The organism is Streptomyces sp. NPDC092952 (assembly GCF_044754785.1).
GTDB lineage: Bacteria > Actinomycetota > Actinomycetes > Streptomycetales > Streptomycetaceae > Streptomyces.
Genome location: NZ_JBIVPT010000012.1, coordinates 55,713 through 110,895, shown reverse-complemented (window position 1 = coordinate 110,895; position 55,183 = coordinate 55,713). Strand labels below are relative to the sequence as shown.

Genomic DNA, 55,183 nt, shown 5'->3' with positions numbered 1-55,183 from the left:
CGCGGCACTGCCCACCCCGCCGCCGGCACCGGTGATCAGCAGGGTCGCCCCCGCCGCGAGGTCCAGCTGGTGGATCGCGTCGTACGCGGTGGCCGCCGCGACCGGCAGCGTCGCGGCGTCGGTGAAGGACAGCCCGGCGGGCTTGTGCGCGGCCACGGTGACGGGAATCAGGGTGTACTCGGCGTAGCCGCCGGTCACCGGGTTGCCGAAGACCTCGTCGCCGACCGCGAAGCCCCCGGTGTCCGGACCGACGGCCTCGATCACCCCGGCGGCCTCGCTGCCGAACACGGTGGGGAAGGGCTGCGGCTCGCTGCCGGGCCTGACGTACCCCGTGCGCAGTTTCCAGTCGACCGGGTTGACGCCGGCGGCCCGGACCGCGACAAGCAGTTCGCCCGGTCCGGGCACCGGCTTGTCCCGTTCGGCGAGGGCCTCCGTCTCGGGGCCGCCGTAGCGGGTGAACACATACGCCTTGGGCATGGGCTTCCTCTCTGCTGCCGCACGGCACCGGGCTGGGCGGCCGCACCGGCCACCACAGCAGCGGCAAGTCTCCCGCCCGCCCCGGTATTCCCAGGTGCCGGGTCCGGCGGGTGCCCGACGGGGCCGGAGGCCACGGGCCGGAGGCCACGGGCCGGGACCGTCGATTTCGACTCAACTAGTGCCGCATATGCGCCGGTCGGCCCCGTACCGCCCCCCGGCTGTGGCAGTCTGGAGGACGACCGCCCCACCGGGCTCCCCCGTACCGGTGGGGCGGTTGCTCTGTCCGCACTGCCCCGCCCGGCGTCGGGGCGACGCGCACGGCGATTCCCGGCCATCCCGGGGTGCGTGGCCCGGCCAGGCACCGGTCCGTCCGCATGGCTGCCGCGTCCCTGGGCATGTGCATACACCTCACGGGCTACGACCAGGGGAGCGTGACGGAATGAGGGCGCACACTGCGCGGACCGCCGGTGCGGAGCGAGCGGAGCGCGCACGTCCCGGACCGGCCCCGGCCGCCGCCGGGGACATCGGCGGCCTGCCGTGGATCGAGGACGCGGGCCGGGTCGCCCCCGCCGACGCCCGCGAGCTGTCCCGGCTGTTCTTCCACCGCCTCCAGACCCTGGAGGAGGGGACCTCCGCCCATCAGTACGCACGCAACACCCTGATCGAGATGAACCTCTCGCTCGTCCGGTTCGCCGCGGGGCGGTTCCGCAACCGGGGCGACGACATGGAGGACATCGTCCAGGTCGGCACCATCGGGCTGATCAAGGCCATCGACCGGTTCGAACTGTCCCGCGAGGTCGAGTTCACCTCCTTCGCGGTCCCTTACATCACCGGGGAGATCAAACGGTTCTTCCGCGACACCACCTGGGCGGTGCACGTACCGCGCCGCCTCCAGGAGCTGCGGGTCGACCTGGCCCGGGCCAAGGAGGCGCTCCTCACCGAGCTGGACCGGGAGCCCACGGTCCGGGAGCTGGCCGAGCGGATGGGGCTGGGCGAGGACGAGATCACCGAGGGCATCGTCGCGGCCAACGGGTACGCGGCGGGCTCCCTGGACGTACCGGCCGACGCCTCGGACGCGGGGCGGCTCCGCGCACCGGCACGCACCTTCGCGGAGGTGCTGGGCGGCCCCGACCCGGCGCTGGAGGCGGTCGAGAACCTGCACACGCTGGCTCCGCTGCTGGACGGTCTGGACGAGCGCGAGCGCCGCATCATCGACCTGCGTTTCGGCCATGAGATGACGCAGTCCCTGATCGGCGCGGAGCTCGGCATCTCGCAGATGCACGTCTCGCGGCTGATCAGCCGGATCCTGTGCAAGCTCCGCAGCGGGCTGCTCGTGGAGGAGTGACCCGGGGCCGCCAGGCGCCCGGGGTCCTTTCCCGGCGCGGTGCCGGGCCCGCTCAGGGCTGTCGGAGCGCGCCTTCGCGCACGGCGGCGTGCACCGCCCTGGCGAGTCGCGCGCCCCAGCGCGAGCGGGGCCCCGCGAAGGGCTCGGCGGGCCCCGCCCCCGGTTCCGGGGCGGCGACGCAGACGGCGTCCGTGGGGGTGCCCGAGCAGTCCAGGCCCGCGTCCAGGAGCGCCTGCACCTTCGCCTCGGTGGCCGTGGCGACGGCGTTGACGAGCGCGGCGTCGGAGAGCGGCGCGGGGACGATGACGACGATGTTGACCGTGCCCGGGGGCGGCGGGCCGTCGGTGCCCTCGGCCGGGGCCGCGGCCCAGCCACGCACCCCGAGTCCGCAGGTGGCGGTCGCGGTCACCCCGCCGTCGGTCGCGGCGGTGTACGCGGTCACGTCGGCGGCCGTCATCAGCCCGGCGCCGGGGCCGGTGAGCCGTTCGGCGGCGGCGATCTCCGCGAGGTGCCGGTCGGGGTCCATGCGCGGATAGCCGCCGGGCACCTGGGCGTTGAGGATCCACTCACGCGGCCCGATGCCGCCACCGAGCACCGCGCTGCCGCAGACCCGCCACCCCGGCCCCAGCCGCCACACCAGGTGGTGCAGCTCCGCCCCGTCCTCGTGCCGGGCGAGCAGTTCGCCGCGCTGTCCGGGCAGCAGGCTGCGTACGGTACGGATGGGACACTCCCGGTGGCTCGGCGGGGCTGCGGGCCGACGTTCCCCGCCGTCGGACCGGTGCGGGAGGCCAAGGTACCCCGCGCCCGTTCGAGGCCTGCCACCACCGTGTATCAGCCGGATCCGGCCATCACCTCACCCGAATGGCGTAACGCATCGGCCGGGTGTCCAGGACCGTCGCGGGCCGCCGTCGCGGACCAGGAGGACGGCGGGCGGCGGGGGCCGCGACTGGGCCGGTTGCAGCGTCCATCCGGGTGAGGCGCGATGGAATACGGACGCGCCTCCCCTGGCGGCCCCCGCCGCAGGACGCGCCCGGAGGAGGAGGAATCGGCCATGGCAGCCGCTGACGGTTTCACGGATTCCGGAGAGCTCGACGGCCTGACGGTGTACGACACCCACGGCGAGAAGGTCGGCACCGTGGGCCGGGTGTACGTCGACGACAACACGGGCCGGCCGGACTGGATCACGGTCAAGACCGGCCTGTTCGGCATGAAGGAGAGTTTCGTCCCGCTGGCCGGGGCCCGCCGCGTGGGTTCCGATCTGCACATCTCGCACCCGAAGGTCCGCGTCAAGGACGCGCCCCGGGTGGACGCGGACGCGCATCTGTCCGTGGCCGAGGAGGAGGAGCTGTACGACCATTACGGCCTGCCCAGGAACACCACCGCCGCCATGAAGCCCCGCGGCCGCACGGACACCACGACCGCCGCCGGTACGGGCACCACGGCCATGGGCGCGGCCGGAACCAGGGGCACCACCGCCCCCACCGGAATGCCCGGGGCGACCGGCACCTCCGGCCGGCCCATGCACCGCGAGACCACCGGCACGGCGCAGACCTCCCGTCCCCTGGCCGGTGCCGGGGCGGGCCCCATGCGCTCCACCGGTGAGCCGGGCGGCAAGGGCGAGATGATCCGCTCCGAGGAACAGCTGCACGTCGGCACCGAGGAGTACGAGAGCGGTACGGCACGCCTCCACAAGTACGTCGTCACGGAGAACGTGACCCGGACCGTGCCCGTGACGCACGAGGAGGTACGGCTGATCCGGGAGCCGCTCCGCCCCGACGAGAAGACGGCGGCGCAGCACCCCGCCATCCGCGAGCAGGACATGGAGGTCACCCTGCACGCGGAGCGCGCGACCACGAGCAAGGAGACCGTGCCCGTCGAACGGGTGCGCATGGAGACCAGGAAGGTGACCGAGCAGAAGGAGGTCTCCGCAGAGCTCCGCAAGGAGCAGATCGACTACGCGGACGGCAAGGACATACCGGGCAAGGGCATGGGCGGCGACTTCGGTCAGGGCCGCCACCGCTGACCGGCCCTCCGGTCCGCACGTTTCCGCGGGTGGTGCACGGGGTGTGGCCGGTGGTACGCCGGGCGGTGTTCCCCCGTCGCACCACCTGCCGGATGCCTACGGACGCTGGAGAGCGATCACGGCGTTGTGTCCGCCGAATCCGAAGGAGTGGCTGACGGCCCGCCGGATGGGCTGCCGCAGCGGTTGCCCGATGACGCAGTCGATGTCGAACTCGGGCGCCGGGGCGCCCAGGTTGGCGATCGGGGGCACGACGCCCCGCTGGAGCGCGAGGATGGTGAGTCCGGTCTCGATCGCCCCGGCCGCCCCCATGCAGTGCCCGAGAACGCCCTTGGGGGCGGTGACGGGCGGCTGGTGCGGGAAGACCCGGGAGATCAGGGCGGCCTCCATGGCGTCATTGGCCGTGGTCGCCGTGCCGTGCGCGTTGACGTGGTCGACGTCCTCGGCGGCCCAGCCCGCGTCGCGCAGTGCGGCTTCCACCGCCGCCTGGGCGATCCGCCCGGAGGGGTGGGGGCTGATGGGGTGGTGGGCGTCGGTGGTGGCACCGGTGCCCGCGAGCAGGGCCCGCGGGGCCGCGCCCCGGGTCCGGGCCTCGTCCGCCCGTTCCAGCACCATGACGGCCGCGCCCTCGCCCAGCACCAGCCCGGCCCGGTCGGCCGCGAAGGGGCGGCACAGCCCGGCCGGATCCCCGTCCCGCTGCGCTCCGGCACCGGACCTGGCGAAGCCCGCCATCGCGACCGGATAGACGATCGACTCGGTGGCCCCGGCGATCGCGATGTCGCACTGTCCGCTGACCAGCAGGTCGCGGGCGACGGACAGCGCGGTGACGCCGGACGAGCAGGCGGTGCACGGGGCCATGCTCGGCCCGGTGGCCTTCATCTGGATCGCGATCTCGGCGGCGGGCATGTTCGGAATGGTGAGCAGGATCGCCGAGGGCGAGGTGGCCCCGGCCCCGAGCCGGTCGAGCACCACCGCCTGCTCGGTCAGCGAGGTGGAGCCCCCGCTGCTGGTGCCGACGATCACCGCGACCCGGGTGCCGTCCCACCGCGCCGGGTCGAGCCCGGCGTCGGTGACCGCCTCCCGGGCGGCGAGGATGGCGAGCTTCACGTACTTCCCCATGCGGAAGGCCGCCCGGCCGCCGATCGCGGCGTCCAGGTCGATGCCGTCGACCACGCAGGCGAAGTCGATCGCGCACCCTTCGAGCCCGGCGACGGTACGCGCCGGCGACACGCCCGCGCACACCCCCCGCCACGTCGATTCGGTGTCGTTGCCGACCGGGGTGATCATGCCCAGACCGGTGATGGCGATGTCCGGCCTGCTCATCGGGCCTTGCTCATCGCTGCCTCGCCGCCCAGCCGGACCCCGCCGGCCGCCGCGTCCATGAACCGGGTGATGTCGGCCAGTGTGGCGCCCTTGGGGAACTGCTCGAACTCCCGGTCGCAGCCGGTCGCCTCCCTGATGAGCACGGCGAACTCGGCGACGGCGAGGGAGTCCATCTCCAGGCTGTCCATGGTGGAACTCGGGTGGATCTCCGCGGCGGGCACTTTGAAGGTCTGCGTCAGCACCTCGGCGATCCTCGGATGAATCGTACTCATGTTTCTTTCTCTCCATCGTTCGGTAAGGACTGCCGGGACGGCGGCGAAACCATCCCGACGCCGGATCAACTGGATGGAGTGCGTCCAGTTACGCCTTGCGCCGAACCGATTCGGCACCGTTCTCCTCGCACCCCTCGCACCAGCGGGCCAGCAAGGCCGTCGCACCCCAGTACGCCAATAGGACAAAGCGGACGCCAAAGGCTCCGATCGCCTCTCCGACCCGATTGCCACGCACGGTTGTTCCCCTTCTGTTCATGGTTCTCACCGCTCCTCGGAGGACGGCTCCCGGTCCGCGTCCGGCCGCCAGGGGGCCTCGGGATCGTCGTAGGCGTCCACGTAGTCGGGGCGGGCGATGGGCCAGTCGGCGAGCACCTCCGGCGGCAGCGCGAAGGACTCGGCCAGCTCGGGCAGGTGCGGGGCGATCTCCGCGGTCAGCTCCTCCAGCCGGTCCGGCAGCCCGTCGACCTGATCGGCGGCCAGCAGCCCCGCCGCCAGCAGATCGCCACTGGCACGGGCGATCCGTTCGAGCGCGAAGAGCCGTTGCAGCGCGCCGAGCCGTTCCCTGGCGGGCCCCTCGGGGAGCGCGGCCACCGCCCGGGCGTACGCTTCGGCGGCTTGGCGCTGGGCGTGTGCCTCGACGCCGCGCAGCGCGGGCCCGGAGGCCGCGTTCCAGCGCGCCAGCGGGTCGCCGTGCGGGACCAGGCGCATCCGCGCGCGGGCCCGGTCGAACCAGATCGCCTCCAGCCGGACGAGCAGCCGCCCGAGGAAGCCGGGATCGTCGAACGCGTCCGGCCCGGGGAAGGGGGCGGGGAGGGGGTCGGGGCCGGCCGGGGCGGTGGCGAAGAGCATCTCGGCGGCGGCCTTGGCGTGGATGGCGAGGTTGTCCCCCTCGGCGGTGATGGCGCCCTCGATCCCGGTGAGGAGTTCGCTCATCCCGTTGTGCTCCAGGAGCGCCTGGGCGCCGCAGCGTTCCCGGGACTCCACGATCACCGCCCTGGCCTCCCAGGTGACCCAGCCCTTGGCGACGGCGACCAACCGCTCCGTCTCCTCCCCCGGCCCCTCCTCCTCCCAGCGGTCCAGCGCCCGGCGGTGCAGCAGGCTCATCGCGAAGACGGTGGCCATCGCCGAGGCGAGCGGTCCGTGGTGGCTGCGGTGCGCGATCACCGGCACCCGGTCCGAGCCCCGGGGGCCGGAGATGAGGCGGTGGCCCCCGTAGCGGACGGCGACGGCGAGCGCCGCGCGCGCGCAGCCGACCGCGCAGGCCGTCATCGAGATCTTGCCGGAGGTGACCCGTCCGATCGACGTGAGGAAGCGGCGCCTGCGGTTGGCGACGGCACTGCTGAACTCCCCGTCCTCGCCGATCCGGCCGTGCTCCCCGTCCAGGAGCGCGGTGCGGTCCACGAACACCCGGTCGAAGGAGGTCAGGCAGTGGTCGACCGGGCTGCCGGTACGGGTGGGCAGCAGCCGCACGCGTACGCCGGGCAGGGTCCGCACCTCGTCGGTGAGCGGCACCAGGAAGAGGAAGACACCGTGCTCGTGGCCGTCGACGAGGAGGCGGGCCGCCACCAGCCCGGACTTGGGGCCCCCGCAAGGGCTGGTGTTGGGCATGAACTTCTGCGCCCCGGCATGCGGGGTGCTCAGGACGAAGCCGTCGCGCTCGCGGTCGTACTCGGCCGTGGTCTCGACGGCGACCGCGTCGTTGCCGTGCGCCACCTCCGTACAGAGGAACGTGCCGACGCGCCGCAGCCGCAGGAAGTCCGAGAGGTCGCGGCGGTGTTCGCCGTCGTGGTCGACGAGGCTGCCGAGGAAGAGGTTGTAGTGGATGCCCGCCACCGTGGTCAGTGCCGGGTCCACCGGGCCCAGCCACTCGTGCAGGGCGGCCAGCGCGCGGGGGCCGGTCGGCGGGGCATCGCCGTCCAGGCTGTCGTTGAGGTGGCGCAGCCGCTCGTACGCGAGGGCCCGGCGCTCCTCCTCGGTGGAGCCGCGCCCCGGGCGGCGGAAGGGTTCGGTACGGATCAGCCGCTGCCAGAAACCGTGCTCCCGGCGGAAGTCGTCGCCGAGAAGCACACCGGTGAGGAGGTCCCTGGTCCGTTCTGCGGAGGTGTGGTCGGTCGCTGCGGTCATGAAAATATAACGATCAAGCATTGTCGAGGACACCCCGGTCCGCGGGCGGCGGACCGTCCGCGCGAAAGCGCTGGAGCGCGAGGACCACGTTGTGTCCGCCGAAGGCGAAGGAGTGGCTGAGAGCCCGCTCGACCTCCTGTGCCCGGGGCTCGCCGACCACGAGGTCGAGGCCGAACTCCCCCGGCGCCGCGCCCAGGTTGGCGATCGGCGGAACGGCACCGCGCTCCAGGGTCAGCACGCAGGCGACCGCCTCGATCGCCCCGGACGCCGCGAGGGTGTGCCCGAGGACGCCCTTCGGGGCGGTCACCGAGGGGCGGTGCGGGAAGAGCCCGGCGATGAGCGCGGCCTCCATCGCGTCGTTCAGCGGGGTGGCGGTGCCGTGCGCGTTGACGTGGTCGACCTGGTCGGGCCGCCAGCCGGCCTCGCGCAGCGCGGCCGTGACGGCCTTGCGGGCGCCGCCCCCGGACGGGTCGGGGGCGGTGGGGTGGTGGGCGTCGGTGGCGGAACCGGCGCCGGCCAGCAGGGCGCGCGGGCGGCCGCCCCGGGCGAGCGCGTCGGCCGCCCGCTCCAGCACCAGCACGCCGGCCCCCTCCCCGATCACGAACCCGTCCCGGTCCGCGGCGAACGGCCGCGAGGCCCCCGCCGGATCGCCGGTACGCCGGGAGAGCGCCCCCATCCCGGCGAAGGCGCTCACCACCAGCGGGGTGAGCACGGCGTCCGTACCGCCCGCCACCACCACGTCGCACCTGCCGTCCAGCAGCAGGTCGCGGGCGAGGGCGAGGGCGGTCGCCCCGGAGGCGCAGGCGGTCGCCGGGGCGAGGCTCGGGCCGTGCGCCCGCAGCGCGATGGCCACCTCCCCGGCCGCCGCGTTGGGCATCATCATCGGGACCAGGAGCGGCGACACCGCCTCCGCCCCGCCGCCGTCGAGCCTGCGTACGTTGTCGACGAGCGCGGACACCCCGCCGACCCCGACTCCGAGCACCACCCCGACCCGGTCGCCGTCCCACCGGTCCGGCGACAGACCGGCGTCCGCCACCGCCCGGCGGGCGGCGAGCAGCGCCAGCTTCACGAACCTCGCCATCCGCCAGACCGAACGCCCGCCGATCGCCGCGTCCAGGTCGATCCCGTCCACCGCACAGCCGAAGTCGACCGGCAGACCGGCCAGTTCCTCGCGGCGGCGGGCCGTGGACACCCCGGCGCACAGCCCGTCCCAGAAGGCGTCCTCGTCCGCCCCCGCCGGAGTCACCAGCCCCATTCCCGTCACCGCCACGTCCGTACCGACCCGTGTCATCTCCGCCCCCTCCGCTGTAATCGATCACCCCTACTGGTTGTCGAACGGTCGTAGCCCCGGTGAGGATGCGGCCAATGAGCCGATCGGGTCATTTCTCCGCCCGGCGCGTGTCCCGGGGCGCACGCCGTGGTGACCGCGTTCCGCCATCCGCAGCAGCCCGCCACGCGGCCCGTTCCGGCAGGTTGTCAGGTGGAGGGATGGAAGCAGAGCACGACCGGCCCGGCCCGTCCCCGGACGACGGCGAACTGGCGGCGCTGCGGGCCAGGGTGGCCGCGCTGGAGGCCGGGGGCCCGCGGCACCGTCCGCCCCGTGCGCGGTCGGCCCTCGCGGTGCTGCTCGTGCTCGTCGCCGCCGTGCTGACCCCGCTGGGCATCGTGTCCACCTGGGCGAAGAACCAGATCGGCGACACCGGCAACTACGTCGCGATGATGGCGCCGCTGGCCTCCGACCCGGAGGTGCAGGCGGCGGTGACCGACCGCGTCACCGGAGCGGTCATGCAGCACCTGGACGTGAAGACGCTGCTGGCCGATGTCGCGCCCGCGGACCGGCCGGCGCTCGACCGGGCGCTGGCGACGCTGAGCGGCCCCCTCACCACGGGCGTCACCGGATTCGTGCACGGGACGGTGGAGAGGTTCGTCTCCGGCGACGCCTTCGCCAGGATCTGGACCGATCTCAACCGGGCCTCCCAGTCCGCCGCGGTGAAGGCCCTGTCCGGGAGCCAGGAGGGAGCGGTACGGATCACGGACGACACCGTCACCGTCGATCTCGCGCCCGTCGTCGACCAGGTGAAACAACGGCTCGTCGACCGGGGGCTGAAGGCGGCGGCGAAACTCCCCGCCATCCACACCGACTTCACCGTGCTCACCGCCCCGTCGGTGGGCAGGGCCACGATGTGGTTCCGGGCCCTCCAGCTCATCGGCCTCTGGCTGCCGCCGGTCACCCTGGCACTGGCGGCGGGCGGGGTGCTCCTCTCGGTGCGCCGGCGGCGCGCGCTGATCGCGACGGCGCTCGCGCTGGGGGCGGGGGCGGCGGTGCTGGGGCTGGCCCTGTGGCTGGGCCGGGCCTTCTACCTCGACAGCCTGCCCTCCGGGGTGTCGCGGCCCGCCGCCGGTGCGGTCTTCGACGCGCTGGCCGGGCCCATGCGGGTGCTGGTGCGGCTGGTCGTCACGCTGGGCGTCGTGGTGGCCCTCGCCGCGTGGCTCACCGGTACGGGCCGTACCGCGACCCGGGTGACGGCGATGTGGAGCGGCGGCATCGGCGCGGTGCGGGAGGCGGCCGGGTTCACCGGCGGCCCGGTCGGCCGGTGGGTGCACCGCGCCCGGCGCCCGCTGAACTGGACGGTGGTCGTGGTGGCCGGCGCGGTCCTGCTGGTGTGGGACCGGCCGACCGGACTGGTCACGGTGTGGATCGCGCTGTGCGCCCTGTTCGCACTCGCCGTCGTCGAGTTCCTCGACGACGACAGCAGCCCGCGCCTGACCGTGACCGGCTGACCCCGGCTACCGGGCAGGACCCAGCGCCGCCCGCAGCTCCCCCGCGTCCGGCGGGTTGGCGCCCGCGCGGGCCACGGTCACCGCCGCCGAGGCCGCCGCGTACCGCAGTACGTCGGCGACCAGGGCCCGGTCGGCCCGGCGCAGCCGCTCCCGGGCGGCCGCGCCGAGCAGCCCGTGCGCGGCGAGGGCGTGCAGGGTGCCGGACATGAAGGCGTCGCCCGCCCCCACGGTGTCGACGACCTCGGCGGGCAGTGCGGCGGTCTCCTCCCGTCCGCCGGACCACACCGCCAGCGCCCCGTCACCGCCCCGGGTGACCAGGACGAGGGCCGGGCCGCTCGCCCGCCACCGCTCGGCGGCCCGTTCCGGCTCCTCGCCGGGGTACAGCCAGTCCAGGTCCTCGTCGCTGGCCTTGACCACGTCGCTGAGCGCGACGCACCGCTCGACCCGGCGGAGGGCGGTGTCGCGGTCCCCCATCAGTGCGGGGCGCACATTGGGGTCGTAGCTGACGGTGGCGGTGGCCCGCAGCGACTCGACGGCGCCGACGACGGTGCCCCCGCCCGGTTCCAGCACGGCGGCGACGGAGCCGGTGTGGACGTGGTGCGGCGGCCGGTCCGGGGCGACCGGGCCGAGCGTCCAGCCGATGTCGAAGGTGTACGTGGCCCGGCCCGTCCCGTCCAGGGTCACGGCGGCGGACGGGGTGGCGGCCGTGGCGCCGTCGGTGCGGACCTCGACGCCCGCCCCGGCGAGATGGTCCCGGATCAGCCGGCCGTGGGCGTCGGGGCCGAGCTGGGTGAGCAGGGTGGTGGGGTGGCCGAGCCGGGCCAGGCCGTGGGCGACGTTGGCCGGGCTGCCGCCCGGGTGGACCCGGTCGGCCAGGCCGGGCCGCCGGACGATGTCGGCGACGCACTCGCCGATGACCAGCAGGTCGAATCCGTCGAGCATGGGGTGGGGTCTCCTACCGTGTGCTGGTGTACGTGTCCCGGCCGGACGGGTGCCCGGGGCGGTTGCCCCGATCCTGCCGTGTGCGTGGGGCGGCCCGGTCGCGGCCTCACCGGTCCCCGGCCCCGGTCCCGTCGCCGACGCCGAGTCCGGTCAGGAACGCGGCGGCGGCCGGGGTGGGCCGGAAGCGGCTCCAGACCAGGCGCTCCGTGCGGGCCGGCGCCCCGTTGACGGACAGCACGCGTACGCCGGTCAGTTCCGCCGCGAAGGCGGACGGGAGCAGGGCGATGCCGAGCCCGCTGCGGACCAGCCGGACGATGAAGTCGGTGCCGTTGACCTCGCAGGCCACCTCGCGGGTGAGCCCGTGGGCGGCGAACGCCTCCTCCGACTGCGCGCGGGCCGCGGTACCGTCCGGGTAGTCGACGAAGAGCTCCTGCGCCAGCCGGGCGAGGTCCACCTCCCGCTCCGCGGCGAGCGGATGGGTCGGGGCCACGACGGCGACCAGTTCGCCGGTGCTCAGCTCGTGGTCGTTCACCCCCGTCGGCCGGTAGCTCGGCAGCACGCCCAGGAACGCCACGTCGACCGTCCCGTCCCGCACTTCCTGGACGAGGTCCTTGCTGGCCCCCTCGCGCAGCACGATCCGTACCTGCGGGTGGCGCAGGTGGAACTCCCGCAGCGCCGCCGGGACGTCGACCGAGGAGACGGTCGGGATGACCCCCACCGCGAGACGGCCGCGCACCTCCCCCGCCGTCGCCGCGACCTCGGCGCGGGCCCGCTCCGCCGCGTCGAGCGCCTGCCGGGCCTCCGGGAGGAATGCCTCGCCCGCCGCGGTGAGCCGCACCCGGCGGCTGGTGCGGTCGAAGAGCCGGGCCCCCAGCTCCTTCTCCAGCCGGGCGATCTGGTGGCTCAGCGCGGACTGGACGACCAGGCACCGCCCGGCGGCCCGGGTGAAGCTGCCGAGTTCCGCGACCGCGACGACGTAGCGCATCTGCTGAAGTTCCATGCGTCCATCGTGAATCACGATCGATGAAATGAAAAACATGTGTTGGACTCATGGATGGTGGCTCCCGGAAGCTGGGCGCATGGCTCACACCACTCAGGAAATCCACGGCCGGGCCGTACCCGGCGCCCCCTCCCGGCCGCCCGTCCTCGGACGCGGCCTGGTTCTGCTGATGGCGCTCGCCGCCGCCCTCTCCTGCGCGGGCAACTACTTCGCGCAGCCGCTCCTCGGCGTCATCCAGGCCCATCTGCACCTGGGAACGACCGCGGCCGGACTCATCGTCACCGCCGCCCAGGCCGGTTACGCGCTGGGGCTGATCCTCCTCGTCCCGCTCGGGGACGTCCTGGACCGGCGGCGGCTCGCGGTGGGGCTGTTCGCCCTCACCTCGTTCTTCCTGCTGGCGACGGCCGCCGCGCCGACCGGGCCGCTGCTCGTCGCGGGGACCCTGCTGACCGCGCTGACCTCGGTCGGGGCGCAGGTGGTGGTGCCGTTCGCGGCGACGCTCGCCGCCCCGGCCGAGCGCGGCCGGACCGTCGGCATCGTGATGTCCGGTGTGCTGCTCGGCGGACTGTTCGGGCGGATGGCCGCCGGCGCGCTCGCCGAACTGGGCGGCTGGCGGACCGTGTACTGGGTGAACGCCGTGCTCATGGCCGTCATGGCGGTGCTCCTGCACCGCCGGCTGCCCCGGCTGCCCCGGCCGGGCGGCACGGTCCCGATCCCGTACGCCGGACTGCTGCGCTCCACGCTGGCGCTGCTGCGCGAGGAGCCCGTGCTGCGCCGCCGGGCCGCCTTCGGCGCGTTCTCCATGGCCTCCTACAGCGTGCAGCTGACCTCGCTGACCTTCCTGCTGGCCGGTTCCCCCTTCGGCTGGAACGCGGCCGTCATCGGCGTGTTCGGCCTGGTGGGCGTCATCGGGGTGATCGGTATGAACGTCGCGGCGCGGCTGGGCGACCGGGGCCGGGTGCAGGCGGTCTCGGCGACGGCCGCCCTGCTCCTGACGCTCGCCTGGCTGCCGCTGCTGGCCGGGGGGACCTCGCTGTTCTGGCTGACGGTCGGCGTGATCCTGCTGAACATCGCCCAGCAGGCCGGGCTCAACAGCAGCCAGAACGTGATCTACGCGCTCCGTCCCGAGGCCCGCAACCGGATCAACTCCGCCTTCATGACGCTGTTCTTCATGGGCGGGGCGGCCGGGGCCGCGCTCGCCTCGGTGGTCTGGTCCCGGGCCGGCTGGAGCGGTGTCTGCCTGCTGGGCGGCGCGCTCGCGGCGGGCAGCCTGGCCGTGTGGATCCTGGAGCGGGTACGGGCGGTTCCCGGCCCGGGTGCCGTCACTCGTTGACGGCGGTCAGCAGCACCACGGCGTCCTCCAGGGCCAGCAGCCCGTGCCGCTCCTGCGGGATCGGCTGGAGCCCGCCGGCCCCCAGCTCCACGTCGCCGGAGGCCGCCGTGAGCCGGACCCGGCCGCGGAGCACCTGGAGCGAGGCGGCGGTGGGGGCGTTGTGCTCGTCGAGGGCGGAGCCCGCGGTGAGGGCGATGACGGTCTGCCGCAGGGGTTCCTCGTGCAGCAGGCGGTGGGCGCTGCGGCCGTGCGCGGAGGCGCGGGCCGCGGTCAGGTGCTCGTCGGCGAGGCTGTTCAGGTCGTCCATGTGCCCACTGTGCCGCAGGGGCCGCCCGGCCGCGATCCTGCCGCGGCCGGTCAGCCGCCTGCCGTCCAGCGGTATCTGACGTCCGGTTCCCTCTCCTCGTTGCGGCTTCCGTCGTCGAAGGCGACGGCGGTGAATCCGTGCCGCTCGTAGAACGCCCGGGCGTCGGTGTTGCGCTGGAAGACGTGGAGCGTGAGCTCCCCGGCCGCGCGCTCGCGCGCCTCGGCCAGCAGCAGCGAACCGACGCCCCGGCGCCGTACGTCGGGACGGAGGTAGAGGTGCTCCAGCTCGGTCCCGTCCAGGGAGGAGAAACCGAGCAGCTCCCCGGCCCCGGTCTCGGCGATCCGCACCACCGTGCCGGGCAGGACCACATGGGTCATCCAGGCCAGGGTCTCCTCGTCGCTGTGCACCTTCGGCAGGTACGGCATGGCCGCGGCGCGCGAGTCGAGGAAGAGCCCGGTGAGCGGCCCGGCGTCCTGCGCGGTCGCCCCGCGGAGCACCACCCGGTCCTCCGGTACGGAATCGTTCGGCACCTTCTCACCCCTCCTGTCCGGCCGGCCCCGGCGGGCCGCCCGTCGTCGTGGCCGAACCTACCCGGTCCGCACAGGGCCGGGTTCGGCCGGTCCTCGGGAGACGCGAAGCGCCGTGGCGGTTACCGCTCGGCCCCGGCCCGGCAGGTGAGGTCCTCGGCTGGGAGCCTGCCCGTGGTCAGGTAGGCCGTGGCCGCCGTGTCCGCGCAGGAACCGCCGCCGGGCGCGTAGAGGACGCCGTGTCCCTCGCCGTCGGCGACGGTGAGCATCCGCGAGCCGCGCAGGGCCCGGTGCATGGCCCGCCCGGCGAAGAGCGGGGTCTGGGAGTCCCATTCGTTCTGCACGATCAGCGCTCCGGCCCCGTTGTCGATGGTGGTCTGCGGCTCGCTGCCCGGTTCCCAGAAGGCACAGGGGGTGATGGCCGACGCGAAGTCGCCGTACAGCGGGTAGCGGGCCGTGTCACGGATCGCCTCCCGGCGGTACCGCTCGGGGTCGTGCGGCCAGGTGCGGGTGTCGGCGCACAGGTAGGACCAGGCGGCGGAGGCGTAGCCGTCGTCGCTCTCCTCTGCCGCCCCGGCCGTGCCGGACCGTGCCGGGTTCCCGGTCCCGGCCGCCCTCTTCAGCCCGGCGATCCGTTCGGCGGCGGTCCGGAGGTGGAAGAACGTGCTGTTGTCGGCGCGGATGTCGTCGCCGGTGAGGCGCTGCCCCTCGAACGCGATCGGCTCGCGGTCCGCCCGCGCGACCAGGTCCCAGAAGGTGCGGCGGACCTCGGCCGGGGTGCCGCCCAGTCCGTACGTGGTGTGCCGCCGGGCGGCCCATCCGGCCCATCGGGTGAAGGCCCGCTCCGCCGCCTTCGCCATGTCCTGGAACATGCCCCGGTAGATCCGGGTGGGGTCGGTCGCGCTGTCGAGGACGACGCGGTCGACGCGCCGGGGGAACAGCTGCGTGTAGACGGCGCCGAGGTACGTGCCGTAGGAGTATCCGAGGTAGGAGATCTTCTTCTCGCCCAGCACGGCACGGATGACGTCCATGTCGCGGGCGCTGTTGCGGGTGGTGAGCCGGGGCAGTTCGTCACCGGCGGCGGCCCGGCACTTCGCGGCGACCGTCCGCGCCCGGTCCACGTCCTTGGCGAAGGTCCCCTCCTTGTACGGGTGGTCGGCCTGTTCCTCGCCGGTCAGACCGCAGCTGACCGGTGCGCTGCGGCCGGTGCCCCTCGCGTCGAATCCGACGAGGTCGAACCGCCGCTTCACCTCGGCGGGGAACGTCGTCATCGGGTCGACGGGCAGGTTCAGTCCCGGTGCCCCGGGCCCGCCCGGGTTCAGCAGCAGAACGCCGTGGCGGTCCTTCGCGCTGCCCGCCCGCAGCCGGGATATCGCGATGCCGATGGTCCTGCCGCCGGGGTCGCGGTAGTCGAGCGGTACCTCGACCGTCGCGCACCGGAAGGCGGCGGGCTCCTTCTCCGAGCAGCGCTTCCACTGGAGCGGCTGCTGGGTGTACCGCCGCAACGGGTCCTTGGCCGTGGCGGGGCCGGGCCGCTCGGGCGCGGCGCAGGCCGTGACGAGGACCAGCGCCGAAGCGGCGGCGGTCGCGAGGGCGGCGGTACGGAGGGGGATGCTGCGGGTGTTCCTGTCTCGCACGGTGGTGCTCGTCCTTGTCGGGAGGGATGGGTTCTCGGTTCCGGGTGCGGTGGCGCCGGTCAGTCGGCGGCGAGCTGTTCGCGGACGCACTGCGCGTACTGGCTGAGGGTGTCGGGCTGGTAGCACGCCTGGGTGTGGTTCGCGTACCAGGCCAGAAGGACGGCGACCAGCCCGGACACCGCGATCGCGAGGGCGGAGGTCACCAGGGCGGTGAGGGCCCGGCCCCGGCCGGTTCCGGTCCGTCGTGCCGTCATCAGCGCGGCGATGCCCAGGATCAGGCCGAACACGGCGAGGGGGCCTCCGACGAGCACGACGGAGGTGAGGAGGCCGACGATGCCGAGTGCCATGGCGGCCGTGGCCAGGCCGTTCCGCGCGGGGCCCGGTCCGGTGCCGGCGGGTGCGGTCCGGGCTCCCGCGAGAGGTGCCCGCTGCGGTGCCGTGCGGTTCGGCGGTGTCTCGATTCCCTGGGCGTTCATCGGCCCGTCCTTTCGTCCTGTCGGTCGGCGAGGTCCCGATTCTGGATCTCGGGGCGTGCGGAGACATCACGGAAAGGCGGGAGAATCCGCTCCCCCGATCGGGGGAGGGTGTGGCCGGGTCGTCCGGCCATACTGACCAGGTCATGTTCAGAGGAATCCGGCCGCTGCTGCGCGGCTCCACGTATACGGGTGCGCTCTTCGCCTACTGCGGCGCGCTGGCGAGCCTTCCGCTGCTGCCCCTCGCGGCGTTGCCCGCGCTGGCGTGGCCGTCCGCCCCGACAGGCGTGCGGCTCGCCCTGACGGTGCTGGTCTGGTCCGTGCTGATCGGCCTGATCGGGCTGGCCCGGACCACGCGGCGGGTGTTGATCGCCTGTGCCCGGCGGATGCTGGGGGTGCCGCTGCCCGATCCCGTGCGGCGGGGCGCGGACGCTCCCGCCGAGGGGCCGGATTCCGCCACGGGGGCGGGGGCCGACCACTGGCGGACGCCCCTGTGGCTGCTGTCGCAGGTGGCGCTGGGGTGGACGGGGGCGCAGTCGGGCGTCCTGCTGCTCGCCGCCGGACTGCTCCTCCCGGGCGGCTGGGCCGGTGCCGAGGCGGGGCTGAGTGTGCGCGGCTGGTCGCTGCGGCCGGAGAGCGGCTGGCAGAGCTGGGCCGCGGCGGGGTGCTGCCTGCTGTTCGCGGCGTTGTCGTGTCTGGCGGTGACCGGCGCGCTGCGGTGGCTGGCCCCCCGACTGCTGGGTCCGTCGTCGGCCGAGCGGCTCGCGCGGGCCGCCGAGCGGGAGCGCTCGCTGGCCGAACGCAACCGGCTGGCCCACGAGTTGCACGATTCGATCGGGCACACGCTGACGGCCACCACGATCCAGGCGGCGGTGGCGGGCGAGGTGCTCGGCGCCGACCCGGCGGCGGCACGGGCGGCCCTGCGCGGCATCGAGGAGTCGGCCCGGACCGCGCTCGAGGACCTCGACTACGTGCTGGGCATGCTGCGCGAGGAGCGGGTGGGCGCGGCGCCGACCCGTACCCTGGCCGATCTGCCCGGGTTGTTCGACGGGGTACGGCAGGCGGGCGCCGTGGTGGAGCCGGAGCTGTCGGGCGACTTCACGCGGGTGCGGGGGACGCTCTCGCGGGCCGCGTACCGGATCGTGCAGGAGGGGCTGACGAACGCGCTGCGGCACGGCGCGGGCGGTCCGATCCGGGTCACGGTGACGGCCACGCCCGAGCTGGTGAGTCTCGGGGTGGTCAACCGGTGTGCTCCGGGGGCGCGCCCGGTCCCGGACGCCTTCCCGACCTCCGGGCACGGCCTGCCGGGGCTCGCCGAACGCGTACGGCTGCTGCACGGCGAGTTCGAGGCCGGCCGGGAGGGACCGGAGCACTGGCGGCTCGGGGTCCGGCTGCCGCTACGCCTGCCCTCATGATCGGCTCACCCTCGGGCGCGGCGGGCCCCGACACGGGCCGGGCTCCCGTGGCCGACACCCCCGTCACCCTCCTGATCGCGGACGACGACGCGGTGACACGCAGCGGCCTGGGCACCTTGCTCGGCATGCAGCCGGGGATCACGGTGGTCGGCGAGGCGGCCGACGGCGTCGAGGCGGTCGAGCGGGCGCGGCGGCTGCGGCCGGACGTGGTCCTGATGGACGTACGGATGCCGAGGCTCGACGGCATCGGAGCCACCCGGCAGCTGCTCGCCGGGCCGGACACGCCGCCGAAGGTCGTGGTGATCACCACCTTCGAGAACGACGGCTACGTCACCGCCGCGCTCGGCGCCGGGGCCTGCGGCTTCGTCCTCAAGCGGCTCCCGGTGCCCCGGATCGCGGAGGCGGTGCGGGTGGTCGCGGCGGGCGAGGCGATCCTCTTTCCGGCGGCCCTGCGCCGGATGGTCACCGCCCGCCCGTTGGACTCCGCCGAGGCGCTGCCCCGGGCGGCGCTCACGGTCCGGGAGGAGGAGGTGCTCCGTCTGATGGCCACCGGTCTGTCCAATCCGGAGATCGCCCGGTCCTGCGGGGTGAGCGCGGAGACGGTGAAGACGCATGTCGGGAACGTGCTGACCAAGCTCGGAGCGCAGAACCGGACCCACGCGGTGGTGATCGCGTACGAGACGGGTCTGGTCGTGCCCGGGGTCGCGGGCTGACACCGGCCCGGCCCGCCCGCCCCTCGGGAGAAAGCGTGGATGGACGACGCGGCTGGAATACAGGGGCGCTTGACGACCGCGGCACGGGCGGCGGAGGCCTCGGGGGCGGACGAGGACCTGCACGCCTACTGGGCCCTGGTCGAGGAGGTGGTGGAGGGGGCGAGCGGGGAGACCGTGTCGCACTGCGCGTCGGAGCTGCTGGGATCGGCCGGTGTCCTGGAGCGGGAGGTGGGCTGCGATCTGGCCGGAAAGGCGGCCGAGGCGCACGAGTCCCTGCGCGGCGGGGCGGCGGCCGCCCTGGTGGCGCTGGCCGGGGTGGAGACGGATCGCCGTGTGCTGTCGTCCCTCGTCCACGCCCTGGGCCGGACGCGGGACCCGCGCGCCGTTCCCGTGCTGGTGGGGCTGTCCGGACACGGGGACGCCGGTCTGCGGCGCGACGTCGCCTCGGAGTTCGCCTCCGTCAGCAGCGGTCTGCCCGACGGGCCCGATGTCCGGGCGCTGATCCGGCTCACCGGGGACCAGGACCCCGAGGTCCGCGAATGGGCGGCCTTCACACTGGGGTTCCAGCTGGAGCAGGACACCACGGCCATCAGGGACGCGCTCTGGACGTGCACCACCGACGCGTACGGCGCGGTCCGGGAGGAGGGGGCGCGGGGGCTGGCCCGACGGCACGACCCGCGGGCCGTCCCGCTGATCGCGCACCTGCTGGACTCCGACGACGGGTCGAGTCTCTTCCTCGTCGACGCGGCGGCCGTCCTGGGCGTCCCCGAACTCCTGCCCGCGCTGGCCGCCCACCGGCCCGATCCGGCCGGGGCCGAATGGGCCGCCGCGGCCTGCGACCCGGTGCGGCGGGCCCGGATGGAGGCCGACGCCTGGGCGGTCGTCGTGGAGCTGGAGCGGCTGCGCCCGGATCTCGGCGCGGCGCTCGGCTCACCGCGCTACGAGTCGGTGCACGCGCTGAAGGTGAGTCACCTGGAGTCGGCCGGCGAGGAGTACGACGCGGCCGCGCTGCTCGCCCGCGCCGGCGGGGACCCGGCACGGGCGGCCGCGCTGGTGGTGGCCGACCTCTCCGACCTCGCCGGTCCCGCCGCGGGCGGGGCGCGGACCGGCGGCCGTCCGGAGTCCCCGGCGTAGCCGGCGCGGCGGTGGCCGTCGCCGGACCGCCGCCCGGCGGGGCGGTCTCGGCACGGTGCGGCCGGCCCGGGAAAATGGGGCGGAAGCAACCGGAGCGACCACCGACACCAAGGAGCAGGCATGCCGCACGAGCGAGCCGGACAACCGGCCCGGCCCGAGGATCTCATCGATGTGGCCCGGCTGGTGACGGCGTACTACACGCTGCACCCGGACCCGGCCGAGCCGGACCAGCGGGTGGCGTTCGGCACCTCCGGCCACCGCGGTTCGGCCACGGCCACCGCGTTCAACGAGGACCACATCGCCGCCACCAGCCAGGCGATCTGCGAGTACCGGGCGCTCCAGGGCATCGACGGGCCGCTCTTCCTCGGCGCCGACACCCACGCGCTGTCGGAACCCGCCCGGGTGACCGCCGTCGAGGTCTTCGCCGCCAACGACGTGACCGTGCTGCTCGATCCGGCCGACGGCTACACCCCGACCCCGGCGGTCTCGCACGCGATCCTCGGCCACAACCGGGGCCGCACGGAGCGGTTCGCCGACGGGGTGGTGGTGACGCCCTCCCACAACCCGCCGGGCGACGGCGGGTTCAAGTACAACCCGCCGAACGGCGGCCCCGCCGGGTCCGACGCCACCGGCTGGATCCAGCAGCGGGCCAACGAGATCATCGCCGCCGGGTCGAAGGAGGTGCGGAGGCTGCCGTACGTCCGCGCGCGTGCGGCGTCGACCACCGGGACGTACGACTTCCTCGGCGGCTACGTGGCCGATCTTCCGTCGGTGCTCGACCTGGACGCGGTGCGGGCGGCCGGGGTGCGGATCGGCGCCGATCCACTGGGCGGGGCGTCGGTCGCGTACTGGGGCCGGATCGCCGAGCAGCACCGGCTCGACCTCACGGTGGTCAACCCGCTGACCGACCCCACCTGGCGGTTCATGACGCTGGACTGGGACGGGAAGATCCGGATGGACTGCTCCTCGCCGTACGCGATGGCCTCGCTGATCGAGCAGCGCGACCGGTTCCGGATCGCGACGGGCAACGACGCCGACGCGGACCGGCACGGCATCGTGACGCCGGACGGCGGGCTGATGAACCCGAACCACTACCTGGCCGTCGCCATCGACTACCTGTACCGGCACCGGGAGCGCTGGCCGGAGTCGACGGGGGTCGGCAAGACGCTGGTCTCGTCGGGGATGATCGACCGGGTCGCCGCCGGTCTCGGCCGCCGGCTGGTCGAGGTCCCGGTCGGTTTCAAGTGGTTCGTGGACGGGCTGGCCGACGGTTCGCTCGGGTTCGGCGGCGAGGAGTCCGCCGGGGCGTCGTTCCTGCGCAAGGACGGCTCGGTGTGGACGACCGACAAGGACGGCATCCTGCTGGCGCTGCTCGCCTCGGAGATCCTCGCGGTGACGGGCTCGTCCCCGTCGGAGCGGTACGCGGAGCTCACCGCCCGGTTCGGCGAGCCGGCGTACGCCCGGATCGACGCCCCGGCGGACCGGGAGCAGAAGGCGGTCCTCGCGCGCCTCTCGCCCGAGCAGGTCACCGCGGACACCCTGGCCGGTGAGCCGGTCACGGCGGTGCTGACCGAGGCGCCCGGCAACGGGGCGCCGATCGGAGGCATCAAGGTGACCACGGAGAACGCCTGGTTCGCGGCCCGCCCCTCGGGCACCGAGGACGTCTACAAGATCTACGCGGAGTCCTTCCTCGGCGCCGGGCACCTCGCCCGGGTCCAGGAGGAGGCGAAGGCGGTGGTCGCCGCGGCGCTGGGCTCCTGAGCCCGGGGCGACGGCCGGTTTCGGTGGTCCGGAACCGGCCGTTGCACCCGGCCGGGAACAGTGCTTGGCTGGACACCACAAGATATGAATGGGGGTTCAGAGCATGGCCTACCGCGCCACCGCCCGTACCGAGGCGACCCGGCTCGCCCACCGCGAACGGCTCCTCGACGCGGCACGGCAGCTGCTCGCCGAGGGCGGGTATCCGGCGGCCAGTGTCTCCGCGCTCGCCCGGCGGGCCGGTGTCGCGACCGGCAGCGTGTACAACCACTTCGCCTCCAAGCAGGAGTTGCTGGCCGCGGTCTTCCGCCATGTCGCGAGTCATGAACTCGAAGCGGTACGGGAGGCGGTGCGGGCCCGCGACGGCGCCCGGGAGCAGTTGCGGGCGCTGGTCGAGGTCTTCTCGTACCGCGCGCTGAGCAGTCCGCGTACCGCCTGGGCGCTGCTGGCCGAGCCGGTCGACCCGCTCGTCGAGGAGGAGCGGCTCGGCTACCGGCGCGGCTATCACGCGCTTGCCGGGACCATCATCGCCACCGGGATCCGAACGGGCGAACTCCCGCCGCAGGACGTCGAGTTGTCGGCCGCCGCGGTGATCGGCGCGGTCGGCGAGGCGTTGCTCGGCCCGCTCTCCCCGGTCGGGGAGGGGGCCGGGGCAAGGGCGGAGCCGGTCGTGGCGGCCCTCACCGCGCTGTGCCTCAGGGCGGTCGGCGCCCGGCCCGCCTGAACGACCGGCCCCGTACGCCCCCACCGACGCAACAGGACAGGAGCACCGCCATGACCGTCACCGAGCACCGGACCGGCCCGCACTCCGGGGCCCCCGCACCGCACCCCACCCACGAGGTCACCAACCAGGCACCGCCCCGCAGGGATCTCGACGAGTACGGCACCAACGCGCCGCTCACCGAGGCCATCCGGACCTTCGGCGCCGCCTGGCACGAGCCTCGCCTGCACACGATCGGCACCCTGGTCGGCTCCGGGGACTTCCAGGACGCCACGGAGCTGGCCCACACCTCGCCGCCCGTCCTGCACACCCACGACCGGTACGGCAACCGGATCGACGAGATCGCGTTCCACCCCGCGTACCACGAGATCATCGGCGCGGCCGTGGCGCACGGCACGCACACCTCGGGCTGGGCCGACCCGAAGCCCGGGGCGGCGGTGGCACGGGCGGCGTCCTTCATGCTCTTCGCGCAGATCGAGCCCGGCCACGCCTGCCCGATGTCCATGTCGCACGCCGTGGTCCCGGTCCTCCAGCGCGACCCGGACGTGGGGCGCGAGTGGCTGCCGGGCCTGCTGAGCCGTTCCTACGACCCCCGTACGATCGCCCCGGCCGAGAAGACCGGGCTGATCTTCGGCATGGGGATGACGGAGAAGCAGGGCGGTTCCGACGTACGCGCCAACACCACCCGGGCCGTCCCGGTGGCCTCCGACCCCGAGGGCCGGGCCCATCTGCTGACCGGCCACAAGTGGTTCTTCTCCGCCCCGCAGTCGGACGCCTTCCTGGTGCTGGCCCAGGCGGAGGCCGGGCTGACCTGCTTCCTGGTGCCGCGCGTGCTGCCCGACGGCACCCGCAACACCATCCGCGTCCAGCGGCTGAAGAACAAGCTCGGCAACAAGTCGAACGCCTCCTCGGAGGTGGAGTTCGACGGCACCTGGGCGGTGCGGACCGGTGAGCCGGGCCGGGGCGTGGCGACCATCATCGAGATGGTCAACCACACCCGGCTGGACTGCGTGCTCGGTACCACCGCGGGCATGCGGCAGTCGGTCTCGGAGGCGATCTGGCACGCCCGGCACCGCAGCGCCTTCGGCGCCCGGCTCGCCGACCAGCCGGCCATGGCGGCGGTCCTGGCCGATCTGGCGCTGGAGACGGAGGCGGCGACCTGGACCTCGCTGCGGCTGGCGCACGCGTACGAGAGCGGCGCCGGGGAGTCCGAGGAGCTGTTCCGGCGGCTGGCCACCGCCGTGTCCAAGTACTGGATCTGCAAGCGCGGCCCGCACCACGCCTACGAGGCGCTGGAGTGCCTGGGCGGCAACGGCTACACCGAGGACTGGCCGCTGGCCCGGCGCTACCGCGAGCAGCCGGTGATGGCGGTGTGGGAGGGGTCGGGCAACGTCATCGCGCTCGACGTGCTGCGCGGCATCGGGCGGACCCCGCAGGCGCTGGACGCGTTCTGGGCCGAGCTGGAGACCACGGCCGGTGCCAGTTCCGTGCTGGACGCGCACGTCGGCCGGGTGCGGCGGGAGCTCGCCGAGAACCTGAGGGACCCGGTCGCGGCGCAGTTGCGGGCGCGTGCCTCGGTGGAGGGCATGGCGCTGGCCCTCCAGGCCTCGCTGATGCTCCGCCACGCGCCCTCGGCGTCGGCCGAGGCGTTCGTCGCCGCCCGCCTGGGCGAGGACCGCGGCCACCAGTACGGTGTCCTGCCGCGCGGGACCGGCACCGCCGCGATCGTGGAGCGGCACTTCGGCGCGGAGGGCTGAGCCGCCGCCGACGGGCCCGGGGCGGTGTTCCCGGGCCCGGGCTCAGGCCGTGGCGTCGGGCCAGGCGTACGGCGGGGGCACCGGGCCGGTCGGGGGGTCGCCGCCCACGGTCTCCAGCTCCTTGTCGGCGGCTCTCATCAGCTGGGCGGCGACGTCCTTCATGGCCCGGCCGGCCGCGAGGTCGTCGCCGATGGCGGGCACGTCCACGTCCTGCGGGTTGCAGTGGGCCACCCCGCGCCCGGTGACCTTCCCGGCACCGGTGTCCAGGACCGCCTCCGCCCGGGTCGTGCCGTCGTCCTCGGTCAGGCCGAGACGGAGCCGCCACTCCTGCGTGCGGGTCATCGCACACCTCCTGCGACCGCGCCCGGTCGCGTCGCGCCGCCTCGACGCGGTCCTGTCCCCAGGATCCACCCGGCCGGGCGGGTCCGCGCGTTCCCGCTCGCCCTGCGGGGACGGCACCGCCGAAATAGGATGCGGGATGACGATGTCCACCGAGGGCGGGCGCCGACCGGCCCCGGAGTGCGCCGCACGGACGGGCGCGGTGCGGAGCGGCCCATGAACCGGCGTCGGCCTCCCCGTTCGGCGAGCTCCGACGAGCTGCTCACCACCCTGCAGCAGCTGACCTCCCGGGCCCGCCGCGAGGTGGAGCTGCACCGGGCGCGGCTGGAGCTGGCCGAGGTCCTCCAGCGCGACATGCTCCCCGCCACGCTGCCCGCCCGCCCCGGGCTCCAGACCGCCGCCCGGTACACACCGGCGCGCAGCGGTCTCGACATCGGCGGCGACTGGTACGACGGGTTCGTGCTGCCGGACGGGGCACTGGCCTTCGCCATCGGGGACGTCCAGGGCCACGACGTCGAGGCCGCCGCCTTCATGGGCCAGGTGCGGATCGCGATGCGGGCGATCTCCGCGACGGCCACGGACCCCGGCGAGGTGGTGGCCCGGACCAACGACCTGCTGGTCTCGGCGGGCTCTGGGCTCTTCGCCACCTGTACGTTCGTCCGGCTCGACCCGGAGTCGCGGGAGCTGTACAGCGCGCGGGCCGGCCATGTCGCCGCGGTGTGGGCCACCACCGACGGCCGGTCCGGTGTGACCAGCGACGAGGGCGGGCTGCCGCTCGGCATCCGGGCGGGCGAGCGGTATCCGGTCACCCGGCGGCGGCTGACCGATCCGGGCGCGTTCGTGCTGGTCACGGACGGGGTGGTGGAAGGTCCCTCGTTCCCGATCGACCAGGGCCTCGAAGCGGTGACCCGGCTGGTGCGGGCGGGGGCCGGCTCCGGCGCCGGGGAGCTGGCCGACACGGTGCTGCGGGCGGCCGGGCAGACCGGGCACCGGGACGACGCCGCCGTGCTCGTGGTGCGCCACGGCGCCGCGCCCGGCACGGGCCGCCGGGCGGCCGTGTCCCGCGCGGCCTGACCGCCCCGGCGCCCCCAGGCGTGTCACACAGCCTCCGCCCGTCCGGGCCGGTGTCTGATGTGACGCGTGATCCGCAGCGAGAGAACCGGGCGGACGGCCGCGGCCGTCCTGCGTGTCCTGGCGGTCGCCGCCGCCTACTACGCGGCCGGCGGGCTCGGCCTCATCGAGCAGGTCTCCGTCCACGGGGCGGTCGTCACCCCGCTCTGGCCGCCGACCGGTATCGCGCTGGGCGCCCTGGTCCTCCTGGGGCCGGGGGTCTGGCCGGGTGTCGCGCTCGGCTCGCTGCTCGTCGTCGCCACGCTCAGCGGGTCGGTCACCCCGTCCACCTTCGTCGTCGTGGCGGGCAACACCGCGGCCCCGCTCTGCTCGTACCTGATGCTGCGCAGGGCCGGATTCCGCAGCGAGCTGGACCGGCTGCGCGACGGGGTCGTGCTGGTCTTCCTCGGCGCGCTGGCCGGGATGACGGTGAGCGCGACCGTGGGCGCGGGCATGCTGCTGGTCGACGGCAAGCTGCCGCAGAGCGGATTCTGGCCGGTCTGGGCGGCCTGGTGGTCGGGGGACGCGATGGGGGTGCTCGTGGTCACCCCGCTGCTGCTCGTGCTGCGCAGGGCCCGGCTGCCGCGGGCCGGTGACCGGTGGGGCGAGGCGAGTGCGCTGGCGGTCGTCTCCGTGGTGGTCTCGCTGGTGGCCACCCGCAGCTCGCTGTCCATGATCTACCTGGTGTTCCCGCTGATCGTCTGGGCCGCGCTCCGCTTCCAGCTGGCGGGCAGCGCGCCCTGCGCCCTGCTGGTGTCGGCGCTGGCCGCGGCCGCCGGTACGGAGGGGGCGGGCCCGTTCGAGGGGCTGGCGATCGTCCATGTGATGGTCAGCCTCGCGGTGTTCAACGGCTGCGTGGCCCTGACCGCGCTGCTCCTCGCGGCGGTGGTGACCGAGCAGAGCAACGTCCGCCACCGCATCGAACGCGCCTGCGAGGAACTGGCCGAAGTGGTCGATCAGCTGGCGCCCGGACGGACCGCGGCGGCCTGGCCGTCCCGGTCCGAGGACGGGCTCGACCGCCGCTGAGCCGCGCGTCCCGTCACCGCCGTTCCGGACGCACCTGCTCCCCCGCGGCCGGAGCGTTCCGCTCCAGGCGGGCCCCCAGGGTGGCGGCGAAGTCCTCGGCGCGGGCCAGCTGGACGCGCAGCTTCTCCACCTGCTCGGTGGCGGTCTGCCGGTAGGTCCGCACGCGCTCCAGCAGCGCCTCGCGCTCGCCGTCGTCGAGGGCGTCGCCGCCGTCCAGGCGGTCGGTGGCGTCCAGCAGGTCGCGCATCTGCTCCAGCGTGAAGCCCAGGGGCTTCATCCGGCGGATCACCATGAGCCGGGCGACGTCCGTCTCGGTGTAGAGACGGAAGCCGCCCTGGGACCGGGCGGAGGGAATGACCAGGCCGGTCTCCTCGTAGTGCCGGATGGTGCGCAGGGACAGCTCCGTCCGCGCGGCAACCTCGCCGATCTGCATGTGCCTGTCGTCCACGCCGTCTCCCTGGTCCTCCCCGTCGCGGCGGGCCGCGTCCCGCACGGCCCCACCGATCTCTACCCTAACGTTAGGGTAGAGTTGCTGAAGGCAAGGGCGGTCCGACCGCCCGGCCACTGCCGTTCCGGGGCCGATGGCGCCCCCGGCGAAGTTCCGATTCTTGCAGGAGAGAGCGTGCTCGAGCCCATGACGCCGATCGCCGCCGCCTGCCCGCCGTGACCCTTCGCCCCCGGACGTAGTCCGCCGGCCCGGGCACCGCCCCGGGCCCCCGGCTCGCGCCTGCCAACGACTCACCGGCCCGCCCCGGGCCGCCCACGGGATGCCGGCCGGCCTCCCGCGCCCCCTCCCCGCACGCCCCGGCCCGTCCCCGGTGTGCCCGAGCACGACAGGTACGCATCCCCTTGTCTTCTGCTGCTGCGACCCCCGGCACATGGCTGCGCGGCCTCAAGCCCGACTGGCTGAACGACCCCGGGGTGTGGCGCACCGAGGTCCTGGCCGGTCTGGTCGTCGGCCTCGCGCTGATCCCCGAGGCGATATCGTTCTCGATCATCGCCGGGGTCGACCCGGCGATCGGCCTGTTCGCCTCCTTCACCATGGCCGTGGTCATCTCGGTCGTCGGCGGACGCCGGGGGATGATCTCCGCCGCCACCGGCGCCGTCGCCCTCGTGATCGCTCCCCTGAACCGGGAGCACGGCCTGGGCCACCTCTTCGCCGCCGTCATCCTCGCAGGCGTCTTCCAGGTGGTCCTGGGCGCGCTCGGGGTGGCGAAGCTGATGCGGTTCGTGCCGCGCAGCGTGATGGTCGGCTTCGTCAACGCCCTCGCGATCCTGATCTTCATGGCGCAGGTGCCCGAGATGCACGACGTGCCCTGGGCGGTGTACCCGCTGGTCATCGGCGGCCTGGCCCTGATGGTGTTCTTCCCGAAGGTCACCAGGGTGGTCCCCGCCCCGCTCGTCTCGATCGTCGTCCTGACCGTCATCACGGTCGGGGCCGGGATCGCGGTGCCGACCGTGGGCGACAAGGGCGCGCTGCCGTCCTCGCTGCCCGTACCGGGGCTGCCGGACGTGCCGTTCACCCTCGACACCCTGACGACGATCGCCCCGTACGCGTTCGCGATGGCACTGGTCGGCCTGATGGAATCGCTGATGACGGCGAAGCTCGTCGACGACATCACCGACACCCGCTCCTCCAAAACCCGCGAGTCGATCGGCCAGGGCGTCGCCAACATCGTCACCGGATTCTTCGGCGGCATGGGCGGCTGCGCCATGATCGGCCAGACGATGATCAACGTGAAGGTCTCCGGTGCCCGTACCCGCGTCTCGACCTTCCTGGCCGGCGTCTTCCTGATGGTGCTGTGCGTCGCCTTCGGCCCCGTCGTCTCCGACATTCCCATGGCCGCCCTCGTCGCCGTCATGGTCATGGTGGCCTTCGCGACGTTCGACTGGCACTCCGTCGCCCCCAGGACGCTGAAGCGGATGCCCGCCGGCGAGACCGCCGTCATGGCCATCACCGTGACCGTGGTGGTCGCCACCGGCAACCTCGCCATCGGCGTCGTCGTCGGCTCCCTCACCTCCATGGCCGTCTTCGCCAGGCGCGTCGCCCACCTCGCCGGGATCACCGCCGTCACCGACCCCGACGGCCGCACGGCGGTCTACCGGGTCACCGGGGAACTGTTCTTCGCCTCCTCCAACGACCTCGTCGGCCGGTTCGACTACGCCGGCGACCCGGAGAAGGTCGTCATCGACCTGTCGGCCGCCCACGTCTGGGACGCCTCCTCCGTGGCCACCCTGGACGCGATCGAGGCCAAGTACGCCCAGCGCGGCAAGACCGTGGAGATCACCGGCCTGAACGACCCGAGCGCAGACCTCCACGCCAGGCTCACCGGCGGCCACTGACCCCCGCGCCGCCCCCGGCCGGTCCGGCGCACCACCGCACCGAAGCTTTCCGGCCAACGGCCGTCACCGTACGGCTGTTCGCTCGTTTGTTGGCCGGGGAAGGTCTCCCGGCGGCACCCCCGGGCGGACCAACCTGGGTGGGCGCCCCGAGCGGCCGACCGGTACGGATGTCCACACACCTCCGCATTCGGGCGTACTTCAAATGCCGCACTCGGCCACAGACCGATCGATCCGGCACGGAACGGGACGAGAACCGAGCCAGTACGCATGTCTGAACTTCACGAGAACTCCAGCGAAAAGCCACACGTGTGGATATCGTGCAGCGAGCGCGGGCGCGTCCGTCGGACCATGAGATCGACGGATGCGCCCTGTTCACGACGTTGCGACGGCGACTGGGGGGTTCATGGGGTACGCCGAGCTACCCGATGCGGACAGGTCGACCCGGCCGGGACCCGCCTGGGTGCTTCGTTCGGATCAGCCCGGCGTGATCCGGACAAGAGCCCCCGGGGTGCGGCGCCCGCACCCGCTGCCGGACCTGCCCCGGGGCACCGGCCCCGACCCCCGGCGGCGGACACCGGCCGGGCCCCGTCGCAGGACCGGCCCGGCCCCCCAGGGGGCGTCGGCGCCCGAGCACATACCCGGCATGCCGACGGTCCTCCTCGGCGCCGAGCTCTTCGGACTGGGGATACCCGCGTGGCTGGTGCTGCGCGCCGCGGGGCTGCCGTCCGCGCCGCTCGCCGTCTCCGCGGCCTCGGCGGCGCTGCTCTGGTCCGGGCTGCGGGCGTTACGCGGCCGGTACGCCGACCGCCCGCCGGACGGGGCCGCGGGTGTCCTGGCCTCGGCCGGTGACTGGCTGCTGCTCATGGGCCTGCTCGCCGTACTGCGCGGACTGACCGGCGATCCGGTCGATCCCGGGACGGCGGTCCTGGCCGTACTGCCCGCCCTGCCCGCCTCCGTCGCGGCGCAGTCCCTGCGGCGGCTGCCCCGGCCCGGACACCGGCACGGCCCGGTGCGGCGGGTGCTGGTGGTCGGCGAAGCGCCGGGGGTGGACCGGGCGGTCCGGGTGCTCGCGTCCCGGACCGACCATCCGTACCGGATCGTGGCCGCGGTGCCGGTGGGGGGCGCGCCGTTGGAGTGCGGGGTGCCGGTGCCGGGCCGCCTCGCCCCGCGGCCCGCCGACGACGACGTGTCGACCGTGCTGGGCGGGGCCTTCGCCCAGGACGCGGACCTGGCCCTGGTGGTCCCCGGCCCCCAGCTCTCCGAGGAGCGGCTGACCCGGCTCTCGTGGGGGCTGCACGACGGCGGGCTCCCGTTGTCCGTCCTGCCGGGGCTCTCCGGCCTCGCGCCCGCCCGCGTCCGGCCCGCCGAGGCGGCCGGGCTCACCCTGCTGCACATCGCGCCGCCGCTGCGCCGGGGTCCGCAGCCGGTCGTGAAGGCGGTGGTGGACCGTCTGGGCGCCGCCCTCGGCCTGCTGGCCCTGGCTCCGTTGCTGGTGCTGATCGGGGCGGCGGTCCGGCTCGGCTCCACCGGTCCGGTCTTCCACCGCCAGATCCGCCAGGGCCGGAACAACCGGCCCTTCACCATGTGGAAGTTCCGCACCATGGTCCTCGACGCCGAGAGCCGCAAGCCGTGCCTGGCCGCCGAGAACGAGACCGACGGTCCGATGTTCAAGATGCGCCGCGACCCCCGGGTCACCGCCGTCGGCCGCCTGCTGCGCCGCACCTCGCTCGACGAGCTGCCCCAGCTGCTCAACGTGGTCCGCGGCGAGATGTCGCTGGTCGGCCCCCGGCCCCCGCTGCCGGACGAGGTGTCCCGCTACGACGAGCGCGAGCTGCGCCGCCTCGCGGTGCGGCCGGGGCTGACCGGCCTCTGGCAGGTCAGCGGCCGCTCCGACCTGTCCTGGCAGGAGACGGTCTCCCTCGATCTCTGGTACGTCGACAACTGGTCGGTGGCCACGGACATGGGGCTCATGGCCCGCACGCTGCGCGCCGTCGCCGACGGCCGCGGGGCGTACTGAGGGCGGCGGCGGACGATGCGAGGAGCCCACGCGCCCCGGGACGGCGCGCCCGGACACTCACCCCTTGTCGGCGTCCTGTTCCAGCCACCACGCGTAGGTCCCGGCGATCCCGTCGCGCAGCGCGATCCGCGGCGCGAAGCCGAGGGAGGTCAGGCGGGAGACGTCGAGCAGCTTGCGCGGGGTGCCGTCCGGCTTGTCCGCGTCCCAGCCGACCCTCCCCTGAAATCCAGTCACATCCTGGACGAGAGCGGCGAGTTCGCGGATGGTCAGGTCGCTTCCGCAGCCGATGTTGACCGGTTCATCGCCGTCGTACCGCTCCAGCAGCAGCAGGCAGGCGGCGGCCAGGTCGTCGACGTGCAGGAACTCCCGGCGCGGGCTCCCCGACCCCCAGAGCACGACCTCCGGCGCGCCGCCGAGGCGGGCCTCGTGGAACCGGCGGATCAGTGCGGGCAGTACGTGCGAGGTCGCCAGGTCGAAGGTGTCGCCGGGCCCGTAGAGATTGGTGGGCATGGCGCTGATGTAGGAGGCGCCGTACTGCCTGCGGTAGGAGCGGATCTGCGTGATCCCGGCGATCTTGGCGATCGCGTACGGCTCGTTCGTCGGTTCCAACGCGCCGGTGAGCAGCGCGCTTTCGGGGATCGGCTGCGGGGCGAGCCGGGGGTAGATGCACGAGGAGCCGAGGAAGAGGAGCCGCTCGGTCCCGGCCGCGTGCGCCCCGGCGATCACGCTCAGCTGGATGCGCAGGTTGTCCTCGATGAACTGCACGGGGTACGTGCTGTTGGCCATGATCCCGCCGACCCGGGCGGCGGCCAGCACCACGGCGTCCGGCCGGACGGCCCGGAGGAACTCCCCGGTCCGTTCGCCGTCGCGCAGATCCAGCCGGTCCCGGTCCCGGGTGAGCACTTCATACCCCTCGGCGGTCAGGCGGCGGACCACCGCCGAGCCGACCAGGCCGCGGTGCCCGGCGACGAAGACGCGCGCACCGGATCGCAGCAGCGGACGGGCGGATTCCCGGGGGCGGCCGGGGAGATCGGTCGTCATGCGCCGGATTCTGCCAGCCGGCGCGGTCGGTGATGACGTCTTGCCGGGGATCGCCCGATTCGGCTATCTCGGCGGAAAGCATTCGGTGCGGAGACAACGGTCATCGAGGTGACCGGAGAAGGGGGAATGGTGGCGAAGACCGCGCTCATCACCGGCGTGACCGGCCAGGACGGCTCGTACCTGGCCGAGCTGCTGCTCGACAAGGGGTACACGGTCCATGGGCTGATCAGACGCTCGTCGAGCTTCAACACCGAGCGGATAGACCACATCTACCAGGGGCCCGAGGAGGAGAACCGCTCGTTCCTGCTGCACCACGCCGACCTCGCCGACGGGGTCGCGCTGGTCAATCTGCTGCGCGACATCCGGCCGGACGAGGTCTACAACCTGGGCGCGCAGTCGCACGTCCGCGTCTCGTTCGACGCCCCGCTGTACACGGGGGACGTGACCGGGCTCGGTACCGTGCGGCTGCTGGAGGCGGTCCGGGCCAGCGGGATCGACACCCGGGTCTACCAGGCGTCGTCGTCCGAGATGTTCGGCGCCAACCCGCCGCCGCAGAACGAGCGGACCCCGTTCCATCCGCGCAGCCCGTACAGCGTCGCGAAGGTCTACTCGTACTGGTCCACCGTCAACTACCGCGAGGCGTACGGGATGTTCGCGGTCAACGGGATCCTCTTCAACCACGAGTCCCCGCGCCGCGGCGAGACCTTCGTGACCCGGAAGATCACCCGGGGGGTGGCCAGGATCAAGGCGGGCCTGCAGACCCATCTCCACCTGGGCAATCTCGACGCGGTCCGCGACTGGGGGTACGCCCCCGAGTACGTCGAGGCGATGTGGCGGATGCTCCAGCGCGACACCCCGGACGACTACGTGGTCGCCACCGGCGAGGGCGTCAGCGTCCGGCGGTTCCTGGAGTACGCCTTCGCGCACGCGGGGCTCGACTGGCGCGAGCACGTCCGCCACGACGCCAAGTACGAACGTCCCAGTGAAGTGGACGCCCTGATCGGGGACGCCGCCAAGGCCGAGGAACTGCTCGGCTGGAAACCGGTGGTGCGGTCCCGGGAGCTCGCCAGGATCATGGTCGAGGCGGACGTCCGGCAGTTGTCCGACCAGCTCGCCGGAGCGTCCGTGCGGGTGGACCGATGAGACCTCGCGGCCCTGGCGCCGCTGTGCGCCCCTTACCGACGGCGGCCGCCCGGTCGCCGCTCGCCCTCACCATCGGAGCCGAATGATGAACGCAACCACGGGGCGCAGACGCTCCGGGCCCGGCCGGCTGCGTGCCGCGGCCGCGGCGCTCGCCCTGCTCGCCGGGGCCCTGTCCACCGCGGCGTCGGTGACCTCCCCCGCCTCGGCCCTCACCGCGCCGGTCGCGCTGACGGCGGACGATCTGTCCACCTGGCAGACCAACGGCATCGTCTGGGCCATGGCCGGTACGTCCGACGGGGTCGTCTACACCGGGGGGACCTTCTCCACCGTCCGCCCGCCCGGCGCGGCGGCCGGGACCTCGGAGCAACCGGCGTTGAACTTCGCCGCCTTCGACGCCGCGACGGGCGAACCGACCGGCTGCCAGCTCTCGTTCACCCTGTCGTCCGGGACGGCCACCGTGCGTGCCCTGGCGCTCTCGCCGGACCAGAAGACCCTCTACGTCGGCGGGCAGTTCGGGTCGGTGAGCGGGGTGGGGGTCAGCAACATCGCCGCGATCGACACCGCCACCTGCACCCCGCGCCAGGACTTCAAGCTCGCCGTCTCCGCGACGGTGCGGGCGCTGACCGTCACCGCCGACACCGTCTATCTCGGCGGCGACTTCAACTCGGTGGCCGGGCAGACCAGGAACAAGTTCGCCGCGGTCACCACGGCGGCCGCGCTGAAGCCGTGGAAGGCGAACACCGACGAGGTGGGCCGTGCGGTCGAGCTCACCCCGGACGGCAAGCACGTGCTGCTCGGCGGCGACTTCTTCACCGTCAACGGCACCACGTCGCACGCGCTGGCGGTCGTCGACGCGACGACCGGGGCGGTGGCCAAGAGCTATCCGGCCGGGTTCATCCCCGACGCCTCCGTGGTGAAGGACCTGGCGACGGACGCCACCGGTTTCTACACCGCCAACGAGGGCACCGGGGGCGGTGTGTTCGACGGGCGGATCGCCCTGGACCTGAGCACCTTCGCTCAGCGCTGGCGGGACACCTGCCTCGGCGCGACCCAGGCCGTCCTGGTGCACAAGGGCGTCCTGTACAGCGGGTCCCACGCCCATGACTGCGCCACCATGGGCGAGTTCCCCAACCAGCCGCGCAAGCATCTGCTGGCCCAGTCGGTGACCGATCCCAAGCTGCTGCCCTGGTTCCCGGACACCAACGACGGCATCGGCGAGCCGGTCGGGCCGAGGGTGATGGCCCAGGCGGACAAGGACGGTCACCACTACCTCTGGGTGGGCGGCGAGTTCACCACTGTCAACGGCACCGCCCAGCAGGGGCTGACCCGGTTCGCCGACGGCCCGGACACCGGGGCGCCCTGGGTGCCGAACGTCGGCGTCTCCACGGTCGCCGCGGGCAAGGTGGAGGTGAACTGGCAGGCCAGTTACGACACCGACGACGGCACCCTCACCTACCGGATCTACCGGGACGGCGGGACCACCCCGGTGTACACCACGACCGGGTACTCGGTGTTCTGGGACCGGCCGCAGCTGAGGTGGACCGACACGGACGTGGCACCGGGCGAGACCCACACGTACCGGATCACCGCGAGCGACGGCACCAACACCAGCGCCAAGTCGCCCGCCGTCTCCGCGACCGTGGCGTCCGCCGCCGCGAAGTACCCGGCCAGGGTCCTCTCCGACGGCGCCTCGCTGTACTGGCGGTACGACGACCCCTCGACGTTCGTCGGCGACACCGGCGCCGGGCGCGACAACGGTTTCGCCCGCAACTCCCCCACCCGGCAGTCGGTCCCGGCCGCCGTCGCGGGCCCCTCCACGGCACTCGGCCTCAACGGGACCAGCCAGTACGTCTACAGCAACAAGCGCCACCCGCAGCCCACCAAGTTCTCCGTGGAGACCTGGTTCCGGACCACGACCACCAAGGGCGGGCGGATCGTCGGCTTCAGCAATCTGACCATGCAGAACAGCACCCAGTACGACAAGCACATCTACATGCGCGACGACGGGAAGCTGGTCTTCGGCGTGAAGAGCGGCAGCGCCCGCACCATCACCACCCCCGCCGCGTACAACAACGGCGCCTGGCACCACGTCGTCGCCACCCAGGGCACCGGCGGCATGGCGCTGTACGTCGACGGGGTGCTGCGCGCCTCGACCACCCAGTACACCGGCAACGAGAAGTACGACGGCTACTGGCGGGTCGGCGGGGACAACCTGAACGGCTGGCCCAGCAAGCCGTCCAGCACCTTCTTCGCCGGTCAGGTCGATGAGACCGCCGTCTACCCGACCGCGCTGACCAGTGCGCAGATCAGTGCCCACTACGCGCTGAGGACCAGCGGATGAGGGGTCCGTTCCGGGCCGGTGCCGCCGTCGTCGTACTGACGGCGGCGCTGGCCGCCTGCGGCTCGTCCCCTTCCCCGGCCCCGTCCCCGGGCGGCGCGCCGGAGGCGGCCGGCACCGGCGCGACGCGGCCCCCGTCCGCCTCCTCCGCCCCGGGGGACCCCGGAGACCCTCCGGCCCCGCGCACCACCGAACCGCCGAGGATCCCGGTCGAGCAGCTCACCCCGGCCACCGGTTCGTTCACCGCGAAGCAGAAGGAGTACCTGACCGACCGGGTGCCCCGGGGCATGGACCCGGCGGCCGTGCTCCAGACCGGCCAGGAGACCTGCGACCGGCTGCGCTACCTGGTGAAGGCCGACCGGGACGTGGCGGTCGGCGCGCTCGTGACCGGTGAGATCGCCGACGCGGAGCCGGCGATCGAGCACCTCTGCCCCCAGCGCCGCGACCTGCTGCGGGACGCGGCCCGGGGGTACGCGGACGGAACGTACCAGGGCGCACGGCTGCGGCCGGGCCGCTACCGGGTCGTCTCCCCCACCGGGAGCTGCGCCTGGCAGATCACCGGCGCCGACGGCACCCCGCTCACCGAGGGGGGCGGGACCGACGACGGGAAACGGACCGTGCTCACCCTGGGCCGCGACGCCCGCGCCTTCACCTCCACAGGCTGCTACGCCTGGCTGCCCGAAGGGGACCTCGGATGAAGAAGCTTCCGATAGCCGTGGCGATCCCCACGAGGAACGAGGGGCTCAACATCGCCGAGGCGGTCAACTCGGTGCTCGGCCACTTCGAGGCGGTCGTCGTCGTGGACTCGCACAGCACGGACGACACGGTGAAGATCGCCGAGGAGTGCGGGGCCGAGGTGGTCACGTACACCTGGGACGGCGGCCATCCGCGCAAGAAGCAGTGGTGCCTGGACCATGTCCGCACGGACCTGGACTGGATCCTGCTGCTCGACGGGGACGAGCGGATCAGCCCCGGTCTGCTGGCCGAACTGCGCCGGATCTTCGCCGACCCCGGTACGCCGAAGCCGGCCGCGTACGACATCCCGCTCGGCTACTGGTTCGCGGGGAAGCGGCTGCGGCACGGCTACACCATCCGCAAACGGTCGCTGACCGACCGGACCCGCTGCCGGTATCCGGAGGTGGCGGATCTCGACGCACCGGGCATCGGCGAGGTCGAGGGGCACTACCAGCCGGTCGCCGACGCGGTCGGGGCGCTGCGCCATCCGATCGAGCACCAGGACCTCGACCCGGTCGCCGCCTGGTTCGAGCGGCACAACCGCTACTCGGACTGGGAGGCGTGGCTGGAGCACCGCCCCGAGGTCAAGGAGCAGGTGCGCCGGGCGAAGTCGCGCCAGGGGCAGTTGTTCCACCGGGCGCCGTTCAAGCCGCTGGTGTCCTTCGCCTACATGTACGTCTACCGACGGGGGTTCCTCGACGGGCGGGCGGGGTTCGACTTCGCGGTGGCGATGAGCTTCTACCGCTGGCAGATCGCGCTCAAGTCCCGCGAGGGACGCGCCCGCTGACCCGGCCGCCCCTCCGGCGGACCACGTCCTCGTAGGTCCGCCGGAGGGACTCGGCGACGGCGTCGATGGTGAAGTCCGCGTTGACCAGCTCCCACGCGGCCTTCCCGGCACGGGCGTTGGCCTCCGGTTCGAGCAGCTCCAGGACGGCCGCGGCGACCTCGTGCGCGTTCCGCGCGTCCTCGCCGGGCCGGCTGTCGATCACCCGGCCCGCGCCCGCGCGCGCCACGTCGGGGGCGAGCCCGCAGGTGCGGGTGATCACCACGGGGGTGCCCACCGACATCGCTTCGAGGACGGAGACGCCGAGCGGCTCCTCGATCGAGGGCAGCACGTACACATCGGCCGCGCGCCCCGCCGCCAGGACCTCCTCGTGGCCGAGCGGCCCCACCTGGTCGAGCGAGCCCGCCACGCCCAGCCGTCGGGCGAGTTCGAGGGTGGCGGGCAGGGCTCCGGTGTCGGGTCCGGCCAGCACGAAGCGGGCGTCTGGGTGGCGGGCGAGGACCTCGGGCATGGCGGCGACGAAGTCCTCGGGACGCTTGCGCTGCTGCACCCGGGCGAGGAAAAGGACCGTCGGCGGGCGCCCCGGGGTCCGGGCGGGCTTGATCGGCTGCGGGCGCACCCCGTTGACCAGCCGTACGGTACGGGCCGGCGGCACCGGCGCGGCGACGGCGTCCACCTCGCGGCGCTCGGTCTCGGTGAGGTGCAGTACGACGTCGGCGCCGCGCAGGACGCGGCGCACGCCCAGCAGGTCGGTGAGCCGGGCGATCCGGTTCCCGGTGGGGTCGACCATGCCGTGGGTCTGGACGACCAGGGGCGTGCCGGCGGCCAGGGTGAGCAGTCCGGCGGGGAGGGTCACCAGGTCGCGCATCAGGTGGAGGTGGACGAGGTCGGCGCCGCGCGCCATCCGGTGGGCGGTGCGCAGCAGCGCTCCGGAGGTGATGCCGCTGACCTCGAAGGCGGGCAGCAGGTGGCGGGCCGGGAAGAGGTGGGCCGGTACGCCTTCGACCGTGCGGGGCGGCGGGCCGTCGAATCCGTCGGCGAGCGCCATGATCCTGGCGTCGTGGCCCGCGGCCCGCTGGGCCTTCGACAGATTGAGCGCCACCCTGGTCGGTCCGCCGAACGCGTGGTCCGGGGTGTGCAGTGTGACGATGTGCAGGATCTTCACCAGGCCCCCTCCAGCCCTCGGCCGACGCCCCGAGACTAGTCGTCCAAACACCCCAAGTGGGTTGGTTCGTTAGAGTGTTCACGGTTCATGGGTGCGCGGTTCCACGGTGCGCGGACCCTCCGGTCCGGGGAGACGGGGAGCAGACGATGTCCGCGCGGGAGGCGGCGCCACCGGCGAAGCCCATGTCGTGGGCGATGCTCTCGCGTGCCCTGGCGATACCCCTCATCCTCGCCCTGGTCTGCTTCCTGCCCGCGGTGGTAGCCGCGCAGCCGGGCGACGGGGCGCGGGACGCCGCGTACTGGCTCCAGCTCGTGCTGACCTGCTACGCGGGGGCGCGGCTCGCGACGATGATCCTCTCCACCCGGCGGCGCCTGCTGCAGGGCGTCTTCTGGATGTTCGTGTACATCGCGATGGGGGTGGCGCCCTTCACCCAGCTCGTGCTCGGGCGGACGCCCACACCGCTGGTGGGGCCGCGCGCGGACCTGGTGACGGCGGTGGCGCTGGTGCTGGTGGGCTGTGCGGCCTTCGACCTGGGGGCGCTGCTGGCGTCCCGGCGGCCCCTGCGCGAGCGGCCCGTCCCACGGCCGGGGCGCGGTCCGGCCGTGGCGCATCCGGTGCGGCTGAGGGTGCTGGTGGTGCTGGCGTTCGCGGCGAGCGGCTACTACGTCGTGAAGCTCGGCGGGCCCGCGGTCTTCTTCAGCAGCCGTCAGGAGATCAGCGCCTCGGTCGCGGCCAGCGGGGTGGTGTCGGGGCAGTCCAATGTGGGGTCGGCCTTCCTCAAGGGCTTCGGCACGGTGCCGGCGCTGCTCGCGCTGCTGTTCTTCACCCGCCGTCTGGTGACCTCGCGGCGGGCCCGGCGTTCCCCGTCGACGGTGCTGGTCTGGGCCGGGCTCGTGGCGCTCAACGTCGTCGTCAACAACCCGTTCTCCAACGCCCGTTACTGGTTCCTGACGGTGCTGGTCTCGCTGCTGTTCACCGCGTTCCCGAGCAGTGCGGCGATGTACCGTTCGGTGCTGGCCGTGGGGGTGGTGGGGGCGCTGGTGCTGTTCCCGTACGCGGACCGGTTCCGCTACGACAGCGCCGGGTACCGGCCGGTGGAGTCGTCGTCGGTGTTCGAGCCGCTGGCCGCCAAGGACTACGACCAGACGGTGATGTTCGCCAACGCCATCACCTGGGTGGACGGCCGGGGCCACGGCTACGGGCGTCAACTGGCGGGCTCCGCGCTGTTCTTCGTGCCCCGTTCGGTGTGGGAGGAAAAGCCGGAGGACACCGGGGTGCGGGTCGGTCAGTGGATGGGGATGACCATGACCAACCTGTCGGCGCCGTTGTGGGCCGAGATCTGGGTGGACTTCGGGGCGCCGGGCATGGCCGGCGCGTTCGCGCTGATCGGGTACGCCGCCGCCCGGACCGACCGGCGGTACGCGCGGGCCGTCTCGCGGGCGGGGCCGGGGCCCGGCGGTGTCCTCGCGGTGGCGGTGCCGTTCGTCGCCGGGTACGCCTTCATCCTGCTGCGCGGCCCGTTGTTGCAGGCGGCGGGGAAACCCGCGGTGGCGGCCCTGTGCCTGCTGCTGGTCATGAGCCTGCGGACTCCGGGCGGACGGGACGGGCGTCCGCGTCGGGGGACGGCGGTCCGGCCGCGGTCCGGCGCCCGGTCCGGACCACCCTGATCCAGGTGGCCAGCGCCTTGCAGACCGAGCCCAGGCAGAGCCCCCAGGCGGCGCCCGGCACCCCGCCGAGCAGGTACCCGCCGGTGAGCAGGGCGACGGCGGTGAGCGAGAAGACCACCTGGACGGCGAGGGTGGTGCGCGGGTCGAGGACCCGCAGGGCCAGCAGCCCGCAGGTGCCGACGGCCATCGCCGCGTACTGGCTGCCGGTCGCCGGGAGCAGGGCGGCCGCGACGGGCCAGGTGTCGCCGAGCAGCCGGCGGCCGGCCGGTCCGGGCAGCAGGGCCAGTACGGCGGCCCAGGCGGCGGCGGTGGCCGCGAGGACGGCCGCGAGCAGGGCCGCGGCCCGTATCCGGCGCCGGTCGTCGGCGAGGCGGCCGAGCAGGGGCGGACCGAAGCCGGTGGCCGAGGCGTAGAGCACGTTCAGCGGGCCGAAGAGGGTGGTCGCCCCGCGCAGGGCGCCGACCACCAGCGGGTCGCCGACGGCGCCGAGCCCGAGCACGGAGAGCTGGGCGGTGGCGTTGCCCACCCCGAACTCCACGACGAAGCGCCGCCCCAGCCGGCCCCGGCGCAGCGGCTCCCCGATCCGCGGCGGCGCCCCCGCCGTCCCCCGGTGGAGCAGCGCGGCCGACAGCAGCAGGGCGGGCAGGGTGGCCAGCCCCCAGACGGTCACCAGCCGGGCGGCGGAGGCTCCGTGCGGCTGTCCGGCGAGGGCGCCCAGTACGCAGAGCAGCCGCAGGGTGTCACCGGCGAGCGCGAGGTGCGGCCGGTGCAGGGTGGCGAAGGCGTACCGCAGGACGTCCTGCCCCAGGACGACGGGGAGTACGGCCCCCAGGGCGGCCAGGGCGGCCGGGGCGGCCCCGGGCAGCAGCAGGCAGATCCCGGCCAGCGGGGCACCGAGCGCCGCCGCCGCGAGCAGGGTGAAGGCGACCGCCGACCGGCAGGCGCCGCGCACCTCCGGACCGTCGCCGCGCCGCAGCACCAGCGGCTGGCCGGTGTGGGCGCCGGAGACGCCGAGGAGGACCGTGAAGACCAGGTAGACCGCCGAGAAACGGGCGAAGTCGGCCGTGGTGGAGATCCGGGCGGCGCTCACCAGCACCAGGATGTTGGTGAGGGCGGCCACCCCCTGGTCCACGACCGAGCAGACGATCGCGGTCCGTGCCCTCATCTGTGTCCGGCGGTGGAGTCGAAGGGGCGCAGGCCCAGGGTCTGGGTGGGGTCGCCGGTGTCCGCCGGGTGGCCGTCCGGTCCGCCCTTCCGGTCCGGCCGTCCGCCGCCCGCCCGGTGTCCGACGGCGCGGCTGCGGGCCCGGCGTTCGGGGCGGCCGAGGCCGGGGTGGAGAAGGGCGCCGAGCACCGAGCCGCCCGCCCCGGCGATGATCTCGCGGATGCGTTCCAGGTCGCCGCGGTGCACCTCGCGCTGGTCGCAGACCACCACGACGCCCTCCACCCGGTCGAGCAGCGCGACGGCGTCGGCGTAGGCCAGGACGGGCGGGGCCAGCACGATGACGACGGCGCCGGGCCGGTCGCCCTCGGCGAGGATGCGGCCGACCAGGGCCGAGGTCAGGGCGCGCGGCACGTTGTCGGTGCGGCGGCCCGCGATCAGGGTGAAGGCGCCCGAGCCCGGCACGTCCACGTTCATCCGGCTCTCGGCGGGCCAGGACCACTCGCCCCGGTTGATGCCGCGCGGGGGGACGCCCTGGGCGGCGGGGCCGAGGTTCGCGGCCAGCGCGGGGGTGCGCAGATCCGCCTCGACCAGGACGACGTCGCGGCCCATCTCGGCGAAGGCGGCGGCCAGGTTGGCCGCGGCGGCGGACGCGGCGGCGCCGTCCCCGCGCGGGGCGGTGACCAGGAGTCTGCGGCGCCGGTCGAAGGATGGGTCGTAGGCGAGCCGGAAGGCCACCGCGCGGTACTCCTCGGCGAGCCGGCTGCCGCCGCGGCCGATGGCCAGGGGCGATCCGGTCGCGGAGCGCTCCCTGGGCAGGGTGCCGAGCAGGGGCGCGCCGAGCGAGCGGACCAGTTCCCGGGTGGAGCGTACGGCCGGGTCGAAGACCAGCCGCACCCAGGACAGCAGCAGCCCGAGCGCGATGCCGACGACGCCGCCGAGTCCGAGCAGCAGCGGCAGGGAGGGGCCGCTGGGTCCGGTCGGGGTGGCGGGTTTCTTCGTCAGATAGCCCGGTGTGGTGTCCAGGGCGCGCAGCTCGGAGATCTTCCGGGAGAGTTCGGAGATCGAGACGACGAGGTTGGCGCGTGCGCTGGTCACGTCGCCGCTTCCGCCGGTCTGTTGCGTCAGCTGGTCGCGCTGGGTGGTGAGCGGGGCGAGCTGGGCCTGGTAGCCCTCGACCATGTTGGCGATGCTGTTCTCGGTGCGCTGCTGGCGGATCTCCAGGTAGGCGGCGGCCAGGGCCTGGGCGCGCCGCTGGGCGAGAGCGGGGGTGCGGCCGGTGTAGGCGAAGCGCAGCGCCAGGGTGTTGGGCGGGTTGGTGACCTGGAGGCCGGACAGCAGGGGCTCCACCTCCACCCGGTCGCCCTGCCGGGCCAGGTTGGCGGCGGCCAGGGTGCCCACGGTGTCGCTGACGGCGGTCTGCCGTTCCGAGCCGATGTTGATGCCCTTGTCGGCGGAGGCGCCGGCGGCGAAGGGGTCCGAGGCGGCGGAGCGTACGACGACCTCGCCGGTGGAGGTGTAGGTGTCCTCCCCGCCGAGGGCGAGCCAGCCGCCGCCGAGGAGACCGGCGACCACTCCGGAGACGAGCAGGGTCCGGTAGCGCAGCAGTTGGCGGAACTGGTCCCGCAGCAGCGCCGGTTCGTCCTGGTCCTCCAGGGCGGTGTTCGGCTGGTTCATCGGCGTGGTCTCCCTTGCGCGTCCGCGAGGACCTCGGTGAGCAGGGCGTCGAAGCGGGCCAGGCCCGCCTCCCGGCCCAGATGGCGTGCGACGTACTGCGGTCCGTTGGCCCCGAGGGCGTCGGCCCTGGCCGGTGACTCGACGAGGTTGCGGACCGCCGAGAGGAGGGCCGCCGGGTCCTCGGGGGCGACCAGGAGACCGGCTCCGGAGCGGTGGACCTCCTGGGCGGTGCCGCCGCCCTCGGCGACCGAGGCCACCACGGGGCGGCCCGAGACGAAGTAGGAGGTGAGCTTGGAGGGGACGCTCATGTCGAGGACGGAGGCCCGCTGGGTCACCACGAGCACGTCGGCGGCGGCCAGGACGTCGGTGAACTCGTCCTCGGCTGCGGGGGGCAGGAAGTCGAGGTTGCGCAGGCCCGCCGCGCGCCCGCGCAGCGTCTCGCGCTGGTTGCCGTCGCCCATGAGCACCACGTGTATCCCGGGGGCCAGCCGGGCGGCGTCGACCAGTACCTCCAGCCCCTGTTTGAGCCCCATGTTGCCGCAGTGCAGCACGACCGGGGTGCCCTCGTCCCAGCCCAGGCGCGCCCGGGTCGCGGCCCGGCCGGCCGAAGGCGTCCGTACGTGCGACCAGTTGGGCACGGTGCGGATGCGGCCCGGGTCCACTCCGTACGCGGCGACGCGGGGCACGAAGCTCTCGTGGATGACGCCGACCAGGGTGGCGGAGCGCAGCGCGCGGCGTTCGGCGGCCGAGGCCAGGACCGCCGCCCTGCCTCCGCCCCGGATGCCGCTCTGCGCGGCGGCGGCGCCCATCAGGTCCTGTACGACGGGGATGTAGGGGGCCCGGTGCCGGGCGGCCAGCCGGGCGCCGAGCACGCCTCCGGCGAGGCTGGGGATCTGGGCGACCACCGCGTCCGGCGGGGGCGCGTCCGGCGGCGACAGGACTCCGTGGCCGAGCACGGTCGCCTCGAACAGGGCCCGGCGCAGGGCGCTCTGACGCGGCGGGACGTAGTGCCGGCGCCGGTGCACGGTGACCCCGGCGCGCTCCTCGGTGACCCGCCGCACCCCCCGGTACCCGGGATCGGTCCGCCAGGACGGGTAGTGCGGCATTCCGGCCAGTACGTGGGTGTCGGCCCCGGCCGCGGCCCAGTGCTCGGCGAGCTGGGCGGCGTAGGGGCCGATGCCGGTCAGCTCCGGCGCGTAGTTCGTCGAGACGAGCAGCAGGGTGCGGCCGTCGAACGGTCGGTGAAGCTGGGCATCGGTCATGGCGCTCGCCTTCCCCCCGGGACCCTCCGTGTTCCCCGCGGGGAACGGTCCCAAAAGCGAGCTTATCCGTTCACGAGATGCGCAACTGGTCTTCACAGTAAGGTCGTTGGACCATCAGCACCGATGCCGACATCCCACCGCACCGGACGGCATGTCCGGACACCCCGCGTGCGGGGCCGGGGCGTCGCGCCCACCGTGGGGGGAGAGAACGGATGGTGCACAGGGTCGGCTACGCGCCGGGGGTCTACGACCTGTTCCATGTGGGGCACCTCAACATCCTGCGGCACGCCCGCGGTCAGTGCGACTACCTCGTGGCCGGAGTCGTCTCCGACGAGATGGCCGAACGCGCCAAGGGGCACCGGCCGGTGATACCGCTGCCGGAGCGCCTGGAGATCGTGCGCAGCGTGCGCTACGTGGACGCGGCGTTCGTGGAGACGGTGCCGGACAAGGTGGAGACCTGGCAGCAGGTGCGGTTCGACGTCCTCTTCAAGGGGGACGACTGGCGGGGCACGGAGCGCGGAGAACGGCTGGAACGCGACCTGGCGGCGGTGGGTGTGGAGGTCGTCTACTTCCCGTACACCGTGCACACCTCCAGCACCCAGTTGCGCCGCGCGCTGGAGGTGATCGTCAGCCGTCAGTCCGGAGCGCTCTGAGTTCCCCGAACCACTTGACGAGGAACAGCACCAGGAACAGCGCGTGCACGGCGGCGAGGGCCGCGTAGCCGGTCCGGAACGCGTCGCGGTCGCCGAGCAGCAGGAACACCAGGCAGAATACCCCGTAGTCGGCGGGCAGCAGGGCGAGCGCCCGCAGCCGGGAGGCCGGGGCTGCGGCGCCGGTGCCCGGCCGGACGGCCGCCCGGCCCAGCTGTTCGCGCAGCAGACCGGCGCAGAAGGTCAGCACGGCGGTGAACAGGAAGCCCAGCGGCAGCAGCAGCCAGCCCGTGCCGGGCACCCCGCCGTACCGCTGGAAGGAGATCAGCACGGCGGTGTGGACCAGGATCATCTTGGCGCAGTCCACCACATGGTCCAGCCACTCGCCGTCCGGGCCGCCCCGGCCGGTGAGCCGGGCCAGCTGCCCGTCGGCGGAGTCGAGGGCGAAGCCGACGGCCAGGGCGGCGTAGACCAGGAGCGCGAGCCCGGCCGAGGGCCGGACCAGCGCCACCGCGGCGATCCCGGAGAAGGTGAACGCCGCGCTGGCCAGCGTGACTTGGTTGGGCGTCAGACCGATGCGGTACGCGGCGGCGGCGAACAGCCGGCCGGCGGGCCGGTTCACGTACCGCGAGTACAGCGACACCCCTCTGGCCGTCTTCTGGGCGCCGCGCAGCTCACGCAGAACCGTGCCCGTGCTTCGCATCCGCCCCCCAGCGTGCCGCTCCCCGGTCCGCATCATGGCACGCGGGCCGGGCCGGGCGCCGCCCGTCGGCCGGATCAGGCGGAGGCGGTGCGGCACTCCGGGTGGCCCCAGCCCTCGGAGTTCTTGGCGATCATCTCCTGGGCGGCGTAGGGCCGGCCGCACCGGCAGCGGCCCGCGAACTTGGCCCGGATGGTGCCGCCGGACCGGGCCGGGCGGGACCCGCCCGGCCGCTTCCCGCTCCCGGAGGAGGCGCCGGTGCTCCGGCTGCCGGTGGCCCGGGCGGGGGCGGGCGCCGGGGGCTCGGTGGCGCCGTGCGCGGTGCCGGCCGGGCACTGGGCGACGGCGGCCTCGCTGGCCGCCTGGTCGGCGATGGCGTTGAGCGGGTCGCCGTCGACCTGGTGGGCGGGGACGTAGGTGAACCGCACGGTCCGGCCGGTCAGCCGCTCGTCGATGCCGGTGACCAGCTCGCGGTTGGCGACCGGCTTGCCCGCCGAGGTCTTCCAGCCGTTGCGCTTCCAGCCCGGCAGCCATTTCGTCACCGCGTTCATCGCGTACTGCGAGTCCATCCGCACTTCGAGCGGCACGGCAGGGTCGGTGGCCGCCAGCAGCTCGTACAGGGCGGTGAGCTCGGCGACGTTGTTGGTGGCGGTGCCCAGCGGCCCGGCTTCCCAGCGCTCGGGCCGCCCCTGCGCGTCGGCCACCACCCAGGCCCAGGCCGCGGGTCCCGGATTGCCCTTGGACGCGCCGTCGCAGGCGGCGATGATGCTCTCGTTCATGCCCTGATCATGCCAGCGCGCGGGGTGGGTGCGTGCCGCGGCGGCCTTGCCCCGTACCCTCTTCACCATGACCGCTGGGGGGCCTGAGCGCCGTGTGATCGACAACCGTTTCGAGCTGGTGAACAGGCTCGGCAGCGGTGGCATGGGCATGGTGTGGCGGGCCCACGACCTGGCCCTGCACCGTGATGTGGCGCTCAAGGAGGTGCGGCCCCCGGACCCGGCGATGATGGAGAACGATCCGGAGTCGGCCCGGCTGCTGCGCGAACGGGTGCTGCGCGAGGCGCGGGCGCTGGCCCGGCTGGACCACCCCGGGGTGGTCACGGTCCACCACATCGTGGACGGCGGCGCGGGTACGTATCCGTGGATCGTGATGGAGCTGGTGCCCGGCGCCTCCCTGGCGGAGCGGCTGGCCGAGGGCACCCTCGCCCCGGCCGAGGCAGCCCGGCTGGGCCGCGGGGTGCTCTCCGCGCTGCGGGCCGCCCACGCCGCCGGGATCCTGCACCGCGACGTGAAGCCGGCCAACGTGCTGCTGCGGGCCGACGGGAGCCCGGTCCTCACCGACTTCGGCATCGCGGCGATCCGCGAGTCCACGAGCCTGACGGCGACCGGCTCCATCATCGGCTCCCCCGACTACATGGCGCCCGAGCGGATACGCGGCGACGAGGGCGACCCCTCCTCGGACCTGTGGTCGCTCGGCATGATGCTGTACGTCGCCGTCGAGGGCCGTCATCCGCTGCGCAGGGCCACCACGCTGGCGACGCTGGCCGCCGTGCTGGACGAGGAGGTGCCGCCGCCCCGGCAGGCCGGTCCGCTGGCCCCGGTGCTGACCGCGCTGCTGGTCCGGGACACGGCCGCCCGGCCCGGCCCCGAGGAGCTGGACCGGTTGCTGGCCGCGGTGGCCGACGGGTCCGGGCCCCGGACCGCTCCCCCGCAGGACGCCGTACCGCCCCGGCGGGCCACACCCGCCCCGCAGGACGCGGTGCCGCCGGGCCCCGGCTTCGGCCCCGCCCCGACCACCGTCCTGCCCACCGCCCCCGCTCCCCGGCCGGCCGATCCGTTCGCCCCGCCCGCCTTCCCGAACCCCGCACCCCCGACGCTGGGGACCCGGGAGATCAACCGGCGGGTCCGGCGGGGCCGGGTCGTGGCGGTGTCCACCGCGCTCGCCGGGACGGCCCTGACCGGCGTCCTGGTGTGGTCGCTGCTGCCCGAGACGGACACGGGATCGTCCGGCGCCGGCTCCGCCTCCGCCGCGGACCGGCCGCGGTCGGAGCGTACGGCCGCGGGCCGTTCCGCCGGGAAGGGCACCACCTCGGACAGCACCGGCCCGGACAGCACGGAGAAGACCCCGGCGGCGCCCGGGAACCTGCTGACGCCCGCCGGTGCCCGGTCCGTCATCGCCTCGCTCGAGCCGGTGATGGGCGGCACCGAGATCACCTCGTTCACGCTGTACGACGTGCACGCCAGCGCCGAGGCCCCGCTCGCGAAGAACAAGGCCCTGTACGACGTCTTCTCCTACCGGGACGGCAAGGCCGTCCGGGACCGCGCGGGCGGCACGCTCATGTCGGGTGCCAAGTCGGTGGACCTGCTGAAGTTCAACTGGGACGCCCTGCCGGGACTGATCCGCCGGGCGGACAAGGAGCTGGGGGTCGCGGAGCCCACCACGCACTACGTGGACATCGACCCGGCCTCCCCGTTCGACGACTACCAGCCGACGCTCAGCGTCTACGTCTCGGACGAGTACGGCGGCGCCTATCTGCGGGCCGACATCCACGGCAAGGTGCTCAAGAAGTACCCGCGCGACAGCTGAGCCGCCAGCGGCCCGGCAGGCCCCGGGCTCAGCCCAGAACCGCCACCGCCACCAGCAGCGCGGTGGCGACCGCCGCGCCCGCCACCAGGGCCCGCAGACCGGCCGGGCCGCCGCGCCCGGCCCGCTCCACCTCGCCCTGGGGCGGGGTGAGCGTCTCCGCCCTGGCCAGCCAGGCGCGCGGCGGGTTCTGCGGGACGACGACCCGCCAGGGCTGCTCGGGGTCGTACTCGACGACCGCCCTGGAGCGGTGCAGCAGCCCCTGGAGGTCGAGCGGGTGGCGGACCTCGACCCGGTACGGGGGCAGTCCGTCGGCCACCACGGTCAGGTCGAAGGCGAAGGCGGAGTTCACCGACCGCCCGTCGGCGACGGTCCGGCCACTGGCCCTGTCCACCGCCCGCACCCTGTTGACGACGGCGGGCGCGAAGGCGCGCGGGCCGTCGGAGCGCAGCGGGGCGGCGGCCGCGTTCCCGCCCATGTCCTCGGCGATCCTGCCGTACGCGGCCAGGGTGAGGGCCGACAGGGGGAGCCCGAGGAACAGCAGCCAGCGGGGTCCGTGCACGGCGCCCTGGACCGTGACCGCCAGGACGAGTCCGGTACCGAGCGCGCAGAGGACGGCGAGCGACCGGAAGACGCCGCGCAGCCGGGCGACGGGGGAAGGGGTCGGGATGCTCATACGAGGCGCAGCGCCTTCCTGCGGGGGATGACGACCCGGGTGCGGTCCGGGTCGTCGGGGCGGTCGGGGTCGTACAACGCGAGGACGTCGCGGCGCAGCGCGAGGCGGTCCACGACGGCCGGGACCTCGTGGTGGACCCCGGCGGCGTCGTCGAAGACGACGGTGACCTCGCCGTACTTGCCGCCGCCCGCGGAGCGCCAGCCCGTGAGCCGCGCCTCGGCCGTGGTGTAGCGGCGTGAGAACCTCCGCAGTCCGCCGCCCCGGCGCAGGCTGACCGCCGCTCCCCACCAGGCGGCCAGGCAGCCCGCGCCCGCGATGGACCAGAGGAAGGTGAGCCAACTGGAGACGGCGAACTCGCCGAACGGGAAGATGATGTGGAAGGAGGTGGTGGTCCCCCGCTCGACCAGTCCCTCGTCCAGCGCGTCGTACCAGCCGGCGAGCGCGGCCGCGGCGGACAGCGAGACCATCGCACCGGGCACGGCCCGGCGCAGGTACCGGGCCGTGAGCAGTCCGAGGAGGACGGCCATGCCGATGCCCAGGAACGGGGCCACCGAGGCGAACTGGTCGCTGCCGCAGGTGCCGGTGCCGTCGCAGCTCCACCGCACGCCGACGGCTTCGTGGGCGGCGATGTACCACATCAGCCAGACCTGCCACACCATCAGCACGCAGGCGATGACGCGCAGGGTCTGCGCATAGGTTCTCTGCCGCACTGTCCGCCCTTGCTCTTGCCTGGCCATCGACCACCGGAACGGGGTATTGACATACCCAGTTGGACCCTATACGAGCCATCCACGTGGTGTCCGTGGCCCCGGCCACACCCCGCCGGTCCGCCGCCCGGCACCGGTCAGCCCGCTTCGTTCAGCACCTCGCGCACCCAGCGGACCTTGACGGCCTCGTGGAACATGTCGCCGCCCTCGTGGCCGTTGAACGAGTAGACCTCCATGCCCTTCGGGCCGGCGTACGCGTTGTGAGCGGCGAAGACCGTGGAGGGCGGGCAGACCTGGTCCATCAGGCCGACGGAGAAGAGCGCGGGGGCGCTGGACCGGGCGGCGAAGGAGACCCCGTCGAAGTAGGACAGGGTGCGCAGGACGCCCCGCTCCCTGTCCCGGTGCATCTTGAGGTAGCGGGCGATCTCCGCGTACGGGTTGGAGTCGGTGAGGGTGACGGCCCGCCCGAAGTGGCAGAGGAAGGGGACGTCGGGCGCGATGCCCGTCAGGCCGGGGACGAGTCCGCCGACCGCGAGGGCGATGCCGCCGCCCTGGCTGCCGCCGACCACGACGGTGCGGGCGGCGTCGGCGAGCGGGTGCGAGCGGGCGGCTTCGACGGCGCGTACGGCGTCGGCGTAGACCCGCCGGTAGAAGTAGCTCCGCGGGTCCTCTATGCCCCGGGTCATGAAGCCCGCGATGGAGGGGCCGGAGCCGATCGGGTCGGGGGTGTCGCCGACGTTTCCGCCGCTGCCCTGGCCCCGTACGTCCATGATGAAGTGGGCGTACCCGGCCAGCGGCCAGAGGCCGTGGGTGTGCGGCAGGCCGCGTCCGCCGTTGTAGCCGTGGAACTGGACGACGAGCGGAAGCGGCCCCTCGGCACCGGCGGGGGCGCTGAACCAGCCCTTGATCGGATGGCCGCCGAAACCGGCGAAGGTGACGTCCCAGGTGCGCATGCCGCTCAGCCCGGTCTCGACGGGCTCGAAGGAGGCGGCGAGGTCGAAGGAGCGCGTCTCGTCGAGGGTCTCCGCCCAGAACGCGTCGAAGTCATCCGGTTCGTCCACCTGCGGTCGGTAGGAGCGGAGTTCGGGCAGCGACAGGTCGAACAGGGCCATGACGGGTCTCCTCACGGTGCGACATTTCCGAACAGTGTGCCGTGCGGCAGCACACCGCCGAACAGGGGGCCCGGCGCGGGAACCGGCGCCGCCCCGCACCGGAGCCCACAAGCACACCCATATTGCGCAATTAATTTGCATAGAGCGGCACTGAATCCTGATTCAGACTCCATCACTGAGGGATCGTCAAACTTCTTTGCCAGCACGCCGCAAACACATCCCGCCCAAGGGTTGACGTTTCCGTGATGAATGGACGACGATTCCGCATGTTGCACGCCGGGTTCGCCGGAGTGCGCACGGTAACGGCATTCGATCGAGGGAACGACCAGAGCGTGCGGCGGGCCATGTCCGTGCTGAGCGGATTACTCAGCGGCCGGCCCGAGTCACGGGCCGTCGCCCCGGCCGGGGCACCATGGCCCGGCACGCCCGCCTCCCCCCACCCGCCGCCCGCCGGGCACCGGCCCGGCCCGGTGGCACGTGGTCCCCTCGACCACCCCTTCCCCCCGGGCGGTCCGCCCGGCACACCGGGCCTCCGCGCGGTCGACCACCGCACCGCGGAGCCCGTCCGCCGCCTCCCCCCATCGGGAACACGGCCCGCCGACGCGCCCGGTCCGCATCCCGCGGGCGCCCCCGCGGGACCGCCCGCCGGCCACGCCGTACCCGGCATCCGGCACTGATCCGGTCCCGGCACGCGGCCCCACGCACCACCTTCAACCGCTCGACTTCCCCGTACGGAGAGACCCTCATGACCAGGTTCGACCTCAGCCGACGCAGCGCGCTCCGGATGTTCTCCCTCGGCGCGCTCGGAGTCGCCGGCTCCGGGGCGCTGAGCGCCTGCGCTCCGTCCAACGGATCGAACTCCAACGGCGGCGACACCAGCGCCAAGGACTTCCACTTCACGTCCTGGTCGATGAACGAGGAGGCCGCCAGACCCGCGGTCCAGAAGATCGTCTCGAACTGGGAGAAGCTCAAGTCCACCAGCATCAAGACGACTTCGTACCCGTACAACGAGTACCTGAGCCAGCTCGCGGTCAAGCTGGGCGGCGGCGAGGTCACCGGCGCGGTCCAGCTCGACATCGCCTGGCTCGGCACCATCGCCCAGACCGGCAAGCTCGCCGACCTGGGGACGAAGGCCCCGGAGGGCCACTACACCGACGTGGCGCTGGAGAGCGGCACGTACAACGGCAAGCAGCTCGGGCTGCCGTGGACCACCGGGTCGATCGGCCTGGTCGCCAACGGAAAGCTGCTGGAGCAGGCCGGGATCACCAAGCACCCCACCACGACCGAGGAGTTCGAGTCGGTCCTGCGTGAACTGAAGGCGCTGGGCGGCGGCCTGGTGCCGTACGCCGCCGCGACGAAGGTGGCGCAGCTCAAGGACATCTTCCCGTGGATGCAGACCTTCGGCTGCACGCTCCTCGAAGGAGACCGGGTGACGATCGGCGACGACGCCTCGATCGACGCCGTCACCTGGTACAAGCGGCTGTACGACGAGCGGCTGATCTCCGCCGACGTGGACCGCTTCGACGCGCGCGCCCTGTTCGCCCAGGGCAAGGCGGCGTTCTACGACGACGCCCTCGTGGGCAAGGGCGTGATCGCCGCGCAGGCGAAGGACAAGAAGCTGGCGGACGCGATGCAGCCCGTGGCCCGTCCGGTCCTGCAGAAGGGCGACATCCCGCGCGCCCTGCTGTGGGGCCAGGTCATCGTCATCGTGCGGGGCCACGGCCAGGACGCGGCCACCGAGTTCGCGCTGCACACCACGTCGGACAGGAAGACGGTCACCGACTACTTCGAGCAGCTCGCGCTGCCGCCGACCACCACCGAGGGCCTGGAGGACCCGAAGGTCCAGGGCGACACCTTCACCACCGGCTGGACCGACAAGATCACCGGGACGGCGACCAGCAGCCCCTTCTGGCGGTTCGCGAAGAACTCCCAGATCGAGGAGGCGGTCGCCAAGCAGGTACAGGCGGTGCTGGTCGGCTCGGCCACGCCCAAGAACGCCATGCGGGAGGCCGGACAGGCGGTCAAGGACCTGATCCAGGACTGAGCCGCGGTCCGGGACCTCTCCGGTCCCGGACGGCCTGCGGCGCACCGCCCGCCGTAGCGGACGGTGCGCCGGGGTCATCCGTACAGGGCTCCGACCAGTTCGGCGGCCGAGGGGGTGGCCCGCATCTCCTCGGCCAGCGCCCCGGCCCGCTCGCGGAACGACGGCCCGGCGAGGACCCGTTCGACGGCGGCGCCGATGCTCCGTACGTCGTCGGGGCCCAGCACCGTCGATTCCTCGCCGCTCGCGTTCGCCGGGACGACGGCCTCGCCGGCCCCCGCCGCGGTCACCAGCCGCGCGTTCGCCGGCTGGTCGGCGAAGAGCGGGACGCAGACCAGCGGGACACCGGCCGCGAGAGCGCCGTAGACCGTCCCCGATCCGCCGTGGCACACCACGAGGGAGGCCCTGCGCAGCACATCCTCCTGCGGCACCCATGACTCCACGCGGACGTGCGGCGGCTGCGGCCCGAGGTCCCCGGGGCCGAGGTGGCGCCCGGTCGTGAGCAGGACCCGGACCGGCAGCTCGCCCACCGCCTCCACCAGCCCCCGGTACAGCCCCGCCGCGGTCGGCATCGCGCCCGCCTCGGAGCCGAGCGTCAGATGGACCAGCGGCTCCTTCGCCCCGTTCCACCAGTCCGGCAGGACCGCCGACCGGGACTCCTCGTGGTAGCGGTGGGTCACGTCGTACGGGGACGGGTCCATGGAGACGGGCAGGCGGGTCAGGTACGGGGACGCCAGGAGCCGCCCCGCGATGCCGGAGCCGTACGCGTCGAGCACCGGGCCCACCAGCGGGTCAGCCAGGGCGGTGAACCCCCCGGCGGAGACCGCGACCCGGGCGTGCGGGATGCCGTGGCGCTCGGCCGCCACGACGGAGGAGAACTCGAACGTCTCGTGCAGGACCAGATCCGGCCGCCAGTCCCGGCAGACCTCCTCCACCACGGGCAGCATCGCGGCGGTGCAGAGCCGGCCGAACCCCTCCGCGACCATCACGGAGACCCCGTCGTCCGGGGCGAGCGACATCGCACGCCCTCTGAGCGCGTCCATGGCCTCCTTCGGCGGCTCCCCGCCGATGCGGTAAGGCTGCTTCCGGGCCGCGAGCACCGGTTCGAGCGCCGAGGGGGCGACGACGAGAACGTCGTCACCGCGCGCCGCGCACGCGTCGATGAGGGGGACGAGTGGGTAGAAGTGGCCCGCGCCGCGGGTCGAGGTGAAAAGTACGCGCATGGGACCGAGCGTAGGATTCCGCGCTCTCCGCCCACAGGGTCACTTTCCGCCTGATTACGGCGTGTTACCGGCGTTTGATCCACGACGCCCCACGCATGGCGTACGGGTCGCACATCTGGCTCCCCACGTCGGCTGTCGTACCCCTGTGCCAGGCTTCCTCCACGAGCGCCGAACAGGGCGTTCACTTTCCCGGGGCCGGTAGCGGCCCCGGGCTCCCGAAGGAGAACGCCCGTGTCCGGCACCGGAGTCGTCGCCGCTTCCCTGACCGCCGTCACCGCCCTGCTCGCCCCCGGGCGCCCGTCCGTCGCCGAGCGGGTGCTGCTCGCCCATGACGACCCGGAGGGCTATGCGCGGGCGTACGCGGACGAGTTGGAGGATCGGGGCATCGACGGGCCCGTCCCGGAGCTCCTCCGGGTGGCGCTGGTCGACGCCCTCTACGCGCACGGGCTGCTCGCCGAGTTCGACTGGAAGGAGCATCCGGAGGAGATCCGGGCCCGGCTCCGCCTGCTGGACTCCGCGCCCGCCGCTGACCCCTGGGCACTGTTCGAGGACGGTGATCTGCTGCTGCCGACGTACGACTTCCTGGAGGTGTGCGGCCGCCGCTACCGGGAGGTCGGCGCGGCGCTCGCCGTGATCGATCTGGAGTCGGACTGCTATCCGGTGGTGTGCCTGCCCGCTGCGCGGGCCGGGGAGCTGACGGAGCTCGCCGGGCGCGCGGGCATCGTCGTGCACGCCTTCGGCGTCTGAGCCGGGCGGGTCCCGGTGTCCCGGGGCGCTCCGGTCACGCCTCGCGGGCCCGGGTGGCGAGCACGGCCGCCAGGACTCCCGGCACCAGCAGCAGGGTGAACGCGGCGGCGTAGCCGGTGTGGTCGTCCGATCCGGCGCTCAGGAAGGCGTTGAAGAGGGCGGAGGCGATGCCCAGGGTCAGGATCTGGCCCAGGTTCTGGTTGGTCTGCATGGCACTGCTGGCGTAGCCCTGCCGGTCCCGGGGGGCGTGGCCGAGCGAGAGCACGGTGAGGGACGGGGTGAGCAGGCCCATGCCGGTCGCGGCGACGACCATCGACGAGGCGGCGACGACGGGCGGCATCCCGGGCAGCGACCCGACGGCGGCGAGCACGACCGCCGCCGCCTGCACCACAGCGCCCACCACGACCAGGCGGTGGCGCGGGGTCCGCTCCGGCAGGCGGCCCTGCACCCAGGAGGAGGCCGCCCAGGCCAGCGCGGCCCCGGTGAAGGCCAGCCCGGTCACGACCGGGGCCACGTCCCGGCCGGTGACCAGCATCAGCGGCACCAGTGCCTCCAGCGTGAAGAACACGCCCGAACTCAGCCCGCGCAGCAGCACGGTGGCGGGCAGCCCGCGTGCGGCGCGCCAGGTGCCCGTCGGCAGCAGCTGGTTGGCGAACAGCACCAGCAGGGCCAACCCGGCCACCGCGAACAGCAGATGGCGGGTGTCCCAGCCCGACGCACCGTACTGGCCGAGCGCGGCTCCCACGCTCACCGCCAGCGCCACCATCGGTCCGGGGCGCGGCGCGTCGCCCCGGGCGGGCGCGGCCGGGGCCTGCCAGGAACGGCCGCGCAGCGCGGCGACCACCGCCAGGGCGGGCAGCGCGGTGAGCGCCGCCAG

At 74.0% G+C, this 55,183-nt stretch carries 49 protein-coding genes (2 of these 49 only partly in view); 23 read left to right on the top strand and 26 right to left on the bottom strand.

Annotated features, from left to right (window positions below; genetic code table 11):
• Positions 1 to 477, bottom strand: partial view of an NADP-dependent oxidoreductase gene (locus ACIQGQ_RS25905; protein WP_402399458.1) — the 5' portion only. 444 nt of this gene lie to the left of the window's left edge; only the first 477 of its 921 coding nucleotides appear in the window; the start codon lies at positions 475 to 477; its stop codon lies off the left edge, out of view.
• A 439-nt stretch (positions 478 to 916) separates the two neighbouring features.
• Here ACIQGQ_RS25905 and ACIQGQ_RS25900 point away from each other — a divergent pair, with 439 nt between their 5' ends.
• Positions 917 to 1,822: a SigB/SigF/SigG family RNA polymerase sigma factor gene (locus tag ACIQGQ_RS25900; protein WP_402399456.1), complete on the top strand. Its 906-nt coding sequence runs from the start codon at positions 917 to 919 to the stop codon at positions 1,820 to 1,822.
• Between the two features lie 52 nt (positions 1,823 to 1,874).
• On the opposite strand, the gene ACIQGQ_RS25895 is transcribed toward ACIQGQ_RS25900, so the two are convergent.
• Positions 1,875 to 2,543, bottom strand: coding sequence for an adenosylcobinamide amidohydrolase (locus ACIQGQ_RS25895; protein ID WP_402399708.1), 669 nt, complete (start codon positions 2,541 to 2,543; stop codon positions 1,875 to 1,877).
• A gap of 330 nt (positions 2,544 to 2,873) precedes the next feature.
• Here ACIQGQ_RS25895 and ACIQGQ_RS25890 point away from each other — a divergent pair, with 330 nt between their 5' ends.
• A complete protein-coding gene (locus ACIQGQ_RS25890) occupies positions 2,874 to 3,845 on the top strand; it encodes a PRC and DUF2382 domain-containing protein (protein WP_402399453.1) in 972 nt (323 codons plus the stop codon).
• A gap of 96 nt (positions 3,846 to 3,941) precedes the next feature.
• Here ACIQGQ_RS25890 and ACIQGQ_RS25885 read toward each other — a convergent pair whose 3' ends face one another.
• The 4 genes from ACIQGQ_RS25885 to ACIQGQ_RS25870 all read right to left on the bottom strand — a co-directional run bounded on the left by ACIQGQ_RS25885 (position 3,942) and on the right by ACIQGQ_RS25870 (position 8,852).
• Positions 3,942 to 5,165, bottom strand: coding sequence for a beta-ketoacyl-[acyl-carrier-protein] synthase family protein (locus tag ACIQGQ_RS25885; protein WP_402399451.1), 1,224 nt, complete (start codon positions 5,163 to 5,165; stop codon positions 3,942 to 3,944).
• On the bottom strand, positions 5,162 to 5,437 hold the full coding sequence (locus ACIQGQ_RS25880) for an acyl carrier protein (protein ID WP_352277930.1): 276 nt from the start codon (positions 5,435 to 5,437) through the stop codon (positions 5,162 to 5,164). Before ACIQGQ_RS25880 ends, ACIQGQ_RS25885 begins: the two co-directional genes overlap by 4 nt.
• A 261-nt stretch (positions 5,438 to 5,698) precedes the next feature.
• A complete protein-coding gene (locus ACIQGQ_RS25875) occupies positions 5,699 to 7,561 on the bottom strand; it encodes an acyl-CoA dehydrogenase (RefSeq protein WP_402399447.1) in 1,863 nt (620 codons plus the stop codon).
• 13 nt (positions 7,562 to 7,574) lie between these two features.
• Entirely contained in the window at positions 7,575 to 8,852 is a 1,278-nt protein-coding gene (locus ACIQGQ_RS25870; protein WP_402399444.1) for a beta-ketoacyl-[acyl-carrier-protein] synthase family protein, read from the bottom strand.
• A gap of 197 nt (positions 8,853 to 9,049) precedes the next feature.
• Here ACIQGQ_RS25870 and ACIQGQ_RS25865 point away from each other — a divergent pair, with 197 nt between their 5' ends.
• Positions 9,050 to 10,342, top strand: coding sequence for a hypothetical protein (locus ACIQGQ_RS25865; protein ID WP_402399441.1), 1,293 nt, complete (start codon positions 9,050 to 9,052; stop codon positions 10,340 to 10,342).
• Between the two features lie 6 nt (positions 10,343 to 10,348).
• Here ACIQGQ_RS25865 and ACIQGQ_RS25860 read toward each other — a convergent pair whose 3' ends face one another.
• Positions 10,349 to 11,284, bottom strand: a complete 936-nt coding sequence (locus ACIQGQ_RS25860; RefSeq protein WP_402399438.1) for a carbohydrate kinase — start codon at positions 11,282 to 11,284, stop codon at positions 10,349 to 10,351.
• Between the two features lie 106 nt (positions 11,285 to 11,390).
• Positions 11,391 to 12,284, bottom strand: a complete 894-nt coding sequence (locus tag ACIQGQ_RS25855) for a LysR family transcriptional regulator (RefSeq protein ID WP_402399435.1) — start codon at positions 12,282 to 12,284, stop codon at positions 11,391 to 11,393.
• A 79-nt stretch (positions 12,285 to 12,363) separates the two neighbouring features.
• On the opposite strand from ACIQGQ_RS25855, the gene ACIQGQ_RS25850 reads away from it, so the two are divergent.
• Positions 12,364 to 13,617: an MFS transporter gene (locus ACIQGQ_RS25850; protein ID WP_402399432.1), complete on the top strand. Its 1,254-nt coding sequence runs from the start codon at positions 12,364 to 12,366 to the stop codon at positions 13,615 to 13,617.
• On the opposite strand, the gene ACIQGQ_RS25845 is transcribed toward ACIQGQ_RS25850, so the two are convergent.
• The 4 genes from ACIQGQ_RS25845 to ACIQGQ_RS25830 form a co-directional block, all read right to left on the bottom strand.
• Positions 13,607 to 13,924, bottom strand: coding sequence for a cupin (locus tag ACIQGQ_RS25845; RefSeq protein ID WP_366298101.1), 318 nt, complete (start codon positions 13,922 to 13,924; stop codon positions 13,607 to 13,609). The two genes, ACIQGQ_RS25850 and ACIQGQ_RS25845, sit on opposite strands and share 11 nt — an antisense overlap.
• A 50-nt stretch (positions 13,925 to 13,974) precedes the next feature.
• Positions 13,975 to 14,454, bottom strand: coding sequence for a GNAT family N-acetyltransferase (locus ACIQGQ_RS25840; protein WP_402399429.1), 480 nt, complete (start codon positions 14,452 to 14,454; stop codon positions 13,975 to 13,977).
• A 119-nt stretch (positions 14,455 to 14,573) separates the two neighbouring features.
• Complete coding sequence (locus ACIQGQ_RS25835) at positions 14,574 to 16,088, bottom strand: alpha/beta hydrolase (protein ID WP_402399426.1); 1,515 nt, start codon at positions 16,086 to 16,088, stop codon at positions 14,574 to 14,576.
• 59 nt (positions 16,089 to 16,147) lie between these two features.
• Entirely contained in the window at positions 16,148 to 16,564 is a 417-nt protein-coding gene (locus ACIQGQ_RS25830) for a DUF4190 domain-containing protein (RefSeq protein ID WP_402399423.1), read from the bottom strand.
• A gap of 143 nt (positions 16,565 to 16,707) precedes the next feature.
• On the opposite strand from ACIQGQ_RS25830, the gene ACIQGQ_RS25825 reads away from it, so the two are divergent.
• From ACIQGQ_RS25825 to ACIQGQ_RS25800, 6 genes are all read left to right on the top strand, one after another.
• On the top strand, positions 16,708 to 17,976 hold the full coding sequence (locus tag ACIQGQ_RS25825) for a sensor histidine kinase (RefSeq protein WP_402399420.1): 1,269 nt from the start codon (positions 16,708 to 16,710) through the stop codon (positions 17,974 to 17,976).
• A complete protein-coding gene (locus ACIQGQ_RS25820) occupies positions 17,973 to 18,689 on the top strand; it encodes a response regulator (RefSeq protein ID WP_402399418.1) in 717 nt (238 codons plus the stop codon). Before ACIQGQ_RS25825 ends, ACIQGQ_RS25820 begins: the two co-directional genes overlap by 4 nt.
• 69 nt (positions 18,690 to 18,758) lie before the next feature.
• Complete coding sequence (locus ACIQGQ_RS25815; RefSeq protein WP_402399415.1) at positions 18,759 to 19,823, top strand: HEAT repeat domain-containing protein; 1,065 nt, start codon at positions 18,759 to 18,761, stop codon at positions 19,821 to 19,823.
• A 120-nt stretch (positions 19,824 to 19,943) separates the two neighbouring features.
• Complete coding sequence (pgm, locus tag ACIQGQ_RS25810; protein ID WP_402399412.1) at positions 19,944 to 21,584, top strand: phosphoglucomutase (alpha-D-glucose-1,6-bisphosphate-dependent); 1,641 nt, start codon at positions 19,944 to 19,946, stop codon at positions 21,582 to 21,584.
• A gap of 88 nt (positions 21,585 to 21,672) precedes the next feature.
• On the top strand, positions 21,673 to 22,305 hold the full coding sequence (locus ACIQGQ_RS25805; protein WP_402399410.1) for a TetR/AcrR family transcriptional regulator: 633 nt from the start codon (positions 21,673 to 21,675) through the stop codon (positions 22,303 to 22,305).
• 50 nt (positions 22,306 to 22,355) lie between these two features.
• The gene (locus ACIQGQ_RS25800; RefSeq protein ID WP_402399407.1) at positions 22,356 to 24,059 is read left to right on the top strand and encodes an acyl-CoA dehydrogenase family protein; all 1,704 of its coding nucleotides are present in this window, start codon (positions 22,356 to 22,358) and stop codon (positions 24,057 to 24,059) included.
• Between the two features lie 42 nt (positions 24,060 to 24,101).
• Here ACIQGQ_RS25800 and ACIQGQ_RS25795 read toward each other — a convergent pair whose 3' ends face one another.
• Positions 24,102 to 24,401 carry a dsRBD fold-containing protein gene (locus ACIQGQ_RS25795; RefSeq protein WP_402399404.1) on the bottom strand — a complete coding sequence of 100 codons (300 nt, stop codon included), beginning with the start codon at positions 24,399 to 24,401 and terminating at the stop codon, positions 24,102 to 24,104.
• A gap of 213 nt (positions 24,402 to 24,614) precedes the next feature.
• On the opposite strand from ACIQGQ_RS25795, the gene ACIQGQ_RS25790 reads away from it, so the two are divergent.
• Positions 24,615 to 25,472: a PP2C family protein-serine/threonine phosphatase gene (locus ACIQGQ_RS25790; protein ID WP_402399401.1), complete on the top strand. Its 858-nt coding sequence runs from the start codon at positions 24,615 to 24,617 to the stop codon at positions 25,470 to 25,472.
• Between the two features lie 66 nt (positions 25,473 to 25,538).
• Positions 25,539 to 26,534, top strand: coding sequence for an MASE1 domain-containing protein (locus ACIQGQ_RS25785; RefSeq protein ID WP_402399397.1), 996 nt, complete (start codon positions 25,539 to 25,541; stop codon positions 26,532 to 26,534).
• A gap of 13 nt (positions 26,535 to 26,547) precedes the next feature.
• Here the strand turns inward: ACIQGQ_RS25785 and ACIQGQ_RS25780 are convergent, their stop codons facing one another.
• Entirely contained in the window at positions 26,548 to 26,982 is a 435-nt protein-coding gene (locus tag ACIQGQ_RS25780) for a MerR family transcriptional regulator (RefSeq protein ID WP_402399394.1), read from the bottom strand.
• Positions 26,983 to 27,383: 401 nt separating this feature from the next.
• Here ACIQGQ_RS25780 and ACIQGQ_RS25775 point away from each other — a divergent pair, with 401 nt between their 5' ends.
• Complete coding sequence (locus ACIQGQ_RS25775; protein ID WP_402399391.1) at positions 27,384 to 28,877, top strand: SulP family inorganic anion transporter; 1,494 nt, start codon at positions 27,384 to 27,386, stop codon at positions 28,875 to 28,877.
• A gap of 643 nt (positions 28,878 to 29,520) precedes the next feature.
• On the top strand, positions 29,521 to 30,894 hold the full coding sequence (locus ACIQGQ_RS25770; RefSeq protein WP_402399388.1) for an exopolysaccharide biosynthesis polyprenyl glycosylphosphotransferase: 1,374 nt from the start codon (positions 29,521 to 29,523) through the stop codon (positions 30,892 to 30,894).
• A 57-nt stretch (positions 30,895 to 30,951) separates the two neighbouring features.
• On the opposite strand, the gene ACIQGQ_RS25765 is transcribed toward ACIQGQ_RS25770, so the two are convergent.
• Entirely contained in the window at positions 30,952 to 31,935 is a 984-nt protein-coding gene (locus ACIQGQ_RS25765) for a GDP-L-fucose synthase family protein (protein ID WP_402399385.1), read from the bottom strand.
• 129 nt (positions 31,936 to 32,064) lie between these two features.
• Between ACIQGQ_RS25765 and gmd the strand changes: the two genes are divergently transcribed.
• From gmd to ACIQGQ_RS25745, 4 genes are all read left to right on the top strand, one after another.
• On the top strand, positions 32,065 to 33,078 hold the full coding sequence (gmd, locus tag ACIQGQ_RS25760) for a GDP-mannose 4,6-dehydratase (RefSeq protein WP_402399705.1): 1,014 nt from the start codon (positions 32,065 to 32,067) through the stop codon (positions 33,076 to 33,078).
• 82 nt (positions 33,079 to 33,160) lie between these two features.
• Positions 33,161 to 35,419, top strand: a complete 2,259-nt coding sequence (locus ACIQGQ_RS25755) for a LamG-like jellyroll fold domain-containing protein (RefSeq protein ID WP_402399382.1) — start codon at positions 33,161 to 33,163, stop codon at positions 35,417 to 35,419.
• A complete protein-coding gene (locus ACIQGQ_RS25750; RefSeq protein WP_402399379.1) occupies positions 35,416 to 36,114 on the top strand; it encodes a hypothetical protein in 699 nt (232 codons plus the stop codon). Before ACIQGQ_RS25755 ends, ACIQGQ_RS25750 begins: the two co-directional genes overlap by 4 nt.
• A complete protein-coding gene (locus tag ACIQGQ_RS25745) occupies positions 36,111 to 36,938 on the top strand; it encodes a glycosyltransferase family 2 protein (RefSeq protein ID WP_402399376.1) in 828 nt (275 codons plus the stop codon). Before ACIQGQ_RS25750 ends, ACIQGQ_RS25745 begins: the two co-directional genes overlap by 4 nt.
• On the opposite strand, the gene ACIQGQ_RS25740 is transcribed toward ACIQGQ_RS25745, so the two are convergent.
• The gene (locus tag ACIQGQ_RS25740; RefSeq protein WP_402399373.1) at positions 36,910 to 38,100 is read right to left on the bottom strand and encodes a glycosyltransferase; all 1,191 of its coding nucleotides are present in this window, start codon (positions 38,098 to 38,100) and stop codon (positions 36,910 to 36,912) included. The two genes, ACIQGQ_RS25745 and ACIQGQ_RS25740, sit on opposite strands and share 29 nt — an antisense overlap.
• A 146-nt stretch (positions 38,101 to 38,246) precedes the next feature.
• Here ACIQGQ_RS25740 and ACIQGQ_RS25735 point away from each other — a divergent pair, with 146 nt between their 5' ends.
• Positions 38,247 to 39,767 (top strand): hypothetical protein, encoded by a 1,521-nt coding sequence (locus tag ACIQGQ_RS25735; RefSeq protein ID WP_402399370.1) that lies wholly within the window; start codon positions 38,247 to 38,249, stop codon positions 39,765 to 39,767.
• On the opposite strand, the gene ACIQGQ_RS25730 is transcribed toward ACIQGQ_RS25735, so the two are convergent.
• The 3 genes from ACIQGQ_RS25730 to ACIQGQ_RS25720 are packed head-to-tail and all read right to left on the bottom strand — an operon-like array spanning position 39,673 to position 43,867.
• Positions 39,673 to 40,932: a hypothetical protein gene (locus ACIQGQ_RS25730; RefSeq protein ID WP_402399367.1), complete on the bottom strand. Its 1,260-nt coding sequence runs from the start codon at positions 40,930 to 40,932 to the stop codon at positions 39,673 to 39,675. The genes ACIQGQ_RS25735 and ACIQGQ_RS25730 overlap by 95 nt on opposite strands.
• A complete protein-coding gene (locus ACIQGQ_RS25725; protein ID WP_402399364.1) occupies positions 40,929 to 42,605 on the bottom strand; it encodes a lipopolysaccharide biosynthesis protein in 1,677 nt (558 codons plus the stop codon). Before ACIQGQ_RS25725 ends, ACIQGQ_RS25730 begins: the two co-directional genes overlap by 4 nt.
• Positions 42,602 to 43,867 (bottom strand): glycosyltransferase, encoded by a 1,266-nt coding sequence (locus ACIQGQ_RS25720; protein ID WP_402399361.1) that lies wholly within the window; start codon positions 43,865 to 43,867, stop codon positions 42,602 to 42,604. Before ACIQGQ_RS25720 ends, ACIQGQ_RS25725 begins: the two co-directional genes overlap by 4 nt.
• Before the next feature lie 212 nt (positions 43,868 to 44,079).
• Here ACIQGQ_RS25720 and ACIQGQ_RS25715 point away from each other — a divergent pair, with 212 nt between their 5' ends.
• On the top strand, positions 44,080 to 44,520 hold the full coding sequence (locus tag ACIQGQ_RS25715; RefSeq protein ID WP_352277892.1) for an adenylyltransferase/cytidyltransferase family protein: 441 nt from the start codon (positions 44,080 to 44,082) through the stop codon (positions 44,518 to 44,520).
• Here ACIQGQ_RS25715 and ACIQGQ_RS25710 read toward each other — a convergent pair.
• Together ACIQGQ_RS25710 and ACIQGQ_RS25705 are read right to left on the bottom strand one after the other, a co-directional pair.
• The gene (locus ACIQGQ_RS25710; RefSeq protein WP_402399359.1) at positions 44,495 to 45,220 is read right to left on the bottom strand and encodes a CDP-alcohol phosphatidyltransferase family protein; all 726 of its coding nucleotides are present in this window, start codon (positions 45,218 to 45,220) and stop codon (positions 44,495 to 44,497) included. The two genes, ACIQGQ_RS25715 and ACIQGQ_RS25710, sit on opposite strands and share 26 nt — an antisense overlap.
• A 74-nt stretch (positions 45,221 to 45,294) precedes the next feature.
• Positions 45,295 to 45,996, bottom strand: coding sequence for a ribonuclease H (locus ACIQGQ_RS25705; RefSeq protein WP_402399356.1), 702 nt, complete (start codon positions 45,994 to 45,996; stop codon positions 45,295 to 45,297).
• A gap of 67 nt (positions 45,997 to 46,063) precedes the next feature.
• On the opposite strand from ACIQGQ_RS25705, the gene ACIQGQ_RS25700 reads away from it, so the two are divergent.
• The gene (locus ACIQGQ_RS25700; RefSeq protein WP_402399353.1) at positions 46,064 to 47,803 is read left to right on the top strand and encodes a protein kinase; all 1,740 of its coding nucleotides are present in this window, start codon (positions 46,064 to 46,066) and stop codon (positions 47,801 to 47,803) included.
• Between the two features lie 28 nt (positions 47,804 to 47,831).
• Here the strand turns inward: ACIQGQ_RS25700 and ACIQGQ_RS25695 are convergent, their stop codons facing one another.
• The 3 genes from ACIQGQ_RS25695 to ACIQGQ_RS25685 form a co-directional block, all read right to left on the bottom strand.
• Entirely contained in the window at positions 47,832 to 48,476 is a 645-nt protein-coding gene (locus ACIQGQ_RS25695) for a hypothetical protein (RefSeq protein ID WP_402399350.1), read from the bottom strand.
• Positions 48,473 to 49,186 (bottom strand): hypothetical protein, encoded by a 714-nt coding sequence (locus ACIQGQ_RS25690; protein WP_402399348.1) that lies wholly within the window; start codon positions 49,184 to 49,186, stop codon positions 48,473 to 48,475. The genes ACIQGQ_RS25695 and ACIQGQ_RS25690 overlap by 4 nt, the downstream gene beginning before the upstream one ends.
• Before the next feature lie 134 nt (positions 49,187 to 49,320).
• Positions 49,321 to 50,295: an acetylxylan esterase gene (locus ACIQGQ_RS25685; protein WP_402399345.1), complete on the bottom strand. Its 975-nt coding sequence runs from the start codon at positions 50,293 to 50,295 to the stop codon at positions 49,321 to 49,323.
• Positions 50,296 to 51,040: 745 nt separating this feature from the next.
• Between ACIQGQ_RS25685 and ACIQGQ_RS25680 the strand changes: the two genes are divergently transcribed.
• Complete coding sequence (locus ACIQGQ_RS25680) at positions 51,041 to 52,339, top strand: extracellular solute-binding protein (protein WP_402399343.1); 1,299 nt, start codon at positions 51,041 to 51,043, stop codon at positions 52,337 to 52,339.
• Between the two features lie 74 nt (positions 52,340 to 52,413).
• Here ACIQGQ_RS25680 and ACIQGQ_RS25675 read toward each other — a convergent pair whose 3' ends face one another.
• Positions 52,414 to 53,559, bottom strand: coding sequence for a glycosyltransferase (locus ACIQGQ_RS25675; protein WP_402399340.1), 1,146 nt, complete (start codon positions 53,557 to 53,559; stop codon positions 52,414 to 52,416).
• A gap of 231 nt (positions 53,560 to 53,790) precedes the next feature.
• Here ACIQGQ_RS25675 and ACIQGQ_RS25670 point away from each other — a divergent pair, with 231 nt between their 5' ends.
• Positions 53,791 to 54,306, top strand: coding sequence for a hypothetical protein (locus ACIQGQ_RS25670; RefSeq protein ID WP_402399338.1), 516 nt, complete (start codon positions 53,791 to 53,793; stop codon positions 54,304 to 54,306).
• Between the two features lie 34 nt (positions 54,307 to 54,340).
• Here the strand turns inward: ACIQGQ_RS25670 and ACIQGQ_RS25665 are convergent, their stop codons facing one another.
• Positions 54,341 to 55,183, bottom strand: partial view of an MFS transporter gene (locus tag ACIQGQ_RS25665; protein ID WP_402399335.1) — the 3' portion only. It continues 576 nt past the right edge of the window; the window shows 843 of its 1,419 coding nt (coding positions 577-1,419); its start codon lies off the right edge, out of view — the gene reads right to left on this strand; its stop codon occupies positions 54,341 to 54,343.

Excerpts from the sequence above, each read along its gene's own strand:
- ACIQGQ_RS25900 (WP_402399456.1), top strand. The coding sequence starts at position 917 with ATGAGGGCGCACACTGCGCGGACCGCCGGTGCGGAGCGAGCGGAGCGC.
- ACIQGQ_RS25890 (WP_402399453.1), top strand. The coding sequence starts at position 2,874 with ATGGCAGCCGCTGACGGTTTCACGGATTCCGGAGAGCTCGACGGCCTG.
- ACIQGQ_RS25885 (WP_402399451.1), bottom strand. The coding sequence starts at position 5,165 with ATGAGCAGGCCGGACATCGCCATCACCGGTCTGGGCATGATCACCCCG.
- ACIQGQ_RS25880 (WP_352277930.1), bottom strand. The coding sequence starts at position 5,437 with ATGAGTACGATTCATCCGAGGATCGCCGAGGTGCTGACGCAGACCTTC.
- ACIQGQ_RS25875 (WP_402399447.1), bottom strand. The coding sequence starts at position 7,561 with ATGACCGCAGCGACCGACCACACCTCCGCAGAACGGACCAGGGACCTC.
- ACIQGQ_RS25870 (WP_402399444.1), bottom strand. The coding sequence starts at position 8,852 with ATGACACGGGTCGGTACGGACGTGGCGGTGACGGGAATGGGGCTGGTG.
- ACIQGQ_RS25865 (WP_402399441.1), top strand. The coding sequence starts at position 9,050 with ATGGAAGCAGAGCACGACCGGCCCGGCCCGTCCCCGGACGACGGCGAA.
- ACIQGQ_RS25860 (WP_402399438.1), bottom strand. The coding sequence starts at position 11,284 with ATGCTCGACGGATTCGACCTGCTGGTCATCGGCGAGTGCGTCGCCGAC.
- ACIQGQ_RS25855 (WP_402399435.1), bottom strand. The coding sequence starts at position 12,284 with ATGGAACTTCAGCAGATGCGCTACGTCGTCGCGGTCGCGGAACTCGGC.
- ACIQGQ_RS25850 (WP_402399432.1), top strand. The coding sequence starts at position 12,364 with ATGGCTCACACCACTCAGGAAATCCACGGCCGGGCCGTACCCGGCGCC.
- ACIQGQ_RS25845 (WP_366298101.1), bottom strand. The coding sequence starts at position 13,924 with ATGGACGACCTGAACAGCCTCGCCGACGAGCACCTGACCGCGGCCCGC.
- ACIQGQ_RS25830 (WP_402399423.1), bottom strand. The coding sequence starts at position 16,564 with ATGAACGCCCAGGGAATCGAGACACCGCCGAACCGCACGGCACCGCAG.
- ACIQGQ_RS25825 (WP_402399420.1), top strand. The coding sequence starts at position 16,708 with ATGTTCAGAGGAATCCGGCCGCTGCTGCGCGGCTCCACGTATACGGGT.
- ACIQGQ_RS25820 (WP_402399418.1), top strand. The coding sequence starts at position 17,973 with ATGATCGGCTCACCCTCGGGCGCGGCGGGCCCCGACACGGGCCGGGCT.
- pgm (WP_402399412.1), top strand. The coding sequence starts at position 19,944 with ATGCCGCACGAGCGAGCCGGACAACCGGCCCGGCCCGAGGATCTCATC.
- ACIQGQ_RS25805 (WP_402399410.1), top strand. The coding sequence starts at position 21,673 with ATGGGGGTTCAGAGCATGGCCTACCGCGCCACCGCCCGTACCGAGGCG.
- ACIQGQ_RS25800 (WP_402399407.1), top strand. The coding sequence starts at position 22,356 with ATGACCGTCACCGAGCACCGGACCGGCCCGCACTCCGGGGCCCCCGCA.
- ACIQGQ_RS25795 (WP_402399404.1), bottom strand. The coding sequence starts at position 24,401 with ATGACCCGCACGCAGGAGTGGCGGCTCCGTCTCGGCCTGACCGAGGAC.
- ACIQGQ_RS25790 (WP_402399401.1), top strand. The coding sequence starts at position 24,615 with ATGAACCGGCGTCGGCCTCCCCGTTCGGCGAGCTCCGACGAGCTGCTC.
- ACIQGQ_RS25770 (WP_402399388.1), top strand. The coding sequence starts at position 29,521 with ATGCCGACGGTCCTCCTCGGCGCCGAGCTCTTCGGACTGGGGATACCC.
- ACIQGQ_RS25765 (WP_402399385.1), bottom strand. The coding sequence starts at position 31,935 with ATGACGACCGATCTCCCCGGCCGCCCCCGGGAATCCGCCCGTCCGCTG.
- ACIQGQ_RS25755 (WP_402399382.1), top strand. The coding sequence starts at position 33,161 with ATGATGAACGCAACCACGGGGCGCAGACGCTCCGGGCCCGGCCGGCTG.
- ACIQGQ_RS25750 (WP_402399379.1), top strand. The coding sequence starts at position 35,416 with ATGAGGGGTCCGTTCCGGGCCGGTGCCGCCGTCGTCGTACTGACGGCG.
- ACIQGQ_RS25745 (WP_402399376.1), top strand. The coding sequence starts at position 36,111 with ATGAAGAAGCTTCCGATAGCCGTGGCGATCCCCACGAGGAACGAGGGG.
- ACIQGQ_RS25735 (WP_402399370.1), top strand. The coding sequence starts at position 38,247 with ATGTCCGCGCGGGAGGCGGCGCCACCGGCGAAGCCCATGTCGTGGGCG.
- ACIQGQ_RS25730 (WP_402399367.1), bottom strand. The coding sequence starts at position 40,932 with ATGAGGGCACGGACCGCGATCGTCTGCTCGGTCGTGGACCAGGGGGTG.
- ACIQGQ_RS25725 (WP_402399364.1), bottom strand. The coding sequence starts at position 42,605 with ATGAACCAGCCGAACACCGCCCTGGAGGACCAGGACGAACCGGCGCTG.
- ACIQGQ_RS25720 (WP_402399361.1), bottom strand. The coding sequence starts at position 43,867 with ATGACCGATGCCCAGCTTCACCGACCGTTCGACGGCCGCACCCTGCTG.
- ACIQGQ_RS25715 (WP_352277892.1), top strand. The coding sequence starts at position 44,080 with ATGGTGCACAGGGTCGGCTACGCGCCGGGGGTCTACGACCTGTTCCAT.
- ACIQGQ_RS25710 (WP_402399359.1), bottom strand. The coding sequence starts at position 45,220 with ATGCGAAGCACGGGCACGGTTCTGCGTGAGCTGCGCGGCGCCCAGAAG.
- ACIQGQ_RS25705 (WP_402399356.1), bottom strand. The coding sequence starts at position 45,996 with ATGAACGAGAGCATCATCGCCGCCTGCGACGGCGCGTCCAAGGGCAAT.
- ACIQGQ_RS25700 (WP_402399353.1), top strand. The coding sequence starts at position 46,064 with ATGACCGCTGGGGGGCCTGAGCGCCGTGTGATCGACAACCGTTTCGAG.
- ACIQGQ_RS25695 (WP_402399350.1), bottom strand. The coding sequence starts at position 48,476 with ATGAGCATCCCGACCCCTTCCCCCGTCGCCCGGCTGCGCGGCGTCTTC.
- ACIQGQ_RS25685 (WP_402399345.1), bottom strand. The coding sequence starts at position 50,295 with ATGGCCCTGTTCGACCTGTCGCTGCCCGAACTCCGCTCCTACCGACCG.
- ACIQGQ_RS25680 (WP_402399343.1), top strand. The coding sequence starts at position 51,041 with ATGACCAGGTTCGACCTCAGCCGACGCAGCGCGCTCCGGATGTTCTCC.
- ACIQGQ_RS25675 (WP_402399340.1), bottom strand. The coding sequence starts at position 53,559 with ATGCGCGTACTTTTCACCTCGACCCGCGGCGCGGGCCACTTCTACCCA.